Here is a 57,671-nt window from a genome sequence, read left to right on the forward strand (position 1 = left end):
TCGTCGGGCAAGAACTACATCGAGACCGTCTGGGGCCGCGGTTACGTGCTCCATGATGGTGTCTCGGAGATGCGCGCCTTGGCGAGTTGAAGCCTTCGAAGCCGAACGGCAGCGGAGGATGGCAGACATCTCGATCAACGAACATGGCCCCTCACTGCGTTCAGAGGGCGAACAGATCCCGCTGTCCGAACCGGGCTTGCGCCCAAGGTCGTGATCCCTTCATGCGGGGTAGGCGTTTGAAGGTCGGAAGCGCCTTGTGCGCCTGACCGTACAAAACGGCCCCTACGATCCTGCATCCGTCGCCGCGATGATAGACATACGTCCGGTAGTGAACCGCGCCGGGTTCACCGGAGGCCATTTGGTTTGGGTCAAGCGGCCAAGGTTTGCACCTCGGTTTGAGCATAGTCGCGCGCTTCGGCTTCGGCGGGAGGCACGTTACCGATCGTTTCCAGCGGCCGACGGTGATTGAAACAATCCACCCATTCGAAAGCGGCGAACTCGACGGCTTCGAACGACCGCCACGGGCCGCGCCGGTGGATGACCTCGGTCTTGAACAGTCCGATCACGGTCTCGGCGAGAGCATTGATGCTCCTATCGTCGTCAGGCGGTGTTCGCGAGCGGTTCGGAAGCTCGCAGGCGGCCGCAGAGATGGGCGTAGATCTCACGGGCGACGAACCGCTTCAGGCAGCGGATGATTTCGCGCTGCGTCAGGCCTTCGGCCAAACGCCGCTGCATGTAGGCCGGCGTCGGCAGATGGCTGCGCAGGCGCACGATCACGACCCGGTAGAGCGCGGCGTTGGCCTGCCGGAGTTCGCGAACCTCCCGCTCCAGGGCCTTGATCCGCTCGCGCTCGTCCGTCGTCGGGCCGGCTCGTTGGCCCTGGTCCCGCTCGGCCTGGCGTACCCAATTCCGCAGCGTCTCGCCCGAGCAGCCGATCTTGGCTGCAATCGAGCGGATCGCCCCGTACTGGGAATCATGCTCGCCCAGGTGCTCCCACATCATCCGCACCGCGCGTTCACGGACCTCGGGGGAAAAAGGTGGGGTTCGCTTCGTCATGGCTCCATCCTCGCAAGAGTTGAGGCCTCCGGAAAATCCGGCACGGGTCAAACCCGCTGAGTGGTCGCGCGCGTCGCTCGATGGGGGCATCACGCGCTGGCTCGAGCCGACGGGTCGGTGAGGTTGTCCCTTGAACGCAGGGCGAGCCAAGGCCCCACCCTTGGGAAGCTGCGTGTCAAGCGTGGCCGTTCCGGCAGGGTGTCGTGGCGGCGCGGGGGTCGTGCACGCGGAGATCCATCCGCCGGATGCCCCTCGGTTTGGGCGCGGGCAGCCGTTCGCAAGGCCCTGGGCCTTCCTCCTGCCCAGCGGTCCGCGCGTCACGTCGGCATCGCTCGCGAAGGGGCGATCACGGCCGTGAGCCCTTCGCTCAGACGCCCCGGCCCGGTTCGGCAGGATTCCTGAGGAATCGCCGAATCCATCCGGCGACGCGCGCGCCGTCGTTGGGGGCATCGAGGGACGCCAGGGCCCGGGCCTGCACGGCCGCGTCGAGATCGCCCGGACGGTGCCCGGCGATCAGGGCACGGGCATAGTCGGTGGTGAATTCCGGGTGGAACTGGACGGAGAAGGCGCGCCGGTCCGAATAGGCGAGGATGCCGTGGGGCGTGAAGGCGCTGCCCGCCAGCGTTCGGCTCCCCGGCGGCGCCTCGACGACCTGATCCTGGTGGATGGCCGGGACGGCGACCCGCGGCTCTCCATCCATCCAGTCTGCCGCCCGATGAATGTCGTAGGTGTGCAGCCCGATCCCCCAGCCCTTCGGCGATTTCTCGACCCGTCCGCCGAAGGCGGCCGCCATGACCTGATGCCCGAAGCAGATCCCCACGAGAGGCTTGTCCGGGTCGAGATCGCGCAGGGAGGCGATCAGCGTTCCGATCCAGGGGAGGGGATCGTAGGCGCCGGCCGGCGAACCCGTCACGAGGGTGGCGTCGAAGGTATCCGGATCGGTGGGCCATTCGTCCCGGTTCACCCGGAACACCGAGACGTCGTGCCCGGGGCCGAGCCGGTCGGCGGTCATCCGGCCATAGCCCGGGTATCGGCCGGCGAGCCGCTCCGGGGGCGTGCCCGCTTCGAGAATCGCGATCTTCATGGATGGGAGACGGTAAACCGGCGCTTCACCCCCGATACCAGAACCCCCTCCGGTCAGCCTGCGGATTCTTCATGTGAATCGCGCCGCGGCGGCGATTCACGATTCGGGCTTCGGAAGGTGGGCGATGGGGCCCGCGTCCGGCGGCCCGACCGACCGGCACCGCGATCCGGCGCAGGACCGGTTTCGCGCACGCCCCCGTTGTGCGACAGTTCCGGAATACGTCCGCATGGTCTTCATTCATGGGAGTCGTCCCGTGGCACCCTCGTGACGACACGGGCTCAGTGACTTCATCCGAAACGGAGGATACAACGGCTGGCCGCCGGGGAAGTTCCCTTCATGAGCTGTCATCTCGATCAGGGTATCAGGCCAGATACATCCGATCCGCAGCGGCTTGCTGAGCTGGCCGCGCTCGACATCCTCGACACAGCTCCGGAGCAGGCGTTCGATGATGTCGTTCAACTGGCCCGGCTGCTGTGCGGATCGCCCGTCGCCTTGATCAGCCTGGTCGACAGCGATCGGCAATGGTTCAAGGCCCGCGTCGGGTTTCCCCGCTGCGAGACCGATCTCAATGCGTCGGTCTGCGTCTACGCCCTGAGCGAGCCCGACCTGCTCGTGATTCCCGACCTGACGGGCGATCCCCGCACCTGCCGGAACCCTCTCGTCACGGGAGACCCGCATATCCGCTTCTACGCCGGCGCCCCCCTGCGGATGCCCAGCGGCCGCGTGCTCGGCACCCTGTGCGTGCTCGATCACCAGCCGCGCGCGGGTGGTCTGACGGACGATCAGGCGGACGGTCTGCGCCGCTTGACGCGTCAGGTGACGACGCTGATCGACGAGCGCCGGCAGATCGCCCTGGTGAAGGCCGAGGAGGTCTATGCCCGCGCGGCCTCCCTCCGGCGCGCCGCGCTGATCGAACTCGGGGATTTCCTGCGGAACGAGGCCTCCGTGCCGGCGATGACGCACCGGGCGGCGGAGATCGTCGGCCGGACCCTGGACGCCAGCCGGACCGGATATGGCGAACTCGACGGGGCCGGCGAGTACATCACCATCCATCGCGACTGGACCACCGTCGGCTCGGACAGCCTCGTCGGGCGGCATCGATTCATGGACCACGAGACCCTCGGCCCCTGCCTTTCGCGCGGAGAGACCCTCGTGGTCGACGCCGTGGCCGAGGATCCGCGCACCGTGGAGGCGGCCGCGCTCCTCTCGCGAATCAATGTCGGCGCGATGCTCAACGTCCCGGTGCGTGAGCGCGGTCGCAGCGTCGGTCTCTTCTTCGTGCACAGCGACGCGCCGCGCCCGTGGCGGCACGAGGAGATCGCCTTCGTCCGCAACGTCGCGGATCGCGTCCAGGTGGGCATCGCGCGCCTGCGGGCCGAGGAACATCAGGCGGTGCTCAACCGTGAGCTCAGCCATCGCATGAAGAACATGCTGGCCATGGTCCAGGCGATCGCGACCCAGACCCTGCGCAGCGCACCCGACCTCGAGACCGCCAGGGACGTGCTGGCCGACCGCTTGATCGCGATGAGCAAGGCCCACGACCTGCTTCTCAGCGGAACCCGCGAGAGCGCCAGCATCGAGGCGGTCATTCGTGGGGCTCTCGAGATTCACGACGATGCCCGGTCGGAGCGGCTGCACCTGGCCGGTCCCTTCGTCCAGGTCGGCTCCAGGGCCGCCCTCTCCCTTGCGTTGATGGTCCACGAACTGGCGACGAACGCGGCCAAGTACGGGGCGCTGTCCCGATCCGAGGGCTCGGTCGCCGTGATCTGGACCATCGAGACCGAGGGGCCCGAAGCGATGCTGTCCCTGTGCTGGACCGAGCGTGGCGGCCCCGCGGTGGTCACCCCGACGCGCCGGGGTTTCGGAAGCCGCCTGATCGAGCGCGGCCTCGCCGGCGCGGTGGGCGGGGCGGTAAGCACCACCTACGCGTCCACAGGCCTGGTCTGTACCCTGGCTGCGCCCCTGCGCGGGATAGAAGCGGAGGAGTAAGGCCCATAGGGTCCGCCGGCTCGGAGTGCGGGACGCGAGGATCGCTCGAGGCCGGTGGCGGCGACAGGGCCGCTATGCCGGACCTTTTCTCGACCGCGAAGCGTTGAGGTTCATGCCCTACCCGACCTCCTCCAAAGGCTCGCACGCTCTCGTGGTGGAGGATGACGGTCTGATCCGCATGGATGCCGTCGATATTCTCGAGCGGGCGGGCTACGCCACCCTTGAGGCTCAGACCGCGGATCAGGCCCTGGACCTGCTGCGCCGCTGCCATCGGGACGTGACCGTCCTGTTCACCGATGTCCGGATGCCCGGCACGCAAGACGGCTTCTCCCTGGCGCGGGAGACCGCGCGGACCTACCCGCACATCGCCATCCTGGTCTCGTCGGGAATTGCCCGTCCCGTCGTCGGCGACATGCCCGCGCTCGCCCATTTCATCGAGAAGCCCTTCAGCGCCCGCATCGTCAATCGCCATCTGCAGCAGATGATCGACGAGAACGGGTTGAAGGTTCAGTAGCGCCTGGGCCTGGGCTACGCCCCCGGGCGCCTTTCACCGCGCCCCTTGCCCCCGGCCACCACCGCGCGGCGTTGCGAAAGGCGCCGCGATCGGCCTCCGGCGGCATTCGGGTTCAGAGCGCCGGGTCGCAGAGCGGCTTGCCCGAGGCCGGCGTCGCAAACCCTTTCGCCGCGAGCACGGCCAGACCCATCAGGACGAGGAAGATCGCGAAGATCACCGGGTTGTAGACAACCAGGGCGACGAAGCAGACCGCCGCCAGGGTAAGGGCGAAGGCGGGCGCCGCCGGGTAGAGGGGGGCGCGATAGGGACGGGCGAGATCCGGCGCGATCCGGCGCAGCCGGAACAGGCTCGCCAGGCTCATCCCGTACATCACCAGCGCGCCGAACACCGCCATGGTGACGATGCTGGCGGTGAGCGACTGCCCCGCGATCGTCACCAGGTTGTCGCTGTAGATCGCCGCGATCCCGACGACGCCCCCGGCGAGGGTGGCGACGTGCGGCGTGCGGAAGCGCGGGTGCAATCGGGCGAGTCCGCGGGGCAGGAAGCCGGCCCGGGCCAGGGCGTAGATCTGGCGCGAGTAGCCCATGATGATGCCGTGGAACGAGGCGACGAGGCCGAACAGGCCGAGCCAGACCAGCATGTGCAGCCAGCCGCTGGATTCCCCCACCACGCCCTTCATCGCCTGGGGGAGGGGATCGTTGAGATTGCTCAGGGTCCGCCAGTCGCCCGAGCCGCCGGCGAAGAGCATCACGCCGAAGGCCAGGACCGTCAGGGTCAGCACGCCCGTGATGTAGGCGATGGGGATGGTGCGTTTGGGGTCCTTGGCCTCCTCGGCGGCCATCGCCACGCCCTCGATGGCGAGGAAGAACCAGATGGCGAACGGGATCGCGGCGAACATGCCGCCGATCGCCGGCAGGCCGAACCGGTCCGCGCCGGCCCAGCCGTGGGCGGCGAAATGCGACCAGGCGAAGGCCGGGGCGACGACGCCCATGAAGATCAGGAGTTCGGCCACCGCCAGGATCGTCACGAACAGCTCGAAGGTCGCGGCGATCTGCACGCCGACGATGTTGAGGCACATGAAGACGAGGTAGGCGCCCAAAGCCGCATGCTTCGGATCGAGGCACGGGAACTGCACGTTGAGATAAGCGCCGATCGCCAGGGCAATGGCGGGCGGGGCGAACACGAACTCGATCAGCGTGGCGTAGCCGGCGATGCAGCCGCCCACCGGCCCGAAGGCGCGCCGGCTGTAGGCGAAGGGGCCGCCGGCCTGCGGGATCGCCGTGGTGAGTTCGGTGAAGCTGAAGATGAAGGCGACGTACATCGCCGCCACGGCCGTGGTGGTGATGAGGAAGCCCAGGGTCCCGGCGGAGGCCCAGCCGTAGCTCCAGCCGAAATACTCGCCCGAAACGACGAGCCCGACTGCGATGCCCCAGAGGTGGAAGGCGTTCAGGCCCCTGTGGAGGCCGCTCGTCTCGGTCTGCATCGCCCTGGCTCCGTCCGCCCGCCGCGGGCGGGGGAGCTTGAAGCAAGAGCGCTGCCGTGCCCTCGCGTCGGACGGAGGACTGGCACCGGCGCGTTCAGGCGGCGCTGGCGCGGGGCCGCGGGCGGCGCCAGGGGTTGCGCCGGGAGGGCTCGGACGCCTTCGTCCGGATGTCCATGGGATTGCCGCGCCAGACGATGGCGCCCCGCAGCCAAGCGCTCACCCACAGGGCGGGAACCAGGGCGTCGCGGATCAGGAAGGCCAGGAGCAGCCGGGGGTGCCGGTACCAGCGCGCCCGGACGGCCAGGGCGATCTCGGCCCCGTACCACAGGCCTGTGAGCCCGAGGAGGAGGCCGGCCAAGGGGATGGACGGCGCGGCCGCGAGGGCGGCCGCGAAGGGCAGGAGCGGGCCGCAGCCGATCTCGGGGGCGAAGAAGAGCGGGAAGGTGACCCGGCGCAGGCGCGCCCAGCGCAGCTGCCGGGACCAGACCTCGGCGAGGGTGCGCTGCCCGAGGGGCTGGTCGAAGGGGACGGCCACGAGATGCACCTGCGCCCCCGCCGCGCGCACGAGCTTCGTCGCCGCCGCATCCTCGGCGATCTCGGACGCGAGCGCCCGGATGCCGCCGCGGGCCTCCAGGAAGGGCTTGTGCCAGAGCATGCTCTTGCCCTGGGCGAAGCCGAGGCCGAGGGCCTCGCCGGTATATTGCCAGCGCGCCTGCAGGGTGTTGAGGAAGGCGCATTCCACCGCGGCGAACAGGCCCGCGGGGCGGGCCCCGATCGGCGTCGAGCAGACGAGGCCGGTGTTCGGGCGCCAGGCCGCCTGCAGCTGCTGCAGGTAGTCCGGCGGCATCGCGACGTTTGAGTCGGCCAGCACCACCCAGTCGTGGCGGGCCGCCTCCCAGCCGCGCACGCAATTGTTCAGCTTCGGGTTGTCGCTGATCCGCTCGTCGCCGACGATCAGGCGGGCGGGCACGCGGGGATGCGCCGCTATCAGGCGCTCCAGCAACGGCACGATGGGGTCGGCCCCGTGGGCGACGCAGAAGATCAGCTCGTAGTCGGGATGGGCGAGATGGAAGCCGCGCGTCAGTAATTCCTCGCTGAAGGCCTCGACGCCGCAGACCGGTCGCACCAGGGAGATCGGGGCGGCGCTCGGAAACACCGACGCGCCGTTGCGCCGCCCGATCCGCAGGGCCGCCACCGCGATGCCCACGAGGTTGATGCAGGTCAGGGCGACGCATAGCCAGAGGGCGGCCGTGGCGCCCGGCTCCGACAGATCCTGCAGCGCCTGGTCCCACATCCGCGACGTCCCCCGTTCGCGAAACCCCACCATCGCAGCCCGGCGCGGGTTGGACACCGCGTCGCGTCCCCGGCTGCACAGCGCCCCTAACAGCCGTGATGCTTCAGTCGTATGACGGCCCCGGATCACGAGGGGGGATGCGGGTGGCGGAACCGGTGCAAGGGGCGAGACCGGCGCGTGTGGCGATCGTGGGGGCCGGGATGGCAGGGGCGAGCGCGGCACGCGCACTCCACGCGGCCGGGGTCTCCGTCGCCCTGTTCGACAAGGGCCGGCAGCCGGGGGGCCGCATGGCGAACCGCCGCGACGACGAGACCGGCCTCAGCTTCGACCACGGCGCGCAGGTGATGCGGGCGCACGGACCCGCCTTCCGCGCCCGCCTCGCCGACTGGGCGGTCAGCGGCCGCGTCGCGCCCTACGATGCGCCCGGCAGCGTCACTGCCGTGCCCGACATGACCGCGCCCGTGCGCGACCTCCTCGCCGGCCTCGACGTACAGGTCGGGCGCACCGTCACCGCCCTGGCGCGCACCGACGGCGGCTGGCGACTCACCCTGGCGGAGGCCGGCGAGGACCGGCTCTTCGACGCGGTCGCCCTGACGCTGCCGGGCCCGCAGGCCCTGCGCCTCCTCGCCGCGAGCGGTCTCGCCCTGCCCGGGGTCGAGCGGGCGACCTACGCGCCCTGCTGGTCGCTGATGCTGGCCTGCGCGCAAGACCTGCCCCTCCCGGGCGACGTCCTGCGCCCCGCGGACGGGCCGGTCGCCGCGATGTTCCGCGAGGGCGCGAAGCCCGGGCGCCCGACCGCGCCCGTCGCCTACACCGTCCATGCCACGCCGGACTGGTCGAAGACGCATCTCGAAGAGGCCCCGGAGGCGGTGCGGGCCGCGCTGCTTGCCGCCCTGGGCGACCTGTTCGGCGACCCCGTCATCCCCTTGCAGGCCCGCGCCCATCGCTGGCGCTACGCCCTCGTGGAGGAGACCTGCGGCGCCCCCTGTCTCTACGATCCGGGCCGGCGTCTCGGCTATGCCGGCGACGGCTGCCTCGGGCCGCGCATCGAGGCCGCCTTCGACAGCGGGCTCGCCCTCGCGGACCGGCTGATCGCGGATCTCGCATGAGCCTGTCGCGATGAGCCTGCCCATCGTTTTCCACCCGGCCTACGAGGCGACCCTGCCCGAAGGCCATCGCTTCCCGATGCGCAAGTATGGGCGCCTGGCCGCGCTGCTGGTGGAGCAGGGACTGGTGCCGGGCGGCTTCGCGCGGCCGGAGCCCGCCGGGGCCGATCTCCTCGCCGCGGCCCACGACCGCGCCTACGTGGAGGCCGTGCTCGCCCTCGACGTCTCCCGCGAGATCGAGCGCACCATCGGCCTGCCCGTGGGCGCCTCGGTGGTCGCCCGTTCCTGCGCCTCGGTGGGGGGGACGCTGCTGGCGGCCCGCCTCGCCCTGGCGCACGGCCTCGCGGGCAGCACCGCCGGCGGCAGCCACCATGCCCGCCGCGAGACCGGCGCTGGCTTCTGCATCTTCAACGACGTGGCGGTGGCCGCGCGCACGCTGCACGCCGAAGGCACCATCGCCCGTGCCCTGGTGGTGGATTGCGACGTCCACCAGGGCGACGGCACCGCCGATTGCCTCGGCGGCACGCCCGATCTCTTCACCCTCTCGATCCACGCCGAGAAGAACTACCCGACGCGCAAGATCGCCGGCGACCGCGATGTCGGCCTGCCCGACGGCGTCGACGATGCCGGCTATCTCGCGGTGCTGGCGGCCCATGTCGGGCCGCTGCTCGATGCGATCCGCCCCGACATCGTCTTCTACAATGCCGGCGTCGACCCCCATCGCGACGACCGGCTCGGCCGCCTCGATCTCACCGATGCGGGCCTGCTGGCGCGCGACCGCTTCGTCGTCGGCGAGGCGCATCGGCGGGGCATTCCCTTCGTCGGGGTGATCGGCGGCGGCTACTCCACCGACATCGACGCCCTCGCGGCCCGTCACGCCCTGGTCTTCGCAGCCATGGCCGAACGGGCGGCCTGACCGGGCACCCGTTCGGCCGTCGCGGCGGTGACCTCGACCTCGGCTTTTGACAGCGCCGCGTGGCGGGCGACGATCCGGTCGATCGTCCGACCCGGCTGCCCGCCGCAATACGGCGTGCGCAGGAGTTCGAAGCCGTGGGCATCCTCCTGCGCCAGGATGTGGCTGTCGCCGGAGGCGGGCGGCACCGGCAGCGTCGGACGCCGCCGCTTCAGGTCCCGCGCCGGGGCGACGCCGCCCATGCCGGGCAGGACCCGAGACCGCGATGTCGAAGGGGGGGCGTCCCGCGTGCCTTCCGCCGGCGCGCTCCCGGCGTCGGGAGGCCCGGTCGGCCGGCGACCGAAACGCGTCGGCATCGCTACGCGGCAGAGGCCTGTGTCGCCGTTCGCTCCGCAAGGTTCAAGAAACGCACGCGCGGCGCGCGTGCGGCTTCAGGCCGGGATCGGCTTCGGCAGGCTCCGGGCGGCGCTCTCCATGGCGTCGAACAGCTTCTCCAGTTCCGCGCCCTCGAGGCAGTGGAAGCCCAGGGTGCGGCTGAGCAGCAAGCCCAGGGTGGCGAAGGTCAGCATCGCGCCGGCCCCCGGGCAGCAGGCCACGTCCTCCATCTGGGCGAGGCGCTGCTTCAGGAAGGCGTTGAAGCCCGCGAAGGCCTCGGGGTTTTCCGCCGAGGCCAGCAGGAGCGCGCGGGGAAACCCGTCCTCGTCGGCGTAGACCTGACGGGCATGCGCGATCAGGGCGAGGGGGAGTGCGGCCGGACCCGGACCCTGCTCGACCTCGTGCGCGGCCACGCTCTCGCGGATCTCCCGCAGCTTGCGCTCGGCCAGCGCGGAGATCAGTGCGTCCTTCGAGGCGTAGTGATGCAGCACGCCCCCCTTGCTGAGCGAGGCCTCGGCCGCCACCCCGTCGATGGTGAGCGTCCGGGTGCCCATGCGCCGGATCAGGCGTTCGGCGGCATCCAGGATGACCACCGGTCGGTCTTCGCGGCGGGTACGCGCCTTCATCATCGACGATCCAGCCGGTTCACCGGCGGTTTCGAGGGCGGGAGATCTGTTGCCAGAGCCGGCGCGAAGATCGGGAAACGACAATGGGATATCGGGGAACGACGGCGGCGGGAAGACGGTTCGCCGAAAAAAGAAACCGTCTGGACGGTCGGTAGCGGAGCCGATATGGGTGACGTCAGAGAGGGCCTTTTCGAGTTCGAGGACGCGATGGTGGGTAGGCTGAGGGTGTGGCCGCGCAGGTGCGCGCGCGTGGCCTTCGTGCTCGCGGTCTGTGCCGTCGCGCTGGCGCCGGCCCGGGGCGGCGAGGCGGTGGCCGGGGAAACGGCCAGGGAGACGGGGAAGCCGGCGAGCCCCGCCGTCGCCGTCGTGCGCACGGCCGTGGCGCGCGCCACCACGATCGCCTCCGACCTGATCTTCACCGGGGATATCCAGGCCCAGTCCCAGGTCAACGTGGCCTTCCGGACCAACGGCAAGATCGCGCAGCGCCTCGTGGAGGTCGGCGACCACGTCACCGCCGATCGGGTGCTGGCCAAGCTCGATCCCCAGGAGCAGCGCGCCAACCTCAACAACGCCCAGGCCGCGCTCACCTCGGCCGAGGCGCTGCTGACCCAGGCCAAGCTGAACTTCAAGCGTCAGGAGCAGCTCCTCGCCAGTGGCTACACCACCCGCCCGAGCTACGACGATGCCGAACAGCAGCTGCGCACCACGCAGGCCTCGGTGGATTCCGCCAAGGCCGCCCTCGGCAGCGCCGAGGAGCAGTACTCCTACACGGACCTGAAGGCGGGCGTGGACGGCATCGTCCTCAGTCGGACCTTCGAAGTCGGCCAGGTCGTGCAGACCGGCCAGACGGTGCTGGCGATGGCCCAGGACGGCCCCCGCGACGCGGTCTTCAACATCTTCGAGGCGGTGCTGGCCGCGCCCCCCGAGAGCAAGACCGTGGAGGTGACGCTGCAGGCCGACCCGCGGGTCAAGGCGACCGGCCGGGTACGCGAGATCTCGCCCAGCGTCGATGCCGCCTCCGGCACGGTCCGGGTCAAGGTCGGGCTCGACGCGACGCCCCAGGCCATGAGCCTCGGCGCCATCGTGGTCGGCACCGGCAAGTTCCGGCCGCGCCAGGCGATCGTGCTGCCCTGGTCGGCCCTCTACCGCTGGGAGAACGCCCCGGCCGTCTGGGTCCGCGATCCCACCCACAGCACCGTCGCGCCCCGTCCGGTCGTGATCGAGCGCTACGGGCCCAACACCATCGCGCTCAAGGGCGGCGTCGAGCCCGGCGAGGAGGTCGTCATCGCGGGCATCCAGCTCCTGCGCCCGGGCCAGACCGTTGCCGTCTCGCAGACCCTGGAGGCGGCGCGATGATCCGCCCGACCCTGCTCCGGTCGACCCTGGGCGCCCTGGCGCTCGTCTCGCCCCTCAGCGCCTGCCAGGCCGCCGAGGAGACGGCCCCGCCGCCACCCGTACGGCCGGTCCTGTACCGAGTCGTGAAGCCGGTAGCGGCCCAGGTCTTCGGCCCCTTCGCGGGGGTCGTGGCCCCCCGCTACCAGTCGGAGATCGGCTTCCAGATCGCCGGCCGGATGATCGCCCGCGACGTCACCGTGGGCGACATCGTCCACAAGGGCCAGCGCATCGCCGCCCTCGATCCGGTGGTGACGCGCTTCGCCCTGACCCGCGCCGAGGCGGACCTCGCCGACGCGAGGGCGCAGGCCGAGAACGCGAGCGCCACGGAATCGCGGCGCCGGCGCCTGCTGGCCGGCGGCAACGTCACCCAGGCCCAGCTCGATACCGCCGTGGCGAGCCGCGACACCGCCCAGGCCCGCGTCTCCCAGGCGGAGGCGAACCTGCAGCGGGCCCGGGACCAGATGGGCTACACCGAGCTGCACGCGGATTTCGACGGCGTCGTCACGGTACGCAGCGCCGAGGTCGGGCAGGTGCTCAGCGCGGGCCAGGCCGTGGCGACCCTGGCCCGCCCCGAGGAGCGCGAGGCCGTGGTGGACATCCCCGAGGAGCTCGTCGGGACGATGCCCACGGATGCCCAGTTCACGGTGGCGCTCCAGAGCGCCCCGGACGTCACGGCGACGGCACGGGTGCGCGAGATCGCCCCCTTCGCCGACCAGACCACGCGCACCCGGCGCATCCGCATGACCCTGCTCAAGCCCTCCGAGGCCTTCCGGCTGGGCTCGACCCTCACCGTCACCCTGGCGCGGGCCGAGGCGCCTCACGTCGACCTGCCCGCCGCCGCGGTGCTGACGGCGGACGGCCGCGACGCGGTCTGGGTCGTCGCGCCGGACGGGAAGAGCGTGCGCAAGCGGCCGGTCACCGTCACCCGCCGCGACCCGGAGCGCGTGAGCATCGGCATGGGCCTGAACGCCGGAGAGCGGGTGGTCCTGGCCGGGGTCCACTCGCTCCAGGAGGGGCAGGCCGTGCGCTTGCCCGACCCGGCGCCCTGAGCCCGGGCACCGCCGCCATCCATGATCAGCCGCCATCCCGGTGAGGCGAGAGCAAACCCGTGAAGTCCTTCAATCTCTCCGAATGGGCCTTGGAGCATCGCTCCTTCGTCTGGTTCCTGATGCTGATCTCGGTGGTGGCCGGCTTCCTGGCCTACGAGCGCCTCGGCCGCGAGGAGGACCCGCCCTTCGCGATCAAGACCATGATCGTGCAGGCGCGCTGGCCGGGCGCCACCATCAGCGACACCCTCGATCAGGTCACCGAGCGGATCGAGAAGGAAGTGCAGCAGATCGATGCCGTCGATTTCAGCCGCAGCTACACCACGCCGGGCCAGGCCACGGTGTTCGTGCAGCTGCGCGAGACGACGCCACCCAAGACCATCCCGGCGATCTTCTACCAGGTCCGCAAGCGCATCGGCGACATCCAGGGCACGTTCCCGCAGGGCATCCAGGGTCCGTTCTTCAACGACGAGTTCGGTGACGTGTTCGGCAACGTCTACGCCTTCACGGCCGACGGCGTGACCCCGCGGCAGCTGCGCGACTACGTCGAGCGCGTCCGCGCCGAGGTGAAGAAGGTGCCGTCTGCGGGCAAGATGCAGCTTCTCGGCGCCCAGGACGAGGTGATCTACCTCGACTTCTCCACCCGCAAGCTCGCCGGCCTCGGCCTCGACACCAACTCGGTCATCCGCACCCTGCAGTCGCAGAACGCCATCGCGCCCTCGGGCGTGATCCAGGCGGGCCCCGAACGGGTCTCCGTCCGGGTGGGCGGCCAGTTCGTCAACGAGGAGAGCCTGCGCGCCGTGAACCTGCGGGTGAACGATCGCTTCTTCCGCCTCTCCGACGTCGCCGAGATCTCCCGCGGCTTCACCGACCCGCCGACCGACCTGTTCCGCTTCAACGGCCAGCCGGCCATCGGCCTCGCCATCGCGATGCAACCCTCGGGCAACCTGCTCACCTTCGGCCACGACCTGAAGGAGCGGATGCGCAAGCTCGAGGGCGAATTGCCGGTGGGCGTCGGCATCCACCTCGTCTCGGACCAGCCCAAGATCGTCGAGGAGGCGGTGGGCGGCTTCACCAAGGCGCTCGTCGAGGCCGTGGTGATCGTGCTCGCGGTCAGCTTCATCTCGCTCGGCTGGCGCGCCGGCCTCGTGGTCTCGCTGTCGATCCCGCTGGTGCTCGCCATCGTGTTCGTGGTCATGCAGGTGATGGGCGTCACGCTCCAGCGCATCTCGCTCGGCGCGCTGATCATCGCGCTGGGCCTCCTCGTGGACGACGCCATGATCACCGTCGAGATGATGGTCGCGCGGCTGGAGGTCGGCGACAGCCTGAAGAAGGCCGCCACCTTCGCCTACACCTCCACCGCCTTCCCGATGCTCACCGGCACCCTGGTGACGGTGGCGGGCTTCCTGCCCATCGGCTTCAACGGCTCGTCGGCGGGCGAGTACACCTACTCGCTCTTCGTCGTCATCGCCGCCTCGCTCCTGGTCTCCTGGGTGGTGGCGGTGCTGTTCGCGCCCCTGATCGGGGTGAAGCTCCTGCCGAAGCAGATGAAGCACAAGGACCACGGCGCCCCGAGCCGGTCCATGCGGATCTTCACCGGCCTGCTGCTGGGCGCCATGCGCTGGCGCTGGACCACCGTCGCGGCCTGCGTCGGCATGCTCGGCGCGGCGATCGTCGGCATGGGCTTCGTCCAGCAGCAGTTCTTCCCGGCCTCCGACCGGCCCGAACTCCTCGTCGACATGACGCTGCCGCAGAACGCCAGCATCGCCGAGACCAAGGGCCAGATGGACCGCTTCGAGGCGACCCTGGTGGGCGACCCCGAGATCGTACGCTGGTCGTCCTATGTCGGCCAGGGCGCGGTGCGCTTCTACCTGCCCCTCGACCAGCAGCTCGGGAACGCCTTCTTCGGCCAGATCGTGATCGAGACGAAGTCGATCGAGGCGCGCGAGCGCATGAAGCTGAAGCTCGACAAGCTCGCCCGCGAGCAGTTCGTCGGCACCGACTTCCTCATCCACTCCCTCGACCTCGGCCCCCCCGTCGGGCGTCCGGTGCAGTACCGCCTCAGCGGCCCCGACCTGCAGACCCTGCGGGCCCAGGCGCTCACCCTCGGCAACATCGTCGGCGCCAACCCGCATCTCGACGTGCCGACCTTCGACTGGAACGAGCCCGGCAAGGTGCTCAAGGTCGACATCATCCAGGACAAGGCGCGCCAGCTCGGCGTGACCTCGGAGGACATCGCCGGACTGCTCAACGGCATCGTCGGCGGCCGGTCGATCACCCAGGTCCGCGACTCGATCTACCTCGTCAACGTGGTCGCCCGCGCGCAGGCCGTGGAGCGCAACTCCCTCGACACCCTGCAGAGCCTGCAGGTGCCGCTGGCCAATGGCAGCGTGGTGCCGCTCCTGGCCTTCGCCACCATCGGGTACGAACTGGAGCAGCCCATCGTCTGGCGCCGCGACCGCCTGCCGACCATCACGGTGCGGGCCTCGATCGCGGACGACACCCAGCCCGCCACGGTGGTCGCCCAGCTCGACGAGACGATCACCGCGTTCGGCAAGTCCCTGCCCGACGGCTACGTCCTGGCGGTGGGCGGGGCGGTGGAGGAGAGCGCCAAGGGCCAGGGGCCCATCGCCGCGGTGGCGCCGGTGATGCTCCTCACCATGGCGATGTTCCTGATGATCCAGCTCCAGAGTTTCCAGAAGCTCTTCCTGGTGGCCAGCGTGGCGCCGCTCGGGCTCATCGGCGTCGCCATCGCGCTCCTCACCTTCAACAAGCCCATGGGCTTCGTGGCGATCCTGGGTGTGCTGGCGCTGATCGGCATCATCGTGCGCAACTCGGTGATCCTGGTGACCCAGATCGACGAGTACGAGCGCGACGGGCTGGCGCCGTGGGACGCGGTGGTGGATGCCACCTGCCACCGCATGCGCCCGATCCTGCTGACCGCGGCGGCGGCCAGCCTCGGCCTCGTCCCCATCGCCCGCGAGGTGTTCTGGGGACCGATGGCCTACGCCATGATCGGCGGCATCCTGGCGGCCACCTTCCTGACGCTGTTCTTCCTGCCCGCCCTCTATGTCGGCTGGTACCGGATCAAGGCGCCGCCGAAGGGCACTCCGCGCAAGGTCCACGGCGCGGACGGGCAGGTCCACGGTGCCAAGGCGCCCGCGGGCTGACCCGCGGATCCGCGGATCCGCGGGCGGGCACCGCGTCAGCGCGGGCTCGTCCCGGCCCGGTCCACCGTGGCGCCGGGGCGCGAATCCGTCGACGCGAAATAGGGCTTGATGTCGAGAAGCGGGGTGCCGTCGCGGCAATCGAGACCGCGCACCCGCAGGCTCGCCCCGTCCCGCGCCAGGAGCTCGACCACCGAGAGGGCGATGGGGTTCGGGCGCGCCGGCGAGCGCAGGGAGAAGGTGCCCCGGCTGCCCTCCGCATGGCGGGGGCGCTGCAGCGCGAGGTCCCGGGCGGCCTCGTCCATCCAGTAGAGGACGATGAGGTGGCTCGCGCCCTCGACGTTCTGGAGGGCCTCGGCGAAGGGCGCATCGACGGCGAGCGTGCAGACCGCGTCGGTCTTCAGGCCGTTCTTCGGGCACTCGCCGCGCGTGGCCCAGGGCGTGCGGACGCGGCCGATGAAGTAGAGCCCGGCGTCGAAGGCGTCGGGCAGCGGGATTGCCACCTCACCGGGACGATGGTCGGTCTCGTCGTGCATGCGCGGCGCCTCTCCTCCGGCGCGGGTCGAAGCGCCGGGCCTCTCGTTTCGGGCAAGCCGAGACCGGGAGCAAGCCGAGACCGGGAGCGGGCCGGTCGCCGCCGGTCAGGCGGCGACCGGCGACCGTTGCCGGGCGCCGCGGGTCTGCTGCGCGAACTCGCTGATGGGGCCGGGCCGGCCGATGAAGTAGCCCTGCGCGGCGTGGCACTTCTCGGTGACGAGGAAGCCGAGCTCCTCGGCGGTCTCCACCCCTTCGGCGATGACCGGCAGCCCGAGGCCGGCGCCGAGCCCGAGCACGGAGCGCACGATGGCGGCCGCCTGCGGGTTCGAGTCGACGGACGCGATGAAGGAGCCGTCGATCTTGATGGTGTCGAAGGGGAAGAGCCGCAGGTTCGAGAGGGACGAGTAGCCGGTGCCGAAATCGTCCATGGCGAGGCGCAGCCCCAGCGCCTTCAGCCGACGCAGGTTGGTCAGGGCCCGCTCGGGATCGCGGATCAGGGCGGTCTCGGTGATCTCGAGTTCGAGGCGCGCCGGATCGAGGCCAGTCTCGGCCAGGATCGCCTGGACGGCCGGCGCGAAGCCAGAATCATGGACCTGGACCCCCGAGACGTTGACCGCGACCGCCAGGGGTACCTCCCAGCGTGCGGCCTCCCGGCAGGCCTCCCGCAGCACCCAGGCGCCGATCTCCCGGATCAGACCGCTCTCCTCGGCGATGGGGATGAAGACCGCCGGCGAGACCAGCCCGCGCCCGGGCTGGTGCCAGCGCAGCAGGACCTCGAAGCCGATCACCGTCCCGGAGCGGGTCTCGATCTGCGGCTGGTAGACCAGGCGCAGCTGGTCCTCCGCCAGGGCGCGGCGCAGCTGCTTCTCCAGGAGGCGGCGCTCGCGCACATCCTGTCCCATGGACGCCTCGAAGAAGCGGTAGGTGTCCCGCCCCTCGGACTTCGCCAGGAGGAGCGCCGTATCGGCCGCGTTCACGAGGTCGTTGCGGTCGCGCGCGTCGTCCGGGAACACCGCGATGCCGATGGTGGCGGCGGGCACGGGCTCACCCTGGAGCGCGCTCTCGGCCGCGGCCTGGAGGGTCGCCCGGATGGTCTCGGCGAGGCGGCCGGCCGTCACCGCGTGGGTGCAAGGCGTCAGCACGGCGAACTCGTCGCCGCCGATCCGCGCCATCGTCTGGGTGTCGTCCAGGAGGCCGCCGACGAGGCGGGCGACCCGCACCAGGGTGGCATCCCCGATCGGGTTTCCGAAGAGATCGTTGATCTCCTTGAACCCATCGAGGTTGATGTGGAGGAGCGCCAGGCGCCCGCTGCCCGCCTGCCGGATGTTCCGGTCCAGGCAGTCCTGGAAATGCCGGCGGTTCGGCAATCCGGTCAGGAGATCGTGCCCGACGAGGAACCGGATCTGGCGCTCGGCCCGCCGCCGCGTCGTGAGGTCCCGCACCGCCAGGGCGACGTGCGGCGTCCGCCCATAGGCGACCGGGCGCATGATGAGCTGGACTGGGAGGTCGGACCCGTCGAGCCGGTACAGGGTCCCCTCGACCCCGTCGTCGGGGTGGTCGGCGAGGCTGCCGCGGGTCGCGCTGTCGGGAACGAACTGCGCCAGGGGCAATCCGGCCAGGGCCTTCGCCTCGCCGCCGGCCAGGGCCGCGAAGCTGTCGTTGGCGCTGACGATGACGCCGTCCTGGCAGATCACCAGGCCTTCGACGGCGGCGTTGGCGAGGCTGTGCAGGCGTCCGCGATAGACCTCGCGCTGGCGGTCGCGCAGGTCGAGCACCAGGGTCGTGCAGGCCATCAGGAGGATCGTCAGGCTCGCGAGCCCCACCGGGAGGGCGAGCCAGAGCGAGGGGACCGTCTCCTCGGGTACGACGACCGAGGGATCCGGCATCACCGTCAGGGCCAGCATGCCGAGGATGTGGTGGCCGCAGATCGCGCCCGCGAGGAGCGCGGCCCCGACGACCCGACCCCGCGCGCGTGCGCTGGTTAGCCCGATCCCCAGGGCCGCCATGGCGAGCCCGACGCCCACGGCGACGGAGAGCGCCACCAGCGCTGGATTCCAGACCATGCGCCCGGCGACCTGATAGGCCGCCATCCCGGTGTAGTGCATCGCGGCGATGCCGAGGCCCACGATGGCCCCTCCGACCAGGGGGGCGCTGCGGGCGCTCCAGAACGCCGCGGTCGCGAGGCCGATCCCGCTCACCCCGATGCCGAACACCAGCGACAGCACCGTCAGGCCGACCGCATAGGCCGCGACCAGGCCCGGATCGGAGGCCAGCATGGTGAGGAAATGCGTCGCCCAGATCCCCGAGCCGCCGGCGACGGCCGCGACCCCGACCCATCCGCTGCGCCAGCCGATCCGGGTCTGCTTCGCGTGGTGCAGAAGCGCGACCGTAGACGTCGCGGCCAGGGCGCAAATGATCGCCGCGAGCGTCAGCAGCCACGGGTCATGTTCGGTAATGAAGCACCCGAAGACTGTGAGCATCGACGCCCTGTTCCCCCTGTCGTCGCCGCTTATGCCAGTCCGAGGACCCAGTCTTCGTCTCTTCAGGACGAAACGGATACCTTGCATATGTTAAGGGAATCGGAGGCGAAACGAAATGGTTGTATTGGAACCAAGCGGCCATTGGGAATCCCTCAGGCCGCGACGACGGCGGGAAAAGTCGCCGATCCTGCCCGCGTTCGCCTCCTGGGTGCGCCGGGTGTAAGACCCTGGGGACCGAGCGCCTGGCCAGGAGTCACCGTGATCCGCGACGAGTTGCGACCGATGGAATCCGTCTCCGATGCCGAGACCGCGGTGGACCGCCTGGCGGCGCTCCATGCGGGGGCGATCGCGGCGTTGCGTTCGGCCCTCGCGCGCTATCTCGATGGCGGCCCGCCGCCGGACGCGACGGAGCGGCTGCAGTTCCGCTATCCGGAACTGCGCCTCACCTACCAGCCGGCCGGGCCGATGCCGCAGGTCTCCCGGGCCACGGCCAAGCTCCAGGCACCGGGCACCTACGCCACCACCGTGACCCAGCCGGACCATTTTCGCGGCTACCTGCTGGAGCAGTTGCGGCCCCTGGTTCGGGACTACGCCGTCACCCTGGAGGTCGGCCTCAGCGCCCAGGAGATCCCGTATCCCTACGTGATCGAGCCGGGCGCCGATCTCGGGCGCAGCGGCGTCACCCCGCGGGACCTCGCCACCTACTTCCCGGTGCCGCTGCTCTCGGTGGTGGGCGACGAGATCGCGGACGGGCTCTGGCAGGACCTGCCCGACGCGCCGCGTCCGCTCGCCCTCTTCGACGCGATCCGGACCGACTACTCGCTCCGGCGCCTGGTGCACTACACCGGCAGCGACTGGGGCGACGTGCAGCCCTGGATCCTGCTGACCAACTACCACCGCTACGTCGACGGCTTCATCCGCCACGGCCTGGAGCGCCTGGCGCGCGGCGACGAGGGGTTCGAGCGGATGATCCTGCCGGGCGGCGTCACCGTCTCGCGGGCGGAGGCCGCCACCGTCGATCCGGCCGCGCTGATCGCCGCCTCGCCCTGGCACAAGTACCAGATGCCGGCCTACCACCTCGTGGCCCGGGGCCCCGACGGCAGCCAGCAGGGGACGACCCTGGTGAACATCGGCGTCGGCCCGTCCAACGCGAAGACGATCACCGACCACCTCGCGGTCCTGCGCCCGCATTGCTGGCTCATGGTCGGCCATTGCGGCGGCCTGCGCCAGTCGCAGACCATCGGCGACTACGTCCTCGCCCACGGCTATTTCCGCCGCGACCGCATCCTCGACGAACTCGTGCCGCCGGACGTGCCGGTGCCGGCGCTGGCCGAGGTGCAGCTCGCCCTCCAGGCGGCGGCCGCCCACGTCACCGGCGAGCGCAGCGAGGACCTGAAGCGGCGGCTCCGGACGGGCACGGTCGTCACCTACGACGACCGCAACTGGGAGCTCCGCTTCAGCCAGGAGCGGCGGCGCATCAACCTGTCCCGCGCCATCGGCGTCGACATGGAGAGCGGCACCATCGCGGCGCAGGGCTATCGCCTGCGGGTTCCCTACGGCACGCTGCTCTGCGTCTCCGACAAGCCGCTCCACGGCGAGATCAAGCTGCCCGGCGCCGCCAACGCCTTCTACGAGCGGGCGGTGGCCGAGCACCTGCTCATCGGCCTCGCCGCCCTCGACAACCTGCGGGCCGAGCGCCACGGCCTGCATTCCCGCAAGCTGCGCAGCTTCGACGAGCCGCCGTTCCGCTAGAGCATTTTCGGTGATCTCCAGATCACCGAAAATGCCCTTTCTGATTGTGTGGTCGCGTTGTCTTCACGCGAGCCGGCATCCCCCTTTCTTGAAAACGCTCTAGGCCGGCTCGGCGAGGACGTCCGGGGGCTCGACGGCCGCGAATTCCGGAAAAATCGCCCGCACGGTGGTGCCCGCGTCGGGCACGCTCTCGATCAGCAGGCGGCCCCGGTGCCGGTTGACGATGTGCTTGACGATGGCGAGGCCGAGGCCGGTCCCGCCCTGGTCGCGGCTGGAGGCGACGTCGACCCGGTAGAACCGTTCGGTCAGGCGCGGGATGTGCTCGGCCGCGATCCCCGGCCCGTGGTCGCGCACGGCGAGCTCGATGCTCGTCCGCCCGCTGGCCGCCTCGATCTGGCGCCGAAGCGCGACCTCGACGCGCCCCCCGCTGCCGCCGTACTTCACCGCGTTCTCGATCAGGTTCTCGACCACCCGCAGCAGCTCGTCGCGCTCGCCCAGGATGGGGAAGGCGCCCTCGGCGGCGATGCTCAGCACCACGCCGCGGTCGCGGGCCAGCGGCCCCTGCGTGTCCACCATCTGCCGGGCGATCCGGGTCAGGTCGACGGGGCGCGTCGGCGGCACGTGCTCGCGCAGCTCGATCCGCGACAGCGACAGGAGGTCGTCGACGAGGCGCGCCATCCGCTGCGCCTGGGTCTTCATGATGCCGAGGAAGCGTTCGCGCGCCGGCGGGTCGTTGCGGGCCGGGCCCTGCAGCGTCTCGATGAAGCCCAGCAGCGAGGCCAGCGGCGTGCGCAGCTCGTGGCTGGCATTGGCGACGAAATCGACCCGCGTCGCCTCCAGGCGCCGGGCCGAGGTGAGGTCGCGGAGGAACAGCACCACGTTGGGCTGCCCGCCCACCACCCCGTCCGGCATCGGTAGGGCGCCGATCTGCACCTCGAAGGCGCGCTCGGTGGGGACGCGCGTGGCGTAGAGCGTCTTGAGTGGGGCGCCGGTGCGCAGCACCTCCTCGATCCCGTCGAGGACGTCGGGGGCCCGCAGGGCGAAGGAGAGCGGGTGGCGCAGCTTCAGGGCCGGCAGCAGGGCCCGGGCGGCGGGATTGACCTCGATCACCACCGCACGGCGATCCACGAGGATGACGGGATCGGGAATGTTGGCGAGGAGCGCTTCCGCCACCGAATGCCGGCTGGCCCCGGGGCTCTCGGTCACCCGCACGATGCGGGCCCGCCCGAGGCTGCCGATGACGCCGCCGAGGCAGAGGACGACCAGGGAAGCCGCGATCATCGGTCCGTCGAGGGTTCCCCGTCCGGCCGCGAACACCCCGAGTCCCACCGTCGCGATGGTGGCGGCGGTCCAGGATGATCGGCGTGCGCCCCGTGCCATGCGGACCCTCCCGGCTCAGCCCCGCGCCTCAGGCCCGGGCGTCCCGGGTGCGCTTGACGATCTCGTAGACGGTCAACATGGCCAGCGCGATGACGAAGGGCACGAGATAATAGCAGACCCGGAACAGCAGCAGCGATCCGAGCACCTGGTCCCGGGGCAGGCTCGACAGCGCGAGGAGGATCGTCGCCTCGAACACCCCGATGCCGCCCGGCGCGTTCGAGGCGATGCCCAGCATGGCCGCCAGGACGTAGATCGCCACGAAGGTGGTGAAGCCGATGGAGGTGCCCGCTGGGAGCAGCACGTAGAGGGTCGCGGCCGCCGCGCAGACGTCGCCGATGCCCACCACCATCTGGCTCAGGGAGACCGAGGCGCCCGGCAGTTCGAGCCGCCAGCTCTTCACCCGGACGTGGCGGCGCTTGAGAGAGACCCAGAGCAGGTAGGCCACCACGGCGAGGAGGGCGCCGAAGCCGACCCCCTGGTTCAGCGCGATGCTGGTGAAGGTGAGGGCGGCGAGCTGGCCGGCCTCGACGATGAGGCTGAGGCCCAGGACGACGCCCATCCCGAGCCAGAAGGTGAAGCCCGCGATCACCGTCAGGGCGGCGATCTTGGCCGCTCCCAGCCCCTTGCTCGAGTAGATCCAGTAGCGGATCGTCCCGGCCGTCAGGAGCGGGAAGCCGAGGGTGAAGCTGACGGCGTAACTCGTGAACGAGGCCAGGGCCGTCGTTCGGTACGGAACCTTCAGCTTGAGCTGCCGGAGGGCCAGGGCATCGTAGCAGGTGAGGAAGAGGTAGCTCAGGCCGACGAACAGGAAGGCGAAGCCGAGCTGTTCGGCCGAGGCGCCCGTGAAGGCCGCGTGCATCTCGGCCCAGGTGACCGTCTCGACGAGCTTCCACAGGACGAACAGCGAGCCCGCCAGGATGGCGAGGCTGGCGATGGTGCCGAGCCAGGCGTAGCGACCGCGCAGGCCGCCCTTCGGCGCCTCGGTCTCCGCCGCGTCGATCGGCGACGCCTCGGGCGCGAGCGCCTCGGCCGTCTCGATCTGCTTCTGCTGTCTCGCAAAGTTCATCGTGTCGGCGTCCGCCTCCGCTGGGCTCCCCGCGCACGGCCGCATCGGCGGCATGGGGTCAACCCGAGCTTGTGCCGGACCACGGCCCGTCGCCCGCATTTAGGGGCATCGGCCGGCAATTGCCAGCGAGGGAGGCGCAATGCCCACCGGCGATGCAGGCTTGCGCCTCCGCCAGCCCCGCCCGGATGCGCACGGCGACGCTCGGCGCCGTGCAGACAAAGGTCGGGCTCGGATGCGGAATCGGGATCAGCCTCAAATCCGGACGCGACGCTTTGAGGTCCGACTGCGCGAAGCCCGCGACCCGTCCGGAGAGCACGACGACGCGCAGGTGCGGCAGGCAGGCGAGGAGGGGCGTCAGCCAGGGCAGAGCCTGCCGCACCTCGGACCGGCGCGGGGGCCGGTTGCGGGCGCCGGGGGCGTGGATGACCCACGGAATCGTGTTCCAGATCAGGGTGTCGCGGCGGGCGATCCCGGCCTCGGCGAGGAAGCGGAAGAGGTTGGCGGCGGTGCCCGTCGGGTTGTCCCGCGAGACGAGGCCGGTGCCGCGGATGCGCGGACCCGGCGTCTCCAGGAGCAGCAGCAGGCGGGCCGCGACGCCGCCGTCGAGGGGGTCGGGCTCGGGGACTTCGGCGCCCTGCGCCGCGGCGATCGCCCGGCCGAGGGCGCGGATCGGGGCGAGGTGGGGGCTGTCGAGCCGGGACTTGCGCGCGGCCAGGGTGACGGGGTCACGCAGGCTCTTTGGTTCGGCGGGCGGCGCCTCAGCCGACATCGGCGACGAGGCGCCCCAGGCTTTCCGGCAGGGTGCCCTGCCGGCGGAAGCGCTCGCGCCCGTCCTCCTGCGCCAGGCGCTGGGCGAGGCCCTCGGGACCGCCGAACTGGAAGCCGAGCTGCGTCGCGTAGGCCGCGCAGGCCGCGCCCTTGGCCACCCGGCCCTCGGGGCCGAACCGGCATTCCGTCTCCGGCAGATCGGCGAAGCGCGGGCGCAGGGGCTCCTTCGGGGTCTGGTCGCGCACCGTGTAGGGAAAGTCGCGCCACCACAGGATCGGCGCGGTCGGGTCGGCCGCGTCCAGGGCGCGGACCACCTGGACGTGATCCACATGCCCGCCGATGCCCTGGGGGGCCAGGACGAGGTCGGGTGCCGTCTCGGCGAGGAGCGCTCGGATCGCGCGGGTCAGGTCGGGCACGATGGTGTCCTCGGCCCGCACCGCGCCGAACAGCTCCGGCGCCGAGCCGTAGCCGCGATGCGGCGCCTCGCGGAAGGGCCAATGGCGCGGGGGTGCGAGCAAAAGGGCGGCCACGGCTGCCGCATCCTCGGCCCGGCGCAGGTCCATGTAGTCGATCTCGGGCCCGAGCCCCTTGTCGGTCTGGCAGGCGAGGGCGAAGCCGGTCGGGTTCGCCACCGAGGCGGTGAACACCGTCACGATCTCGACCTGCCAACCCGCCCGGCCGAGGGCGTGGAGCAGCCCGCCGCAGGAGAAGGCGGCATCGTCGAGATGCGGCGACAGGGCGAGGGCGGTGGGCATCAGCTCAGAGCAGGTGCGGTTCGGCGCGGAAGCGGCAGGACGGGTCGTGCGGCAGGGTCGCGGCGAAATCGGTCGCCGGGCGCTCGTTCGCCACGCGCGCGTACACGTCCATGATCTGCCGGCCCACCGCCCGCCAGGAATAGACCTGCCGGCACTCGGCGAGCCCATCCTGGGCCAGGCGCCGGCGCAGGGGCTCGTCCTCGATGACGCGGGCCAGGGCCTCGGCCAGGGCCGGCACGTCGCCGGGCTGGACCAGGAGTCCGTTCTCGCCGTCGCGCAGGCAGTCCGAGACGCCGACCGCATGGGTCGAGACCACCGCGAGCCCAGCGGCCATCGCCTCCAGAATCGTGTTGGAGAATCCTTCCGCATAGGTCGGCGAGACGAAGACGTCCGCCGCCCGGTAGAGATCCGGCACGGTGTCGTAGTCGGCGTAGCCGGTGAAGCGGATCTCGGCTTCCGAGAACTTCAGGTCCGCTGCGCGAGCCTTCGACGAGTCCACGTCCGGCCCGATGCCGGAGATGGTCGCTTCGAACGGGATGGCGCGGGCGCGCACCAGCGCGAGGGCGTCGATGAAGTCGAGGACGCCTTTCCGGCGGTCGACTCGGCCGTGATAGAACAGCCGCACCGGGCCGGGATGGTTATCGGCGCCGGGCGTGAAGCGCGCGGTGTCGACCGCACCCGGCACGATGGTGAAGCGGGCGGGGTCCGAGCCGAGCCGGTCGCAGACCTCGCCGACGAAGGAGGCGCCGCCGATCAGCAGGGCGTTGGCATGGGCCAGGACTTCGCACATGGCGACCCGGTGGGTCTCGCAGCACGAGCCGACCCAGTGGCCGTCGCCGCCCTGGATCGAGACCACGTTCGGCACGCCGAGGGCGCGCGAGGCCAGGAGCGTGGCCCAACCGGTGGGGTAGCCGTACTGCGCGTGCAGGATGTCGAAGGGCTTCTTCGCGTGCTCGGTGCGAATCGCCGCCACCATCGTGTCGATGTCGCGCTCGAAGTCGCCGCTCTCCTGCTCGCCGAGCTGTTCCAGGCCGATCACGGTGACGCCGGGGACGTCGGGCGGCGGGCCGCCGCCATAGACGCGGGTGCCGAAGGCGTCGCCGCGATACTGGGAGATCATCGTGACGTCGTGGCCGGCCTCGACCAGCTCGCGCAGCAGGTTCTGCGCGTAGACGCTCATGCCGGAGATCGCCGGGAAGTAGCGGCGCGAGACGAAGCAGATCCTCACGCGGAGGCTCCCGGGTTCGGATTGCGGCAATCGCGGAGGTATTTCAGCGAGGCCGGCACCATCAGGTCGGCGCGGTGGCTCTCGCGGGAGAGCTCGACGCAGATCAGCCGGTCGAACCGGATCGCCTCGAGGGCGTCCAGCACGCCGGGCACGTCCATGTCGCCCTCGCCGAAGGGCAGGTGGACGTGGATGCCCCGCGCCATGTCCTCGAGGGCCACGGTGCCGATGCGGTCGGCGAACTCGCCGACGGCGACGGCCGGGTCGCGCTCGCCGGTGACGAGGCAGTGGCCGGTGTCGAGGGCGAGCTTCAGGCCCGGCAGGTCCAGGGCGGCGTAGTCGTCCAGGGTCTCGATCAGCATGCCGGGCTCGGGCTCCAGGCAGGCGATGACGTTCTGCTCGGCGGCGTAGGCGACGACCTCGGTCAGGCCCTCGCGCAGCCAGGCCCTCGCCGCGTCGGGATCGATGCCGGGCTTCGGCACGCCGGCCCAGAACGAGACCGCCTCGGACTGCAGGATCGCCGCGATGTCGACGGCGCGCTTGAGGAAGCCGATGCGCCGCGCCCGGCCGGACGCGTCGCCGCTGACCAGGGTCGGCTCGTGCTTGGCCCTCGGGTCGAGGAGGAATCGGGCACCGGTCTCGATCACCGAGCCGAGGCCGAGGCGCTGCAGGCGGCTCGACACCCGCTGCGCCTCCTGCACCCAGGTCTCGGCGAAGGGGTCGAGGTGGTGGATGTCGAGGGTCAGCGCCACGCCCTGGTATCCGGCCTCGGCGATGAGGTCGATCGCATCGTCCAGGCGGTGATGGGCGGTGCCGTTGGTGTTGTAGGCGAAGCGCAGGCTCATGCGGCGCGGCCCTGCTGGCTCAGGCGGAATGGCGCGTGGTGCGATTCCGGCTCGCGGTAGAGCGGGTAGTGGGCGCCCACGATCCGGTCGGCCAGCGCGGTGTCGAACAGCGGCTGCCCGCCGAAGTGCTCGATCGCCTCCGGGGTCAGGCGCACGGGCTTCAGGGTGTCGGTGGCCTCGCCGAAGCGGATCAGCGGGTGGTCGCGGTCGATGAGCTTCTGCGTGTTGCGCGCCCCGATGCGGTGATAGCTCATGGTCTCGACCTCGAGCCCCGGCACGATGGCCTTGACCACGCCGACCCGGCCGCCGGGCGGCGAGCAGTCGACGTAGAGCACGTCGAACCCGGCGTCCTCCAGCCGTTCGCGGGCGATGCGGCCCCGTGCGTGCCCGTCCGGGGCCTGCGTCGTGGGCAACTCCGAAAAGCGCTTGGTGGTGCGCTCGGAATAGACGGTGTCGCGCAAGGTCGCGGCGATGCCCTCGGGGGGCTGCACGATCCATTCGAGCATCGCCTTGAGGGCGCGGCTCTCCTCCAGATCGAGGCTCGGCAGGGCCTTGTCGATGAAGGCCTTGACGTAACCCGGCGGCGTCACCTGCTCGGCGAAGGCGAGCGGCCCGTGGCCGAAGGCCTTGCGCACGCGGGCGGCCTGGAACTCGAGCAGCGCCTTGCGCAGGGCCCGCTCGCGGTCCGGGTCGCAGGCCTCGCCGCAGGCCGAGAGCGCGATCGGCACCGGCGTGTCGGCGAGGTTCCGGTCGTAGCCGACGACGTAGAGGTTGGTCAGGCCGAACTGATCGGTGGCGAATTTCGGCAGGGCCTTGATCCCGAGGGAATCCAGCCGATCGAGCATGCCGCGCGTCTCCGGGCCGAGGCCCTCCGACAGGTCGAGCACCACCCCCTGGTCGAGGGCGCGGAACAGGAGGCCGTTGCCGTCGCGCTGCAGGAGTTCGAGCAGGCCGTGGCCCAGCGCGAAGTCGACGTCCGGCCCGGCGCCGAGACCGTTGGTGATGAGGTTGGTGAAGGGCTTGTAGCCCTCCGACAGCTCGAAATAATCGGTGGCGGCGATGTCGAGCGGCATCAGCACCGTCTCGCCGCTGCGGGCGCGGAGGGCGGGCGTCCATTCGAGGGTGGTGGCGCGCCCCACCGGGCTGCCGGCGGGCAGGCACAGGGTGAGGGGATCGGCCACCGCGCCGGCGCCGTAGACCCGCACGAGGTCGTCGTAACTGGCGCGCTCCTTCTTGCGCGGCATCACGGCGAGCGAGGGCATCAGGTTCTCGGCGATCTCCGCGACTGCGCCGATGATCGCCTCGTCGTCGGTGGCGCCGTAACCGATGCCGCTCGGCATGGCGCCGACGAAGAACGGATCATCGAGGAACAGCGACACGAACCAGACCGGGATGCCGGTGCGGTCCAGCGGCGCCAGGGGGAAGCCGACGATGCGGCCCTCCGGCAGGATGTCGAGATAGGCGCGCACCGGCTCGGGCAGGGCGGCCGGCAGTCCCTCGATCCGGCGGGGAGCGCCGTGGGTGTAGGCGCGCGGTGCCTTGATCCGGCTGTGGCGGGCGCGGTCGTCCTGGTCCTGCTCGTTCACGGTCGTGCGTTTCCGTTGTTCAGGCCGACGCTTCGTAGGCGCGGGCCAGCAAGCGCATGGTGTGAAGGTCGCGCGTTGCGCTGTAGGCCTCGCGCTCCTCCGGTCGGCGCAGGGCCGAGCCGAAGGCCTTCACCTGTTCGAGGAAGGGCGAGGCCTCCCCATCGAAGGGCAGAGTTTCAGAGACGCCGGTTGACCCGTCGGTGAACGACAGGGTTCCGCCTGCCACCTGTCCCATCGTGTCGACGGCGGTGAGCAGGCCCTGGGTGCCGGTGACTTCGAGGCGCCGGCGCGGCAGGGCGTCCGGGCAATTGTAGGCGACGTGCAAGTTGGCGAGGACGCCCGAGGGCGTGCGCCCGATCAGGAGTGCACCGTCGTCGACGGCGTAGTCCTGCGCCCGCGCCTGGGTCAGAGCGGCCAGATCGTGGATCGATTCGTCGAGGAGAAAGTCGACGAGGTCGAGGCCGTGGGGGGCGAGATCCATCAGGGCGCCGCCGCCGGCCTTGGCCGGGTCGATGCGCCAGTTGTCCTGGCCCGCGAAGGAGGTCCAGGCGCGCGGCAGCCAGCAGGCATAGACGATGCGGATCGCCGTGACGGTGCCGAGGCGGCCCGCGCGGATGGCATCCCGCATGGCCCGGTGGGCCGGGTGGTGGCGCTGGTCGAAGGCGGTGCCGTAGAAGGTGTCGCCGCGCGCCAAGGCCGCGACCATCGCCTCGGCATCGTCGAGGGAGGCCGCCATCGGCTTCTCGCACAGGATCGCCTTGCCGGAGCCGGCCAGCGCCGCGATCGCCTCCCGGTGCAGGTGGTTCGGGGTGGCGACGTAGACCGCCTCGACCTCCGGGTCGTTCACGAGGTCTTCGAGCCGCGCGTAGGCCCGTGCGCCCTCGGCCTCGGCCGCCGCGCGCGAGGCCTCGCCCGGATCGGCGACGGCGACGAGCCGGTGCCCGGCCGCGCGGATACCCGGTGCCATGTAGTCGCGGGCGACCCAACCGTAGCCGACGATGCCCCAGGCGACGGGGCTCCACTTCGAACCCCCCATCACCAGCGCTCTGGCAGGTCGACATAGGTCCGGTCACGGACCCGGTCGGCCTCGGGCGCGTCGAGGTCGCCCTGCCAATCCAGGGTGTCCGGCCCGGTGTAGGTCGACGGATAGGTGGCGCGGGCGGCGTACTCGGCCTCGTAGCGCTCGGACGGCCAGCGGATCGCGTGCCGCGCCCCGCCTTCGGAGAGGAAGAGCGGGTTGAGCCGAAGGCTCCGGCCGGGGCGCGGCACGGTGATGCCATCGATCACGCGGCGGGGGGCCGGGCGCATGCCGGGACCCGCCACCACCGAGAAGGCCTCACAGGCGGTGAGGTCCTGGGGCTTGCGGGGGGAGGGGGCACGCCGCTCCACCATGGCCCGGGTCAGGTCGTCGTCGTCGTAGACGAGGCCGTCGGGGAAGAGCTCGTCGATCTCGGCGGCCGAGACGGCGCGCCCCGCCGAGAATCCCGGGCGGTCGCTGTTGTGAATGTGGCTGACGGCGAGCCAGCCGTCGTCACCGGCATTCTGGCGCAGGCATTCCAGCACCTCGGTCTTGCGGTCGAGGAAGTAGAAGGCATCGTTGCAGACGACGAGGTCGACCGGCGCGCCCGGGATCGGCCAATGGGGCGAATTCGCATCGAAGCAGACGAGCTGGGCCGACTTGCCGACGACCCAGTGCCGGGCGACCCACAGCTTGGCGAAGACGACGTCGGCGCCCGCGACCTTGATGCCGCGGGTCTGGAATTCGCGCAGGTAGTGGCCGATGCCGCAGGCGAACTCGAACACGCAGACCGGGTCGTTCCAGTGGGCCTCGAGGAGCGTCAGCCCGGCCAGGAAGGTCGGGTCGGTCCAGCGATTCAGGAAGTAGTCGCCGACCCGGCCCCAGCCGAGGAGCCGCACCGCGTCGCGCAGGGAGCGTCTGTCCCGCTCGCGCACGAGTTCGTGGAGGTCCAGGGGATCGGCCGGTGTGCCCGTCCACCAGTCGTCCTGGTCGGCGAGGAGACCTTCGAGGGCGAGGTTCGCCTCGCCGGAATCGAGCAGCGCCAGGGTTTGGGCCACGAGGTCGGCGCGGTTGGTCCGCAGGTAGGGAATGCCGTCGATCACGGGCCAGCGCGCCCCGCTCGCCCCGTCTCGGAGCGAGTGCGGGGTGTCGGCCTTGAGGGGCTCACCGGTCTCCGGCGAGCGAAGATCGAAGGGGATCATGACGGGGCACCCGCGCGGTCGCGAGGAAACATCACGGGATCTGCATGTCCTTGAGCACGCGGTCGTGGAAGCCCTTCACCGGACCCGCGTGGACGAGCTCCATCTCGTCGAGGACCGTGCCCATGGTCAGGGTCGCGGCCCGCAGATGCTGGGCGATCTGCAGGACGCGGTCGATGCAGTCGGCGGCGTGGAAGGCGCGGCCCTCCGCCGTGGCGTCGTCGGGCAGGACGGCACGCGCCCGCTCCACGGTCTCCCGCAGCCCGGGATCGAGTTCGTCCAGGGCCCATCGCGTGGTGCGGGCCATGATCGGCAGGAGGTGGTCGCCGAGGAGCATCTCGCCGGTGAAGCCGGCATCCGGCATCGCGGCGTTGTGGAAGTGGTGGGCCATGGCGGCCAGGAAGACCTGGGTCGGGTCGGCCCGGTAGAACGGACTCAGCACGACGCCGTAGACCGCCACCATCAGGCAGTGCTCGGCGTGGTTCTCCGGCGGCTCCAGCAGGATGCGGGGCTTGCCGGGGCAGGTGACGCCGGCGCGGGGCTGATGCGCCAGGGCGGCGACGAAGCCCGGGAGGGGCCCCTGCCCGAAGCCCGACGGCGCGCGCAGGGCCGCCCGGAGGCGGTCCCGCAGGCCGGATTCGACACTGTCGGTGACGGCATCGAAGCCCGCCACCAGGACGTCGGCCGTTTCGCCCGCGTCGAGCCCCGCGGAGGCCAGGAAGGCCGCGTCGAGATCACAGAGGCGGGCGGCGGCGAGCGCCTTGGCGGTGATGTCGAGGGCCACGGCCTCCGGCGCGGCGCCCCCTGTGAGGGCGCTCCAGCCCTGCGCGAAGAGGCGCTCGGCGATGGAGCCGGTGCGCCCGGCGGAGTGCACGCGCTTGAGGTCGTTGACCTCGACGAGGAGGGCGCGAAGCGCCCGCGGGGCCGCGGGACCGGCGCCCTCCGTCTGGGCGATCATCAGTGGGCGCCGAGCCAATCGAGCAGCATGGTCTGCTGCTTGCCGAAATCATGCTCGGGGCCGTGGCCGTTCTTCACCATGGGCGCCTTGAAGAAGCTCGAGAGCTGCTCCTGGGGGCCGCCGTCGCCGCGCTTCTTGGCGAGGTCGAGAACACGGGCGATCTCGATGACGAGGGGGGCGGCCAGGATCGAGTCCTTGCAGAGGAAGTTAACCTTGATCTGCATGCGCTGACCCAGGAACCCGGTGACGTCGATGTTGTCCCAGGCTTCCTTGTCGTCACCGCGGGGACGGTAATAGTGGATGTGCACGAGGTGGTCCTCGACCGGGTAGCCGAGGATCGAGTCGAGCACCGTGCCCTTGGTGTTGAGCTTCGACTGGAGCGAGTCCTTGTCGTTCAGCGCGAGGCCGTCACGGTTGCCGAGGATGTTGGTGGAGAACCAGCCATCGACGTGCAGGGCGCGCGCCTTCAGGGCGGGGGCCAGCACCGTCTTCATCATGGTCTGGCCGGTCTTGCCGTCCTTGCCCGCCACGGGGACGTTCAGGTCCTTGGCGAGTTCGAGCAGGGCCGGCACGTCGGCGGCGACGCTGGGGGTGAAGTTGGCGTAGGGAACGCCGCTCTTGATCGCCGCGTAGGCGTAGAGCATCGCCGGGCTGATCGACTCGTCGCTGCTGTCGAGGCCCTTCTCGAAGGCGGCCGTCGAGTTCAAGGTCGGGTCGGAGAGGTCGGGCCAGCGCTCGGTGGAGGCGAGGTTGATCACCACGACCTCGTCGAGATTGCTCTCGGCCTTGAAGCGGCGCAAGTCGTTGGCGATGACGGAGACCGCCTCGCGGTGGTCCTTGGCAACGATGCGGTTGGCACCCTCGATGTTCTTGCAGAACTTGGCGCTGCCGACGGCCGGCCAGGGCTTGATGCCCTTCAGGACCTGGGCGCCATTCTCGATATCCTGGGCGTTGAGGACGCCGTGGCCGGTAGCGGCGGAGGCGAGGTCATCGTCGTTCAGGTCCCATCCGCCGAACACGAGGTCCTTGTAGTCGGCCATCCCGGCGACGGGGACGCCCGCGAGGGGCAGGCCATCAAGGCGGTTCGATCCGGATTTAATCATCTCGATGCCTGCGATGGCGGTGGTGGCGACAGCGCCACCCATGCCAACGAACGCAACGCCGACGCGGCGACCGGTCTGCATGCTCATTGGGAAACGGCTTCCTTCTTCAGGCGAACGGGAGCCTGTCCCAACCTGGGGGCCGTTCCGCTCAGCCCTCACTAACTGGGCTTCCGGGGTTGCGTTCCAACCCTGGCCAGGACGCCTTTTTGACGCGGTGCGCCTGAACGGCCTCCGAACGAGGCGTTAAAAATTCGTAAATACAAGGGCTTAACCCAACGTTAAGCCTGCCATCGTTGAATCACGGAGCTGTCCCATTCTGGTCACAGCAGCCGGCGAGACGTCCCCTCGCTGAACGACAACGAAGCCGCGCCCGACGAAGGCAGCGGTACGAACAAGGACCAATGATGGGGGTTTTCCCGGAGCCGGCGCTCTGCGCCGACGACGTGAGCCGTCTCGTGCCCAACGAGACCTTCGACGCAGATCTGACCGTGGCGTGGCTGCCGCGGACCGAGCGCAGGACGCGCCGGACCTTCGCCACTCTCCGCCGCCGGACCCTCGCGACGCTCGTCACCGGCGCGCTGCTGGGCGGCGCCCTACCGCAGAACGCCCTGGCCCCCGCCGCGGCGGCCCATGACCGGATCGACGAGCGCGCCCTGACGGCGCAGACCCTCGTCCGGGAGCAGTCCGCGCCCGCACCTGAAGCCCCCAACGCGGCCGACTGGGCCGGGGTTCCCGTGGTCGAGCAGGAACCCGCGACGCTGTCGCTGATCGAGAGCGACCTCGCGGCCCTCGCCCCGAGCCGCGACGCCGCCGGCGCCGAGCGCCTGCGCTTCGGTGACATGGCCGTGCCGCGCGAGATCGTCGACACCATCCTGCGGGCCGCCACCGAGACCGGGGTCGATCCCGCCTACATGATGGCGCTGGCCGACAAGGAATCGAGCTTCTCGACCACGGTGAAGGCCTCGACCTCCTCCGCCGAGGGCCTGTTCCAGTTCCTGTCGGGCACCTGGCTCGAACTCATCCGCACCTACGGCGCCCGCCACGGCCTCGCCGACGAGGCGGCGGCGGTAAAGGGGCGCGGCAGCGCCATCACGATCGCCGACGAGGCGGTGCGGACCCGCGTGCTGCGCCTGCGCCAGGACCCCTACGTCGCCGCCCTGATGGCGGGCGAGCTCATCAATCGCGACAAGGGCCGGATCGAGCAGCGCATCGGCCGCGACCTCTCCACCGCCGAGCTCTACTTCGCGCATTTCCTCGGCACCGCCAGCGCCGGCCGCTTCCTCGAACTCACCGCCGAGAAGCCGGGCCAGGTCGCCAAGCAGGTCTTCAAGGCCGCGGCGAAGGCGAACCGGAGCCTGTTCACCGAGAAGGCCGGCAAGGGCCGCCGCAGCCTCACGGTCGCCGAGGTGCGCGAGAAGATCGGCGGCATGATCGACCGTCGCCTCGACCGCTACGAGGGCGTGGCCGCCCTGGCGGGACCCGAGCTGAAATCCGAGGTCACCCTCATGGAGATCGAGACCGACGCGGCCCCCACCCCGGCGCCGGCCGCGCGCGTCCACGTCACCGAGGCGACCACGCCGGCCGACTGACTCAATGCCCGGCCGGCGCGCCCCCGCCGAGCTTGACCTTGCTGAGGATCATCGCGAGCGGCACGGCCGCCCCCGAAACGAGGCAGAGCGACCAGAACACGTCGATGTAGCCCCAGTACGCCACCTGGGTCTGAAGCTGCTGGCCGATCCAGGCGATGGCCTGGTTCTGCGCCTCGACGCCGGACGCCCCATGGGCCTGGAAGTACTGCGTCGCCGCCCGCAGGGTCTCCTGGTAGTTCGGGTTGGCGCCGGAGATGCTCTCCCCGAGCCGGCTCTGGTGGAATTGCTGACGGTAGGCGAGCACGTTCTGGGCGAGGCTCACGCCCATCGAGCCGCCGACGTTGCGGGCGACGTTGATCAGCGCCGAAGCCTGGTCGGTCTGCCCCTTGTCGATCCCCTCGTAGGAGGCGGCGGTGATCGAGATGAAGATCATCGGCAGGCCGATGCCGATATAGATGCGCGACCAGGCGAAGAACCAGAAGCTGGTGTCGCCGTAGAGGCGCGTGAGGTCGTACATCGCCGCGGAGACGATCGCGGCGCCCAGGGCGATGAGGTATTTCGGCTGCACCTTGCCCGAGATCCGGCCGATCACCAGCATCATGAACACCGTGACGAGGCCGCCGGGCGCGAGGACGAGGCCCGCGAGGGTGGCGGTGTAGCCGTAATATTCCTGCACCAGCTGCGGCACGAACTGCGTCGTGGCGATCAGGATCGCGCCGGTGGCCATCATCACCAGGAAGCACGCGCCGAACTGGCGGCTGCCGAGGAGCCGGAGGTCCACGACTGGGTTCTTCCGGGTCAGCTCCCAGGGGATCATCGCCACGAAGGCGATGACGCAGATCGCCGCGAACACGATGATGAAGGTCGAGCCGAACCAGTCCTTGCGCTGGCCCTCGTCGAGGACGACCTCGAGCGACCCCAGGAAGGTGGCGACGAGGAGGAATCCCACGAGGTCGAAGCGCACGCCCTCGCGGCGCAGGCGGCGGCGCTCCTTCACCGCCCCCGGCGGGTCCTCCAGCAGCACGTGCATCAGCCCGAGGGCGATCAGGCCGATCGGGCCGTTGATCAGGAAGCACCAGTGCCACGAGACGTTGTCCGAGAGCCAGCCCCCCAGCGTCGGCCCGATCACGGGCGCCACCACCACGGCGAGGCCGTAGAGGGCGAAGGCCTGGCCGCGCTTCGCCGGCGGGAACGAATCGGCGAGGATCGACTGGGCCAGCGGCGCCATGCCGCCCCCGCCCAAGCCCTGGAGCACGCGGAAGACGAGGAGCGATTCGAGGTTCCAGGCAAAGCCGCACAGCACCGAGGCCACGGTGAAGAGCGCGATGCTCCACATGAAGAACGCCTTGCGGCCGAACCGCTTGGCGAGGAAGCTCGAGGCCGTGAGCACGATGGCGTTGGCCACGAGGTAGCTCGTCACCACCCAGGCCGCCTCGTCGGGGCCCACCGCCAGGCCCCCGGAGATGTAGCGCAGGGCCACGTTGGCGATGGTGGTGTCGAGCACCTCCATGAAGGTCGCCAGCGAGACGACGAGGGCGATGGCCCAGGGGTTGTGCCCGCCCGGCGCCTTGGCGGAGGCCCCCGACGCGTCGCTCGCCTTGCCCCCCGCCTTGCCCCCCGCCTGCGAAGCCGCAGCGCTCACCGGACGTGGACCCGCGGCACGATCGACATGCCGGGGCCGATGGCGACGTCGGTGGGCCACTGGTCGACGACGATCTTCACCGGGATGCGCTGGACCACCTTCACGTAGTTGCCGGTGGCGTTCTGGGCCGGGAGCAGGCTGAAGGCGGTACCGGAGCCGGGCTGCACGGACTCCACGTGGCCGGTGATCTTGCGCTCGGGATAGGCATCGATCTCGATGTCGGCGTGCTGGCCCGGCCGCATGTCGGTGATCTGCGTCTCCTTGTAGTTCGCGATCACCCAGATGTCGTCGGGCACGAAGGTCGACAGCGTCTGCCCGGCCTGGGCGAACTGGCCCTTGGCGCCCGACAGCTGTACCAGCCGGCCCGGCTGGGCCGCCGTGACGGTGGTGTAGCCGAGGTTCAGTTCGGCCTGGGCCACCTGGGCCTTGCCGGTGGCGAGGCTGGCCTCGGCCCCCGCCTTCTGCGCATTGAGCGCGCCGACCTGGGTGCGCGCCGCGACGACGTTCGCCCGCGCGCGATCGTAGGCGGCCTGCTGCTGGTCGAGGGTCGAGGACGAGGATTGCGAGCGCTGGATCGTGCCCGCCCCCTTCTCGGCGAGGTCCCGGTAGCGGGCCGCATCCTCCCGGGCGAATTTCAGCGAGGCCTCGGCCTGCGTCACCTCCGCCTGGGAGGCGGCGACCTGCGCCTTCTGGCCCTCGATCTGCGCCTCGAAGTTGTGGATCGAGGCCTCGGCCGAGGCGACCTGCGCCTTCGCCTGCGCCAGGGCCACCGCGTAGTCGCGCCGGTCGATCTGGAAGAGAACGGCCCCGGTCTCGACATGCTGGTTGTCGGTGACCGGCACGTCCACGATGTAACCGGCGACCTTGGGCGCGATGGAGAATTGCCGCGCATCGACGAAGGCGTCGTCGGTGGATTCGAACGGGTGCAGGCGGGTCAGCCAGTAGACGTAGGCGCCGGCCGCCACGGCGACGACCGCCACGGTGATGCCGAGGGCCCAGAACGGATGCCGGCGCAGGATGTTCGGCTTGCTGTCCGCGTCGGACTCCTCGGCCGCAGCGGACTCCTCGCCCGAGCCGGACTTTTCGGACGAGCCGGACTTCTCGGGCGCGCCGGACTCCGCGCCCGGCTCGGTCTCGCCGGGGGGCGCCTCTCCGGGGGACCTCGTCGCGGACGCCGTCTCCTGCGGATCGGCCCCTTCCGGGTCGGAGGGCCGCACCGCGTCGCCCCGTGCGGGCTGGCGCCCCACGGCCTGCTGATCCTGAAGCATCGACGAACCGTCCGAACGCGCCCAGGGGCCGCGCGATTGAAACCGCGCCGCCCGAAACTCCCGCCTCGGCGACAACAAGAAGTAGCGCCGGCGATTGTTCCCAGTGCGCATGACGTTTGCGGGCCCCGTCCGCGGCCCGACGGAACGTCCGAAATCCGGCGCGCGTTTTCGGGTTTGACGGGCCGGATCCCGGTTCGTCCGCAACCTGCAGGAGGCGCGTATGACAGCCGGTTCTTCCCTGTCGCCACCGGGTGCCGCCGGTCCGGGCGGCCTCGACCGTCTCGACGCGATGAGCACGGTGCTGGCCCGCAATTGGTGGTTGATGGCCCTGCGCGGGGTCGTCGCGATCCTGTTCGGGCTGATCGCCTTCGTGGCGCCGGGCGCCTTCGTCCTTTCCCTCGTGCTGTTCTTCGCCGCCTACATGCTGGTGGACGGCATCGTCGGCGTAATCGCCTCGGTGCGGGCCGCCCAGCGCCACGAGCGCTGGGGCTTCCTCCTCCTCGAAGGGCTCCTCGACCTCGTCGTCGGCGTCGCCGCCGTGCTCGTCCCGGCGGCAGCCGTCTGGGCCTTCGTCTACCTCGTGGCGTTCTGGGCCCTCGTCACCGGCGGCCTCATGGTGGCGGCGGGCTTCCGCCTGCATGCCCATTACGGGCGCTGGTGGCTGGTGCTCGGCGGCGTCGTCTCGATCCTGTTCGGCATCGCGCTCCTGGTCGATCCCGGCATGTCGGCCCTGGTCCTGACCTGGTGGATCGGCAGCTACACGATGGTGTTCGGAATCCTGCTGGTGCTCCTGGCCTTCCGCCTGCGCGGCCGCCACGCGGAGGCGGGCCGGCCCGGCCCCCTGGGGCGCCCCGGAACGGCGTAGCTTTGGCCGCGCGAGATGGTCTAGAACCGGCGGGACACCGCGGGGCGCTTCGCCGCCCGAGCCCCGCCCCCCGTGACCATGGCCCGCGATGACCTCCCCCGACCCGGAACGCCCGCGCCCCGCGCGGGTCGACCCGCCCCGGCCCGCCCCTGAGCCCGAGCCCCGGAGCGCCGCCGGGCCGGACAATGCGGACACCCGCGCCGCGGCGCGGGAAGCCGCGGCGGCGGCGCGGACCCTCGGCCGCCAGCTCGGCGTGCTCGCCGTCGGTGCGGCACGGGGTGCCGGACGCCGGGCCGCCGGCGCGGCGCGGGCGGCGGGGCCAGCTTGGCGGGGATGGGCTGACCGCATGCGCCCCCGCGCGCCGGCCGGACCTCCGCCCCCGTCCACCGCCGCGCCTGCGGCGGGTCCGACGCCCGCGCCCGCACGCGCGCCGGCGCCCCGCGCCGCCGGCTGGCCGACCCGGCTCCGCCGCCATCCCTGGCGCGCCGCGGCCCTGGCGGTCGTCCTGCTGCCGCTGCTGGCCCTGGCCGGGCTCGTCCTCTACAGCTTCGCCACCCTGCCGCCCCTGGGCGGCGTGGTGCCGGAAGCGGGCCAGCGGGCGCTCACCGTCGAGGCCGATGACGGCCGGGTCTTCGCCACCCGCGGGGCGTTCCAGGGCCAGAAGCTGACGGCGGCGGAGATGCCGGCCCATCTCGGACAGGCGATCATCGCGATCGAGGACCGGCGCTTCCGCTCTCACTGGGGCCTCGACCCGCGCGGCTTCCTGCGCGCCCTGTACCGCAACGCCGTCGGCGGCGGCGTGCGCGAGGGCGGCTCGACGATCACCCAGCAATATGCCCGGCTTGTCTCCCTGAACCAGGAGAAGTCGCTGCGCCGCAAGATCCAGGAGGCGTTCCTGGCCCTGCGCGTCGAGGCGACGATGTCGAAGGACGAGATCCTGCTCGGCTACCTCAACACCGCCTATTTCGGGGCCGGCGCCTACGGCGTCGATGCCGCCGCCCGGCGCTACTTCGGCAAGGGGGCCAAGGCCCTGACCCTGCCGGAGGCCGCGATGCTGGCGGGCCTCGTACGCGCGCCCTCGCAGCTGGCCCCGACCCGGAACTTCGGCGGCGCCAAGGAGCGCGCCGACGTGGTGCTGCAGACCATGGTGGAGACCGGCGCGATCACGGCCGCCGAGGCCGACAAGGCCCGCGCCCAGACCATCACCCTGCGCACGCCCCCCGAGACGCCGCCGGGCACCAACTACTTCCTGGACATGGTCTCGGCGGAGTCGAAGAAGCTCGCCGACGCGCCGGGCGACGTCACCGTGCGCACCACCCTCAACCTCGACCTGCAGAGCCTCGCGGAGGGCGTCGTCGCCCGCCGCCTCGACGCCGAGGGGCCCAAGAAGAAGGCCGGCCAGGGCGCCATGGTGGTGCTCAACAAGGAGGGCGCGATCCTCGCCCTGGTGGGCGGGCGCGACTACGAGGACAGCCAGTTCAACCGCGCCACCCAGGCCAAGCGCCAGCCCGGCTCGCTGTTCAAGCTGTTCGTCTACCTCACGGCCTACGAGAACGGCTTCAACCCCGACACGGTGCTGGTCGACCGGCCGATCCAGATCGGCGACTGGGAACCGCAGAATTCCACGGGCCGGTTCAAGGGCGCGATGCCCCTGCGCAGCGCCTTCGCGCAGTCGATCAACACGGTGGCGGCGCAGCTGGCCGACGAGGTCGGCATCCCGGCGGTCATCGCCACCGCCCACCGGATGGGCGTGACCGCGGAGCTGCCCAACGTGCCGAGCCTCGCCCTCGGCTCGGCCGAGGTGACGCTGCTGGAGATGACCCGCGCCTATGCGGGCGTGCTGGCCGGGGCCGCGCCGGTGGACACCCACAGCGTCCACGCCATCCGGGGCGCTCAGCCGCAGCCGCTCTACCTGCGCGCCGACGCCAAGGGCGGCACCGCGATCCCCACCGAGGCCCGGGCGATGATGCTCGACTCCCTCCAGGCCGTGGTCGACGGCGGCACCGGCAAGGCCGCCCGGGTCGCCGGCCTGCCGGTGGGCGGCAAGACCGGGACGACCCAGGACTATCGCGATGCCTGGTTCATCGGCATGACGCCGGACCTCGTCGTGGGCGTCTGGGTCGGCAACGACGACAATGCCTCCATGAACCGCGTCGGCGGCGGCGATCTCCCGGCGAGCATCTTCCACGACTTCGTCCAGCGGGCGACGGCGCAGCTGGCCAAGGGCCGCAAGCGCCCCTCGGCGGCGCGGGGCGAGCCGGCCCGGGCCGAGCCGGCGCCCGCCCGCGAGGTCGCCGCCAGCGCCGCCGCGCCCGGCATCCGCGGCGTACCGGAGGTGGTCGACACCGGCACCCTGGCCTTCCGCGGCCGCACCGTCCGCCTCCTCGGGGTGGAAGGGGAGGGCGGGGCGCTCGCCCGGCAGCTCGCCCGCTACCTGCGCCGCCGCGAGGTGACCTGCGCCCCCGCCTCCGGGGCCGAGGCGGCTGGCGAGCAGCTCCGCTGCCAGATCGATGGCGACGACCTCGCCGCCCTGATCCTCACGGCCGGCGGCGCCCGCGCCGCCGAGGACGCGCCGGCCGACCTCCTCGCCGCCGAGGAGCAGGCTCGCTCCGAGCGCGCCGGCATCTGGGGCCGGCGGCGGTAGGATCGGTGATCCGAGGGTTGCGATCCGGCCGCCCGCTCGCCAGGATGGCGCCGTCGAGGATGCCCGGGAATCCGACCGTGACCTGGACTGTGCATTGGCTCGAAGCTTCGGGTGACCTGGGGCCCTGGCGCGACGCGGTCGCGGCGGAGGTTGAGATCGCGCGCGGGGCGATCCTGGGGCTGATGCCGCTGCCGCCCCTCGACATCCTCGTTCAGCGCGAGGCGGGCGCGGTCATTCCCGAGACCGGCACGATGGGGCGGGCCCACCGCGAAAACTTGTTCTCCTTGACGCTCGATCCCGACAATCCGAACTTCGCCCAGGCCCTGCGCGACGGCGACCTGCGCCGGACGGTGGTGCACGAGGTGCACCATTGCCTGCGCATGGCAGGTCCCGGTTACGGCTGGACCCTGGGCGAGGCCCTGGTCAGCGAAGGGCTCGCCGGCCAGTTCGTGCGCCGCCTGTTCGACACGCCGCCGGAGCCCTGGGAATGCGCCGTGACCGACGACGCGTTGCGGGCCAACCTCCCCGACGACGTGACACTCGCGGGCACTGGTCACGACCACCGCACCTGGTTCTACGGCCTCGGGGACTCTCACCCTCGCTGGCTGGGCTACACGCTGGGATACCGGATCGTCGGCGATTGGCTGGCCGCGATGCCAGCGGTTGGGGCGGATGCCTGGGTGAACGTCCCGGCCGCGGAGGTTCTGGCGGCTGCGCGCCGCGGGATCCTGGCCGCCGCCTGACACACGGACCTTCCGCGTCGCCCGGCCCTTGACCTTCCCACCATGGGAACCCCCACATGGGGGGACATGGACAAGCGCCCGACCCTCGATGCCACGATTCCCACGCCCGGCCGGCGGCTCGGCTTCCCGGTGGAGGGGCTGACCTGCGCCTCCTGCGTCGGGCGGGTGGAGCGGGCGTTGCGCGCCCTGCCGGGAGCCTCGGAGGTCTCGGTCAACCTCGCCACCGGACGGGCCGAACTGCGTCTGCCGGGTCCCGGTGCCGCGGCGGTGGAGGCCGTCGCGCGGGCCGGCTACGCCGTGCCGGAGGCCGTCACCACCCTGGAGATCGCCGGACTGTCCTGCGCCGCCTGCGTCGGGCGGGTCGAGCGCGCGCTGGTCGCCGTCCCGGACGTCGCCGCGGTCACGGTCAACCTCGCCACCGGCCGCGCCACGGTGCGCCACCCCGAGGGGCTGGTGGCGCGCGCGGACCTGGAGGCGGCGGTCGCGAAGGCGGGCTACCAGCCGCAGGCTCCGGCCGAAGCGCCGGTCGCGGCCCGGGAGACCCGTCTGGCGCAGGAGGGCGCGGCCCTGCGCCGGGACCTCGTCGCGGCGGCGCTCCTGTCGGCGCCGATCGTGGTCCTCGACATGGGCGGCCACCTCGTCCCGGCCTTCGGCCACGCGGTTCACGGCGCCCTCGGCGCCTGGGCCGGCGGGCTCCAGGCCGGGCTCGCCACCCTGGTGCTCGCCGGACCCGGAGCCCGCTTCTTCCGCCAGGGCCTGCCCGCCCTGGTCCGCGGCCACCCGGACATGAACGCCCTCGTGGCCCTCGGGGCCGGCGCCGCCTACCTGTATTCCCTGGTCGCGGTCCTGGCGCCGGCGCTTCTCCCGGCGGGGACGGCCCACCTCTACTTCGAGGCCGCGACCCTGATCGTCACGCTGATCCTCCTCGGCCGGACCCTGGAGGCGCGGGCCAGGGGGCGGACGGGCGCGGCCATCGCCCGCCTCGTCGGCCTCAGCCCCGCCACCGCGCGGGTGATCCGCGACGGCGTCGAGACGGAGGTGGCCCAGGCGAGCCTCCGGCGCGGGGACGTGGTCCGGGTCCGCCCGGGCGAGCGGGTGGCCGCCGACGGCGTCCTGGTCGCCGGGGCGAGCTACGTCGACGAGAGCATGATCACCGGCGAGCCGGTGCCGGTGGCCAAGGCGCCCGGCGACGGCGTGGTGGGCGGCACCCTCAACACCCATGGCAGCTTCGACCTGCGGGTGGACTCCGTCGGGGCCGACTCCGTGCTCGCCCGGATCGTCCGCATGGTCGAGGCGGCGCAGGGCGCCAAGCTGCCGATCCAGGCCGTGGTCGACCGGGTGACGGGCTGGTTCGTGCCGGCGGTCATCGCCGCCGCGGCGGCGACCTTCGCGGGCTGGCTGGCCTTCGGGCCGAGCCCCTCCGTCGGCCTCGCCCTCGTCAACGCCATCGCGGTGCTCATCATCGCGTGCCCCTGCGCCATGGGCCTCGCGACCCCGACCTCGATCATGGTGGGCACCGGCCGCGCGGCCGAGCTCGGCGTGCTCTTCCGCGACGGCGGCGCGCTCCAGCGCCTGCGCGCGGTCCGGGTCGTCGCCCTGGACAAGACCGGAACGCTCACCCTGGGCCGCCCGACCCTGACGGACCTCGTCGCCGGGCCGGGCGTCGCGGCGGACGAGGCCCTGCGCCTCGCCGCGAGCCTCGAATCCCGCTCCGAGCACCCCGTCGCCCGCAGTCTCGTGGCGGCGGCCGCGGACAGGGGCCTGGCCCTCGGAACGGTCACGGCCTTCGCGGCGGAGCCCGGCTACGGCATCGCCGGCACGGTGGACGGCCGCGCCGTCGTCGTCGGCGCGCGGCGCTTCCTCGCCCGCCTTGCGATCCCGGCCGGAGACCTCGACGACGCGGCCGACCGCCTCGCCCGGGAGGGCCGCAGCCCGCTCTTCATCGCCCTCGACGGGCGCCTCGCCGCCCTGGTCGCGGTGGCGGACCCGATCAAGCCCGGCGCGGCCGAGGCCGTGGCGGCCTTGCGCGCCCGCGGCCTCGCGGTGGCGATGGTGACCGGCGACGGCCGCGGGGTGGCCGAGGCCGTGGCCCGCACCCTCGGCATCACGTCGGTCTCGGCCGAGATCCTCCCCGGCGGCAAGGTCGCGGCGGTGCAGGCCCTGCGTGCCCGCCACGGCGCGGTGGCCTTCGTGGGCGACGGCATCAACGACGCGCCGGCCCTGGCCGAGGCCGATGTGGGCATCGCCCTCGGTACCGGCACCGACATCGCGGTGGAGGCCGCCGACGTGGTGCTGATGTCGGGCGCCCTCTCGGGCCTCGTCGGCGCTTTCCGGCTCTCGGCCGCGGTGATGCGCAACATCCGCCAGAACCTGTTCTGGGCCTTCGCCTACAACGTCGCGCTGATTCCGGTGGCGGCGGGGCTGCTCCACGCGGTCGGCGGACCGCTGCTCTCGCCGGTCCTGGCGGCGGGCGCCATGGCGCTGTCGAGCGTCTTCGTCCTCGCCAACGCCCTGCGCCTGCGCCGGGCCGGCGGCACGGCGTCGACGACGGGAGCGGGGGCGTGAGCGCGGTGACCATCGGGGAGGCCGCCCGCGCCACCGGCGTCTCGGCCAAGATGATCCGCTACTACGAGGAGACCGGCCTGCTGGCGCCGGCCGGCCGGACGGCCGCGGGCTACCGCCTCTACACGGAGGCCGACCTCCATGCCCTGCGCTTCGTGCGCCGGGCCCGCGACCTCGGCTTCACCATGGAGGATATCCGGGCGCTGCTCGCCCTCTGGCACGACCGGGCGCGGGCGAGCGCCCAGGTGCGCCGCCTCGCCCTCGACCATGTGGCGGACCTGCGGCGCCGGATCGACGCCCTGGACGGCATGGCCCGCACCCTGGAGGATCTGGCCGCCCATTGCGGCGGCGACGCCCGGCCCGACTGCCCGATCCTCGACGACCTCGCCAGCGGTCCCCACGGCCGGCCCGGCGCGACACCGCGGCAGGGGGAGCGCGACCCCGGAGCGTCGCCTTCGCGGCGCGGGACGCGTTGACCGCATCCCTGGCCTCTTGTTTGCTGGGACCGGCGTCGCAACCCCGGCGCGTCCCCCCCTTGAAAGCCGTCGCCTCTCGAAAGTCGCTGTTTATGCCCGTCCTCGACCGGATCGCCGCCTTCGCGGACGAGATCGCCGCCTGGCGCCAGGATCTCCACGCGCATCCCGAGCTGCAATACGACGTCCACCGCACCGCCGGCTTCGTCGCCGACAAGCTGCGGGGCTTCGGCTGCGACACGGTCGCCACCGGCATCGGCCGAACGGGCGTCGTCGGGGTGATCCGGGGCCGGGACCACGGCTCGAACCGCGCCATCGGCCTGCGCGCCGACATGGACGCCCTGCCGATCCAGGAGGCGCGCGACCTGCCCTACCGCTCCACGGTGCCGGGAAAGATGCATGCCTGCGGGCATGACGGGCACACGGCGATGCTGCTCGGGGCGGCGAAGTACCTCGCCGAGACCCGCGCCTTCGACGGCACGGCGGTGCTGATCTTCCAGCCCGCGGAGGAGGGCGGCGGCGGCGGCGAGGCCATGGTCCGCGACGGGCTGATGGAGCGCTTCGGCGTCGAGACCGTCTATGGGATGCACAACATCCCGGGCCAGGCGCTGGGCACCTTCGCCATCCGGCCGGGCCCGATCATGGCCTCCACGGACCGCTTCACCATCACCATCACGGGCCGGGGCGGCCACGCCGCCCAGCCGCACAACGCCATCGACAGCGTGCTGGTGGCGAGCCACGTCATCACGGCGCTCCAATCCGTGGTGTCGCGCACCGTCGATCCCCTGGAGAGCGCGGTGGTTTCGGTCTGCGCCCTGGAGGCGGGGGAGGCCTTCAACGTGCTGCCGCAATGCGTGGTCCTGCGGGGCACCATGCGGGCCCTCTCGAAGCCGATGCGGACCCTGATCCAGGACCGGATCACCGAGATCGTCACCCACGTACCCCGGGGCTTCGGCGCCACCGGCGCCATCGACTTCAACAGCGGCTACCCCGTCACCGAGAACCATCCGGCGGAGACGGACTTCATCGCCGACGTGGCGGCCGGGCTCGTCGGCGAGGCCGGCGTCGACCGGGCGGTGGCCCCCATGATGGCCGCCGAGGACTTTTCCTACATGCTCGCCCACCGCCCCGGCGCCTACATCTTCCTCGGCAACGGCGACAGCGCCGGCCTGCACCACCCGGACTACGACTTCAACGACGCCGCCGCACCCTACGGCGCCTCGCTCTGGGCGCGGGTGATCGAGACGGGGTTGCCGATCCGGGGCGCGTGACGCGGATCGTCACGCGAGGCAGGCTCCGGCCGAGCCGGGCGCCCTCCTGAAACGGCGGGTTCCGGGCGGCCGGGCCGCGCAGACCGATCGACGGCCCTGACAGGGCCCGGCTCCGGCGACAGATCTCCATGGGTCTTGACCGTGCTGGGGGCGATTTTCGACCCCGCGCGGGCCTTCCGGAGGTCCGCGTCTCGGAAGCTTGAGGGACGGCGCTCGGCGCCCGTTCCGGGTGGTTTTCGGCTCGTCCGGCTTGGCAGGACAGAACCGTGGAAGCGGCCATCGCTGCGGCGCTGGCCGGTTGAGCGCCAGCTCTTAACCCTGGATCCTCGAAGAAAGTCCTCTTCGGTTCAACGCCTCTCAGCTTAGCGGCAAAACTGGGCAACGGCTGCCGTCACATCCCCCGCTCGCTCATCATTTTCAAGACAGCGCTCCAGGGGCTACGCGACAGGGGGGATGGGCCGAGGCCGAGCGCGCTGGCGGGCTCAGCGAGCGGTAGAACCCGCGATTTCGGCCTGACGACCGGGGCAACCGAGTCCGGTTTCAAATCAGGTCGGATGCGCTATCGTGCCGCTCACGTGCTGGGCAGAACGGCCCGTCCTATATCTCTGGAGTTGGTCCACCCATGTTGGACGAATACGGCTTTCTCCGTGGCGCTGAGTTGGACGAAGGCGCCCTGCCTGCTCTGTATCACTTCGTCTACTGCAGCCGTGCCGCCGACGGCGTCGATGACGCGGAGGTCGATCGTATCGTCGAGGCGGCCCAGCGGCACAATCTTGCTCGCGGCATCACCGGGGTTTTGGTCTTCGGCAGCGGCATCTTCTTCCAGTGGATCGAGGGGCCGGCTGCCCAGATGCAAAATCTTGTCGCGAGCCTGCATGGCGATCCACGTCATCATGACATCGTAACACTCAGCCAGAGCGAGGAAGAGCGGGATCGTCTCTATCCGAACTGGGACATGGAAAAGGTCGAAGCCGAGGATATCCGCCTCGTACTACGGGACGCACTCGAAAGCACCGAAGACAAAGACAATATCGCGGCACTGAAGCGGATCCTGCAGCAACTCGATACGGGGCCTATCAAGGCGCTTGGACGAGATTAGTTGGAGACGCTCTGAGTAGTATTTAAAAAATTATCAAATGATTCTATTTGGTTTTCGGTAGTCGGTGATCGGGCGCGCGTGGCGGATACAATAATCCCGCCTCTGGTGTGCCGTACGAAACAGGCGCGATCCGAACCCGGAACTTTTCGCAAGCGTCTTTACATTCTTGCGGTGCGGCGCTCTGATGTGTCCAAGAGGTGCACGGCATCGACCGACAAGCGCCCCCGACACAGACAGAGAGTTCTGGGGAGCGGACCATGTCAAACCTCGCTTCGTCCACCGCTGCGTGGACTGATCCATCGGTACGTCAAGCCGGTTGGATCTCAGAGGCTCGACTTGCATACGCGCGCAAACGCACGGCCGAGGAAAGCCGCCAGCGCGCCCTCGCGCTCAGTTGCATCGTCGAAACAGACATCATCCCTCGTTTGAAGCTGCTTCACCCGCAGCTTGCGCCCGCGGCGAGCACTCCACTTGCTAAACCTGATGCGCAGCAGATCGAAGCCTTCACGCAGCTCCTCCTCTGTTCGGACCTTTCGGCAGCATCGGACGCCGTCAGGGATCACCTAGCCAAAGGCTACTCTGCCGAGAGTATGTTCCTCGAACTTCTGGTGCCTGCCGCCTCTCTGCTTGGACGCTTATGGGACGATGACCTCTGTGACTTCATTGAGGTGACCGTGGGCGTCGCTCGCCTTCAGCTTCTCCTCTCGCAATACCGATCCGAACCGAAGGTCTCATCACACGACGAGAACCGTGCTGCCCTCCTGATGGGCGCACCGGGGGAACTGCATACGTTTGGCGTGGCCGTCGTCGAACAATTCCTGCAAGTCGCAGGATGGCAGGTCTCGTGCGGCTTGGCTTCCAGCCCGGGCCAGATCTCAAGGCTCGTGGGTTCTACGTGGTTCGATGTCGTCGGTCTCACACTGAGCTGCGAGACCCGCATCGATGGGCTTGCGGCCTCAATTCAGTCGATCCGCCACGTCTCACGGAACCGTTCGGTGGGGATTATGGTGGGTGGCCCCGTGTTCCTCGACAAGCCCGAACTCGTCGAGCGTGTGGGCGCGGACGCATCCGCGGTCGACGCGCCAACGGCTGTCCTGCTGGCTCAGAGGCTTCTCGACATCAGTCTCGAAGAGAGGCCCCGGCCTGATCATAAAGCTCCATCCTGCGTGTAAATCCAAGCTTGCAGACTCAAATCGATCGGAGGCTGACCCAATGACGCTTGTTCAGCTCATCTATGCATCCCGTCCGTTCGGGTTTGATCAATCCACTCTGGATAGTATCCTCACGCAATCAAGGCGCTGCAATACGCGGGACGGTCTGACAGGCGCTCTGATTTGTCGTGGAGACCTTTATCTCCAGCTTCTGGAGGGCAAAGAAGAGGCTATCGCTGATACGTATGCGCGGATCGTCCGAGATGATCGGCATCTAGAGATCAATCGTCTGTCTTATGCCGCTGCGACCGAGCGTCTTTTTCCCGCCTGGGCCATGCGCAGCGACCCCGCGCGCACTTGGATGTGGTCCCAGGATGACGTGGCCAATGGGGCAGCAACTCAGGCATCACCAGAGTACGTGCTCGGTATTTTTCGACGGCTTGCGGCCGAGCCCGTCGATCTGCCTAGGCTTGCCACCGTATAATTTGCAATCAAACGGCGCGTATTGATGATATTGGCCTATCGCGCCGGATTTCATATCGGATCGTACAAGATTCCATTGATATATAGGGTGCAGACGCTGACGATACTGAGGGCCAATGCGGCTCGAGAGATGTCTGCTCACGGGCCGCTTCCAGCGATCTCGAATGACATGCTCGGTCGAGAGAGGTCGGCCCGCTACGACCGAGTTGGGCAACAGCGAGAACGTCTGCTTCAGGACAGAAGGCGAAGGCTCGCGTCCCAGCCTCAGCGGCCCTTGCAAACAGGCAAGCGCACTGAGTTTTGGCCCGAGGACACCGAACTCGTTTCACGAACAGACAGAGCGATCGTTTGGCCGTGTCCCCTTGCGTGGTGTAGCTCGCTGAGAGCCACCACGATCACCGGCTTGGGCCGGGAGGATCAGGCTACCAAGGTCGGCAGGCTGACGAGGGGATCATCGCCGATCGGGGCGATGCTTTCCAGCGTCATGTAGCGTGAGCGCTGGACGGCCCATTCGTCATTCTGTTCGAGCAGGATCGCGCCGACGAGGCGGGTGATGGCAGCCTCGTTGGGGAAGATGCCGACCACCTCGGTCCGGCGCTTGATCTCGCCGTTCAGGCGCTCCAACGGATTGGTCGAGTGCAGCTTGACCCGGTGGGCGGCTGGGAAGCCCATATAGGCCAGCACGTCGGGCTCGGCAGTGTCCATCAGGGCGGCGAGCTTGGGCACCTTGGGGCAGAGCTGGTCGGCCACCCGCCGCCATTGCTGACGGGCGGCCTCCGCATCGTCTTGGGCGAATGCCGTGGCGATGAAGGCTGACACCACCCGGCGGCCCGAGCGGCCAGCATGGGCCAGGACGTTCCTCATGAAGTGGACGCGGCAGCGTTGCCAGGTCGCGTTCATGACCTTGGCCACTGACGCCTTGATGCCCTCGTGCGCGTCCGAGATCACGAGCTTGACCCCGCGCAGGCCGCGCCGGGCCAGCTTGCGCGGGAACGCGGTCCAAAACGTCTCAGCCTCCGACGGGCCGACATCCATGCCGAGCACTTCCCTGCGACCATCGCTGTTCACGCCGACCGCTACGATGACGGCGACCGAGACGATCCGGCCGTCCTGGCGCACCTTCACGTAGGTCGCGTCGATCCAGAGGTACGGCCACTCGCCCTCGATGAGGCGGTCGAGGAACGCGCCGACCCGTTCGTCGATCTCCTGGCACAGCCGGCTGACCTGGCTCTTCGACACGCCCGTGCCGCCCATGGCTTGGAGGAGATCATCGACCGAGCGGGTCGAGATGCCCTGAATGTAGGCCTCCTGGATCACAGCCGTGAGCGCCTTCTCGGCCATCCGGCGCGGCTCCAGAAAGGCCGGGAAGTACGAACCCTTGCGCAGCTTTGGGATGCGCAGCTCCACCGTACCAGCCCGCGTCTGCCAGTCCCGGTCGCGATAGCCGTTGCGCTGGACCAGCCGCTCGGCGCTCTTCTCGCCGTGGGCCGCGCCGGTCAGGCCGCCGACCTCCAGCTCCATCAGACGCTCGGCTGCAAAGCCGATCATCTCGCGTAACAGATCCGCGTCGGAGCTCTTCTCCATGAGCCCGCGCAGGGCCATCATCTCGTCGGTCATCGGGGGTCTCTCGGGTTCGAGGTTGGTGCTCGCAACCCGACCCTACCCGGCAATCGCCGATGACCACCCTTCAGCTACACCACCGCTCGGGACACGACCATGGCGACCGTTTCGAGGAAGCGCGTGACGCAGGTCCATCGAGGACGAGTTGGAAGACGCGACGCCACCTCCTGTCCAGTGAAAGGGCGATCGCAAGGGCCGATGTTCGAGCCGAAAGTCGGATCCCGGCACCCCCTCATCCCCGGGCCGCGCAGCCCAGGACCCGGGCACGCCGCGTGTGCCGGACCTGACACGGTCGGCGGCTCCGGACGGCGCGCCTCCTTCGAAGTCGGGCTCCACTGCGGCGCCCCGGACCGACGGCGCGGTGCTACCGGCCGACGGCGAGGGGGCCCAAGCGGAGCCCGTGCGGCGTGCGCCTGCGGGTCACCCTCCCCGTGGAGGGAAGACCCCCGGAAGCCCCGCTCAGACCGGGCGGTTGGCGGTCCCGCCGAGGTGGAACACCCGGTGCGGAACCAGTTCGCCGCGCTCGACGTCACCCACCGCCACGAGGATGCCGCCGCAGGTGGCGAAGGCCTTGCCCTCCACCGGCGCGTCGCGCCCGCGCAGGATCACCGGCTGGCCGCGCATCAGGCGCAGGGCCATGTCCCGCGACACCGGCACCGAGGGCACCGCGTCGAGGGCGGTCTCGACGGCGTGGAGATGCCCGGCATTGCCGTCCGGCCCGGCTTCCTCGAGGGCGGCGACCTGGCAGGAATCCGCCTCGGTGAAGGGGCCGACGCGGGTGCGGCGCAGGGCCGAGACGTGGCCGTAGCAGCCCAGCAGGCGGCCGAGGTCGCGGGCGATGGCCCGGACATAGGTGCCCTTGCCGCAGGCGGCCTCGATCACAGTGCGCTCGGGGCTGTGCTCGACCACCGCGAGATGGTCGATCTGCACCTGGCGGGCCACCAGCACGACCTCCTCGCCGTCCCGGGCGAGGTCGTAGGCGCGCTCCCCGGCGATCTTGATGGCCGAGTAGCGCGGCGGCACCTGCTCGATGGCGCCGATGAAGGTCGGCAGCGCCGCCTCCACGGCTTCGCGGGTCGGGCGCGCCTCGCTGGTGGCCACCGGCCGGCCCTCGGCGTCGTCGGTGTCGGTCTCGATGCCCCAGGTCACGGTGAAGACGTAGGCCTTGCGCCCGTCCATCACGAACGGGACCGTCTTGGTCGCTTCGCCGAGCGCGATCGGCAGGATGCCGGAGGCCAGGGGGTCGAGGGTGCCGGCATGGCCCGCCTTCTTGGCGTTGAAGGCGCGCTTCACCACAGCGACCGCATGGGTCGAGGTCATGCCCACCCCCTTGTCGAGGATCACCCAGCCGTTGACGTCGCGGCGCTTCGGCCGGTCGGGGCGCGGCGCGCCCCGCGGCGGACGCCGGCCCTCGGCGGCCACGGGCCGGTCCGCCGGGTTCGGCGGCGCTGAGCCCTCGGTGCGCTCGACGGTCGGTTCGTTGATCATGGGGGTCCTCGGTCAATGCTCACAGGGGGCGGGCGGCACGTTCTGCGCCGTCATCCGTCCCGGTCGGGGTTCGCTGTTCGGTGTCCCCGCCGCCTCGGGCCGGAGACGGGGGACCGCTCAAGGCCGGTGCGCGTCAGGCGGCGTCGGGGTCCGAGGCGCCGTCGTCCTTCTCCGGGGCCGGCGATTCGAGGTCACGGCGCACCTTATCAGTCCGCAGCAGGGCGTCGATCCGGTCGGCCTCGTCGAAGGTCTCGTCGCGCAGGAAGCGCAGGTCGGGCGCGTATTTCAGGTTCACCCGGCGGGCGACCTCCTGGCGCAGCGCCTTCTTGTTGCGCGCCAGCGCCGCCAGGACCGGGGCCTCGTCCAGGCCGCCGAGCGGCATGATGTAGGCCGTGGCGAGCTTCAGGTCCGGCGACATCCGCACCTCCGGCACCGTGATGACGTGGGCGCTCAGCACTGGGTCCTGGATGTCCCCGCGCTGGAGAACCTCGGCGATGGCGTGGCGGATCAGCTCGGCGACGCGCTGCTGGCGCTGCGAGGGTCCGGTGGGGGTCTGCTTCTGGGCCATGTCGGATTCTGATCGTCTTGTCGTCGAAACGGTTCGACACCGGCGCGCCGGGAGCCGCGGACGATGCGTCGCTGAAACGGAACATCGAGGTGCCGCCGCACGGAAACGCCGAGCCGGCTGAAACGAAGCGGACGTCGAAGGCGACCCTCTTAGCGCAGATCGGCGTCCGGGATATAGGCCCGTCGCGCCAGTTTCCGCGTCGTCTTTCCGCGAAGACGGCCGGCACCGGCTCCGAAACGCGCAACGGGGCCGCGACCTCGTCGCGACCCCGTCGGTATTCCGAAGCGAATCCGCCGCTCAGAGCGTGCGACGGATCTCCTCGACCCGGTAGCACTCGATGGTGTCGCCGGCCCGCATGTCCTGGAAGTTCTCGAAGGACATGCCGCATTCGTAGCCGGCGGTCACTTCCTTCGCATCGTCCTTTAGGCGCTTCAGCTGGGCGAGCTTGCCTTCGTGGATGACCACGCTGTCGCGAATCAAGCGGACATGGGCACCGCGCTGGACCACACCGTCGGTGATGCGGCAGCCGGCGATCTTGCCGACCTTCGACACGTCGAAGATCTGCAGGATCTGGGCCTCGCCGAGACGCTCCTCGCGCAGCGTCGGCGGCAGCATGCCCGACAGGGTCGCTTTGATGTCATCCACGAGGTCGTAGATGATGTTGTAGTAGCGGATCTCGACGCCCTTGTTCTCGGCCGACTCGCGCGCTTCCTTGTGGGCTCGCACGTTGAAGCCGATGACGACGGCCTTCGAAGCCTCCGCCAGGGTGATGTCCGACTCGGTGATGCCGCCGACGCCCGCCAGCAGAATCCGCGCCGACACCTCGTCGTTGCCGAGCTTCTCCAGCGCGCCGTTGATGGCCTCGACCGAGCCCTGCACGTCGCCCTTGACGACCAGCGCCAGTTCCTTGCGACCGGCGCCTTCCTTCAGGTCGCGCATCATGTCGACCAGCGAGCGGTTCGCGCCACCGGTACGGGCGGCCAGGCGCTCGCGCTTCTGGCGGGCCCGGTATTCGGTGACCTCACGGGCGCGGGCCTCGTTCGGCACGACCACGACGCGGTCGCCCGCATCCGGGGTGCCGTTGAAGCCGAGCACCTCCACCGGGACCGAAGGACCGGCGTAGGGGACGTTCTCGCCCTTGTCGTCGATGAGGGCGCGCACGCGGCCCCATTCGGCGCCGGCCACGACGATGTCGCCGGTGAACAGGGTACCGCGCTGGACCAGAACGGTCGCCACCGGGCCGCGACCGCGATCGAGCTTGGCCTCGATGACCGTACCCTCGCCGTCGCGCGTCTCGTTGGCGCGCAGGTTCATGATCTCGGCCTGGAGCTGCAGGCCCTCGAGAAGCTCCGGCAGACCGTCGCCGGTCTTGGCCGACACCTCGAACTCGAGGGTTTCGCCACCCATCGACTCGACCTGGATGTCGTGCTGCAGCAGCTCGGTTCGCACCCGCTGCGGATTCGCCTCGGGCTTGTCGATCTTGTTGATCGCCACGATCAAGGGAACGCCGGCGGCCTTGGCGTGGGAGATCGCCTCCACCGTCTGCGGCATGACACCGTCATCCGCCGCCACCACGAGCACGACGATGTCCGTCACCTTGGCACCGCGGGCGCGCATGGAGGTGAAGGCCGCGTGGCCGGGGGTGTCGATGAAGGTGACCATGTCGCCGCTCGGGGACGCGACTTGGTAGGCACCGATATGCTGCGTGATGCCGCCGGCCTCGCCGGAGACAACGGTGGTCTTGCGGATCGCGTCGAGCAGCGAGGTCTTGCCGTGGTCGACGTGGCCCATGATGGTAACCACCGGGGGACGCGGATCGAGATCCTCCTCCAGCTCCGGCTCGTCGCTGAACAGGCCTTCCTCCACGTCCGACTCCGCAACGCGGCGAACGGTGTGGCCGAGTTCCTCGGCGATGAGCTGCGCCGAATCCGAGTCGATCACGTCGGTGATCTTATGGATTTCGCCCTGCTTCATGAGCAGACGGATCACGTCCACCGCCCGCTCCGACATGCGGTTGGCGAGCTCCTGGATCGTGATCGTCTCCGGGATCGTCACCTCGCGGGAGAGCTTCTCCTTCTGCTCCACCTGCCGGTTGCCGCTCATGCGCTGCTGGCGGCGGCGGAACGAGGCGACGGAGCGCGTGCGCTCGTCCTCACCCGACGTGGCGGTGGCGATCGTGAGACGGCCGCGGTTGCGATCGCCGCCCGGCTGCTTCGGCGTCTTGGGCGGCGTGATGATCTTGAGCGGCATGCCGGGGCGGCGGATCACGCGCTTCTGCTCGCTCTCCTCCTCGGCAGCCTGCGGGCGGCCAGCCGTACGGGCCGGCGTGGCTCCACCGGCCGGACGGGCGGCCGTGGCCGCGGTCGGAGCGGTGGGCTCGGGCTCCGGCGCCGGAGCCGGGCGGGCCATGAAATTCAGGTCGCGCGGCTTGCGCACGTCGGCCGTGATGGTCTTGCGCGGCTCGGCCGTCGCTGGGCGAGCCGTGAGCGGCGGACGCGCAGCCGGACGGGCCGGCGCTGTCGGAGCCGCAGGCCGGGCGGGAGCGGCAGCCTGAGCGGGACGCTCCGCCGCCGGGGCAGCCGGGGCCGGAGGCGCCGAGCGCACGATGGTCGGGGCCGCCGGCATCGGGGCGGTCTTCGACACTGTCGGGGCGGAGGCTGGTGCGGCATCGGCCTTCGCAGCGTCTTGAGCCGCAATTGCAGCGGCGCGTTCTGCCTCCTCGGCGGCGCGGCGATCCTCCTCCTCCTTGCGGCGGCGGGCCTCCTCCTCGCGCTTCTTCGCCTCGGCGGCCTCCCGCTCGCGCTGTTCCGCAGCGATGCGCTCGCGCTCAGCCGCGGCTTCTGCCTCGGCACGCCTCTGCGCCTCGGCCTCGCGGCGCTTAGCGTCGGCGAGGGCAGCCGCACGGGCGTTGCTCTCCTGCTCGCTGAGAGTGCGAAGCACCACGCCATTTGCGGACCGCTGGGCCTGACGCGGTGCGGCCGGCGGCGGAGGCGGCGCCACCCGCGTCGCAGGGGCGACGGGCGTCGTCTCACGCGCGGGGGCGGCCGGCGCGGCACCGATGACACGGCGCTTCACCGTCTCGACCACGACCTGCTTGGAGCGGCCATGGGAGAAGCTCTGACGCACCGTTCCCTGCTCGATCGGACGCTTCAAGGACAGCGGCTTCGAAGGGGGTCTCGCCTGCGTCTTGTCGCCCGGATTGTTCGTATCGCTCATTCAGTCCAAACCCTGAGGGTTTCCATCGTCCCGTGAACCGGCAAACTGCTGTGCGCCGGGTAGATCCATCGCTTCAATCGTCGTGCAGATCGGAAACGGCCTGCCCAATACGGGCGGAGCCGGCCTCCTCGGCCGTCGTCGCCAAACCTTCGAAGGTGCGGAGCCGACGCCAACGCGCAAGGCAGCCGGAAGCTCCGACTCCTGCGACGAGAGCCGCATGTATCACATGATCCCGACCCAAGGCCATGTCCAATTCTTCGTTGGACAGGTCATCGATGACGGGAATGCACGATATGGCACTGCCATGCCGCCGGTGCAATGCCGCGACGATCTTCCGCCGTCCGTCGGCGCTGCCGTCGGAGGCTTGAATCACCGCCGCCACACCGGCCTTGTCGCCGATGGCCGACTCGACCTTGGCGAAGCCCGCGACCACGCAGCCGGCCTTGTTGGCCAGGGACAACGACTGACGCAGGTCGGCGCGCAGACCCTCGGCGATGCGGTCGGCGAGGTCGGATGCCATGGCATCCTTGCTTTTGAAGGCGCGTTGAAAGGCGCGCCGCTTCACCGCTTCGTTGACCACCGCGCGGGTGGGGGTAAGCCAGGCACCGCGGCCGGGTAGGCGAGCCCGCAGATCCGGCACCACGGCGCCGTCGGGCCCGAGCACGAAGCGGATCAAGCCGGACGGCGCCTGCGTCACCCGCGTGACGAGGCATGTGCGCAGAGCATTGGCGCGACCCCGCCCTAGACCCGGATCGAGCAGCGTGCTCGGATCCGGCTCGACGGCATCGTCGGTCACATCTGCGGTTTCGCCCGTCATGTGGCGTGGGATTCTCTCGTCAACTGGAAAACATCCCCGCGATCCGTGGCCGCGGGGAGCCATGATTCGCCTTCTCAGGCGGAGGCGGGTTCGTCATCGGTGGACTCGCTCGCCTCAGGCTCGGCCGGCGCCTCGATCCAGCCGGCATGGACGCGGGCCGCCATGACCATGGCCTCCGCTTCCGCCCGCGAAATCTCGAAGCCTTCGAGGTAGCCCGCGTGCCGCTTGGCCTCGGGGCCGCGCCCTTCGGTGTAACCCACGAGATCATCGGTGGCGCAACCGGCGAGGTCCTCGATCGTCTTCACGTCGTTCTCGCCCAGCGCCACCAGCATGGGCGTGGTGATGCCGTCGATCTCGCGCAACTCGTCTTGCACGCCGAGTTCCTGACGCTTGGCATCGAACTCCGATTCGACGCGGGCGAGGTGATCCTGGGCGCGGGCCTGGATCTCGGTTCCGCTCTCCTCGTCGAGGCCCTGGATGTTGGCGAGCTCGCCCGGCTCGACGTAGGCGATTTCCTCGACATTGCGGAAGCCCTCCGCCGCCAGGAGCTGGCCCACGGTCTCGTCGACGTCGAGGGCTTCCATGAAGATCGCGGTGCGCTCGGCGAATTCCTTCTGACGACGCTCCGACTCCTCAGCCTCGGTCAGAATGTCGATGTCCCAGCCCGTGAGCTGCGAGGCGAGGCGCACGTTCTGGCCGCGGCGGCCGATGGCCAGGGAGAGCTGGTCGTCGGGTACCACCACCTCAATGCGGTCGGCCTCCTCGTCCAGCACTACCTTCACGACTTCCGCCGGCTGCAGCGCATTGACGATGAAGGTCGCCTGGTCCTCCGACCACGGGATGATGTCGATCTTTTCACCCTGGAGTTCGCCGACCACCGCTTGGACGCGGGAGCCGCGCATGCCGACGCAGGCGCCGACAGGGTCGATCGAGCCGTCCCGCGAGATCACGGCGATCTTCGCGCGCGAGCCGGGATCGCGGGCTACGGCCTTCACCTCGACGATGCCGTCGTAGATCTCCGGCACTTCCTGGCCGAAGAGCTTCGCCATGAACTGCGGGTGCGAGCGCGAGAGGAAGATCTGCGGTCCGCGCACCTCGCGGCGCACGTCGAACAGGTAGGAGCGGATGCGGTCGCCCGGACGGAAGGTCTCGCGCGGGATCATCTCGTCGCGGCGGACAATCCCCTCGCCGCGGCCCAGGTCGACGATGACATTGCCGTACTCGACGCGCTTCACGAGGCCGTTCACGACCTCGCCGATGCGGTCCTTATACTCGTCGAACTGCCGGTCGCGCTCGGCGTCGCGTACCTTCTGCACGATGACCTGCTTGGCCGACTGGGCGGCGACGCGGCCGAAATCGAAGGGCGGCAGGGTGTCGGAGATGACGTCGCCCACGAGGGCGCCGGGGTTGTAGCGGCGGGCCTGCTCCAGGGTGACCTCCCGGGCGTCGTTC

General features: G+C 70.7%; 44 protein-coding genes and 3 pseudogenes (1 of these 47 running past the window's edge). 19 read left to right on the forward strand and 28 right to left on the reverse strand.

The genetic code is table 11. The annotated features are described in order from the left end of the window. A pseudogene (locus ASF18_RS24805) lies at nucleotides 1-90 on the forward strand (DNA-binding response regulator); the annotation flags it as partial. A gap of 278 nt (nucleotides 91-368) precedes the next feature. Here the strand turns inward: ASF18_RS24805 and ASF18_RS15510 are convergent. From ASF18_RS15510 to ASF18_RS15520, 3 genes and pseudogenes are all read right to left on the reverse strand, one after another. Further along, nucleotides 369-584, reverse strand: a pseudogene (locus tag ASF18_RS15510) (IS3 family transposase); the annotation flags it as partial. Nucleotides 585-795: 211 nt separating this feature from the next. Further along, nucleotides 796-1,056, reverse strand: a pseudogene (locus tag ASF18_RS24310) (transposase); the annotation flags it as partial. Between the two features lie 367 nt (nucleotides 1,057-1,423). Further along, nucleotides 1,424-2,140 carry a gamma-glutamyl-gamma-aminobutyrate hydrolase family protein gene (locus ASF18_RS15520; RefSeq protein WP_056271008.1) on the reverse strand — a complete coding sequence of 239 codons (717 nt, stop codon included), beginning with the start codon at nucleotides 2,138-2,140 and terminating at the stop codon, nucleotides 1,424-1,426. A 336-nt stretch (nucleotides 2,141-2,476) separates the two neighbouring features. Here ASF18_RS15520 and ASF18_RS15525 point away from each other — a divergent pair, with 336 nt between their 5' ends. Beyond that, the gene (locus ASF18_RS15525) at nucleotides 2,477-4,129 is read left to right on the forward strand and encodes a GAF domain-containing protein (RefSeq protein ID WP_056352900.1); all 1,653 of its coding nucleotides are present in this window, start codon (nucleotides 2,477-2,479) and stop codon (nucleotides 4,127-4,129) included. A gap of 112 nt (nucleotides 4,130-4,241) precedes the next feature. Continuing rightward, nucleotides 4,242-4,643 carry a response regulator gene (locus tag ASF18_RS15530; RefSeq protein WP_200917624.1) on the forward strand — a complete coding sequence of 134 codons (402 nt, stop codon included), beginning with the start codon at nucleotides 4,242-4,244 and terminating at the stop codon, nucleotides 4,641-4,643. A 112-nt stretch (nucleotides 4,644-4,755) separates the two neighbouring features. Here the strand turns inward: ASF18_RS15530 and eat are convergent, their stop codons facing one another. Both eat and ASF18_RS15540 read right to left on the reverse strand, forming a co-directional pair. Continuing rightward, nucleotides 4,756-6,126: an ethanolamine permease gene (eat, locus tag ASF18_RS15535; protein WP_056352902.1), complete on the reverse strand. Its 1,371-nt coding sequence runs from the start codon at nucleotides 6,124-6,126 to the stop codon at nucleotides 4,756-4,758. Between the two features lie 94 nt (nucleotides 6,127-6,220). After that, nucleotides 6,221-7,405: a ceramide glucosyltransferase gene (locus tag ASF18_RS15540; protein ID WP_244472767.1), complete on the reverse strand. Its 1,185-nt coding sequence runs from the start codon at nucleotides 7,403-7,405 to the stop codon at nucleotides 6,221-6,223. A 152-nt stretch (nucleotides 7,406-7,557) separates the two neighbouring features. On the opposite strand from ASF18_RS15540, the gene ASF18_RS15545 reads away from it, so the two are divergent. Both ASF18_RS15545 and ASF18_RS15550 read left to right on the forward strand, forming a co-directional pair. Further along, entirely contained in the window at nucleotides 7,558-8,529 is a 972-nt protein-coding gene (locus tag ASF18_RS15545) for an FAD-dependent oxidoreductase (RefSeq protein ID WP_156394069.1), read from the forward strand. 10 nt (nucleotides 8,530-8,539) lie between these two features. Continuing rightward, on the forward strand, nucleotides 8,540-9,442 hold the full coding sequence (locus tag ASF18_RS15550) for a histone deacetylase (RefSeq protein WP_056212661.1): 903 nt from the start codon (nucleotides 8,540-8,542) through the stop codon (nucleotides 9,440-9,442). Here the strand turns inward: ASF18_RS15550 and ASF18_RS15555 are convergent. Together ASF18_RS15555 and ASF18_RS15560 are read right to left on the reverse strand one after the other, a co-directional pair. Next, complete coding sequence (locus ASF18_RS15555; protein WP_056212659.1) at nucleotides 9,400-9,681, reverse strand: hypothetical protein; 282 nt, start codon at nucleotides 9,679-9,681, stop codon at nucleotides 9,400-9,402. The two genes, ASF18_RS15550 and ASF18_RS15555, sit on opposite strands and share 43 nt — an antisense overlap. Before the next feature lie 189 nt (nucleotides 9,682-9,870). Continuing rightward, nucleotides 9,871-10,443 (reverse strand): TetR/AcrR family transcriptional regulator, encoded by a 573-nt coding sequence (locus ASF18_RS15560; RefSeq protein WP_056352904.1) that lies wholly within the window; start codon nucleotides 10,441-10,443, stop codon nucleotides 9,871-9,873. 246 nt (nucleotides 10,444-10,689) lie between these two features. On the opposite strand from ASF18_RS15560, the gene ASF18_RS15565 reads away from it, so the two are divergent. The 3 genes from ASF18_RS15565 to ASF18_RS15575 are packed head-to-tail and all read left to right on the forward strand — an operon-like array spanning nucleotide 10,690 to nucleotide 16,051. Further along, nucleotides 10,690-11,796 (forward strand): efflux RND transporter periplasmic adaptor subunit, encoded by a 1,107-nt coding sequence (locus ASF18_RS15565; protein ID WP_244472728.1) that lies wholly within the window; start codon nucleotides 10,690-10,692, stop codon nucleotides 11,794-11,796. Then, nucleotides 11,793-12,884, forward strand: a complete 1,092-nt coding sequence (locus ASF18_RS15570; protein ID WP_056352906.1) for an efflux RND transporter periplasmic adaptor subunit — start codon at nucleotides 11,793-11,795, stop codon at nucleotides 12,882-12,884. The genes ASF18_RS15565 and ASF18_RS15570 overlap by 4 nt, the downstream gene beginning before the upstream one ends. Nucleotides 12,885-12,943: 59 nt before the next feature. Continuing rightward, nucleotides 12,944-16,051, forward strand: a complete 3,108-nt coding sequence (locus tag ASF18_RS15575; RefSeq protein WP_056352909.1) for an efflux RND transporter permease subunit — start codon at nucleotides 12,944-12,946, stop codon at nucleotides 16,049-16,051. Nucleotides 16,052-16,086: 35 nt separating this feature from the next. On the opposite strand, the gene tsaA is transcribed toward ASF18_RS15575, so the two are convergent. Together tsaA and ASF18_RS15585 are read right to left on the reverse strand one after the other, a co-directional pair. After that, a complete protein-coding gene (gene tsaA / locus ASF18_RS15580) occupies nucleotides 16,087-16,584 on the reverse strand; it encodes a tRNA (N6-threonylcarbamoyladenosine(37)-N6)-methyltransferase TrmO (RefSeq protein WP_056270984.1) in 498 nt (165 codons plus the stop codon). 105 nt (nucleotides 16,585-16,689) lie between these two features. After that, the gene (locus tag ASF18_RS15585) at nucleotides 16,690-19,065 is read right to left on the reverse strand and encodes an EAL domain-containing protein (protein WP_056352912.1); all 2,376 of its coding nucleotides are present in this window, start codon (nucleotides 19,063-19,065) and stop codon (nucleotides 16,690-16,692) included. 282 nt (nucleotides 19,066-19,347) lie between these two features. Here ASF18_RS15585 and ASF18_RS15590 point away from each other — a divergent pair, with 282 nt between their 5' ends. Continuing rightward, nucleotides 19,348-20,817, forward strand: a complete 1,470-nt coding sequence (locus ASF18_RS15590) for an AMP nucleosidase (protein WP_210166758.1) — start codon at nucleotides 19,348-19,350, stop codon at nucleotides 20,815-20,817. A 99-nt stretch (nucleotides 20,818-20,916) separates the two neighbouring features. On the opposite strand, the gene ASF18_RS15595 is transcribed toward ASF18_RS15590, so the two are convergent. The 11 genes from ASF18_RS15595 to ASF18_RS15645 are packed head-to-tail and all read right to left on the reverse strand — an operon-like array spanning nucleotide 20,917 to nucleotide 32,807. Beyond that, complete coding sequence (locus tag ASF18_RS15595; RefSeq protein ID WP_056352916.1) at nucleotides 20,917-22,197, reverse strand: ATP-binding protein; 1,281 nt, start codon at nucleotides 22,195-22,197, stop codon at nucleotides 20,917-20,919. Nucleotides 22,198-22,225: 28 nt separating this feature from the next. Then, complete coding sequence (locus ASF18_RS15600) at nucleotides 22,226-23,263, reverse strand: lysylphosphatidylglycerol synthase domain-containing protein (protein ID WP_056270971.1); 1,038 nt, start codon at nucleotides 23,261-23,263, stop codon at nucleotides 22,226-22,228. Nucleotides 23,264-23,321: 58 nt separating this feature from the next. Further along, the gene (locus ASF18_RS15605; RefSeq protein ID WP_082487627.1) at nucleotides 23,322-24,032 is read right to left on the reverse strand and encodes a uracil-DNA glycosylase; all 711 of its coding nucleotides are present in this window, start codon (nucleotides 24,030-24,032) and stop codon (nucleotides 23,322-23,324) included. After that, nucleotides 24,022-24,786 (reverse strand): PIG-L family deacetylase, encoded by a 765-nt coding sequence (locus ASF18_RS15610; protein WP_056352919.1) that lies wholly within the window; start codon nucleotides 24,784-24,786, stop codon nucleotides 24,022-24,024. Before ASF18_RS15610 ends, ASF18_RS15605 begins: the two co-directional genes overlap by 11 nt. A gap of 4 nt (nucleotides 24,787-24,790) precedes the next feature. Then, on the reverse strand, nucleotides 24,791-26,014 hold the full coding sequence (locus ASF18_RS15615) for a glycosyltransferase family 4 protein (protein ID WP_056352921.1): 1,224 nt from the start codon (nucleotides 26,012-26,014) through the stop codon (nucleotides 24,791-24,793). Further along, a complete protein-coding gene (locus ASF18_RS15620; protein ID WP_056352923.1) occupies nucleotides 26,011-26,856 on the reverse strand; it encodes a sugar phosphate isomerase/epimerase family protein in 846 nt (281 codons plus the stop codon). The genes ASF18_RS15615 and ASF18_RS15620 overlap by 4 nt, the downstream gene beginning before the upstream one ends. Further along, the gene (locus ASF18_RS15625; RefSeq protein ID WP_056352925.1) at nucleotides 26,853-28,442 is read right to left on the reverse strand and encodes a YcaO-like family protein; all 1,590 of its coding nucleotides are present in this window, start codon (nucleotides 28,440-28,442) and stop codon (nucleotides 26,853-26,855) included. The genes ASF18_RS15620 and ASF18_RS15625 overlap by 4 nt, the downstream gene beginning before the upstream one ends. Nucleotides 28,443-28,461: 19 nt before the next feature. Next, complete coding sequence (locus tag ASF18_RS15630; protein WP_056212631.1) at nucleotides 28,462-29,478, reverse strand: Gfo/Idh/MocA family oxidoreductase; 1,017 nt, start codon at nucleotides 29,476-29,478, stop codon at nucleotides 28,462-28,464. Next, nucleotides 29,478-30,662, reverse strand: coding sequence for a methyltransferase domain-containing protein (locus ASF18_RS15635; protein WP_056352927.1), 1,185 nt, complete (start codon nucleotides 30,660-30,662; stop codon nucleotides 29,478-29,480). The genes ASF18_RS15630 and ASF18_RS15635 overlap by 1 nt, the downstream gene beginning before the upstream one ends. A 31-nt stretch (nucleotides 30,663-30,693) precedes the next feature. Then, nucleotides 30,694-31,617, reverse strand: a complete 924-nt coding sequence (locus tag ASF18_RS15640) for a hypothetical protein (protein WP_056352929.1) — start codon at nucleotides 31,615-31,617, stop codon at nucleotides 30,694-30,696. Further along, nucleotides 31,617-32,807 carry an inositol-3-phosphate synthase gene (locus ASF18_RS15645; protein ID WP_056270954.1) on the reverse strand — a complete coding sequence of 397 codons (1,191 nt, stop codon included), beginning with the start codon at nucleotides 32,805-32,807 and terminating at the stop codon, nucleotides 31,617-31,619. Before ASF18_RS15645 ends, ASF18_RS15640 begins: the two co-directional genes overlap by 1 nt. Before the next feature lie 314 nt (nucleotides 32,808-33,121). Between ASF18_RS15645 and ASF18_RS15650 the strand changes: the two genes are divergently transcribed. Further along, a complete protein-coding gene (locus ASF18_RS15650) occupies nucleotides 33,122-34,309 on the forward strand; it encodes a transglycosylase SLT domain-containing protein (RefSeq protein ID WP_082487629.1) in 1,188 nt (395 codons plus the stop codon). Nucleotide 34,310: 1 nt separating this feature from the next. On the opposite strand, the gene ASF18_RS15655 is transcribed toward ASF18_RS15650, so the two are convergent. Together ASF18_RS15655 and ASF18_RS15660 are read right to left on the reverse strand one after the other, a co-directional pair. Then, nucleotides 34,311-35,951: a DHA2 family efflux MFS transporter permease subunit gene (locus ASF18_RS15655; protein ID WP_056352931.1), complete on the reverse strand. Its 1,641-nt coding sequence runs from the start codon at nucleotides 35,949-35,951 to the stop codon at nucleotides 34,311-34,313. Next, nucleotides 35,948-37,219, reverse strand: a complete 1,272-nt coding sequence (locus ASF18_RS15660) for an HlyD family secretion protein (protein WP_082487631.1) — start codon at nucleotides 37,217-37,219, stop codon at nucleotides 35,948-35,950. The genes ASF18_RS15655 and ASF18_RS15660 overlap by 4 nt, the downstream gene beginning before the upstream one ends. 220 nt (nucleotides 37,220-37,439) lie before the next feature. Between ASF18_RS15660 and ASF18_RS15665 the strand changes: the two genes are divergently transcribed. From ASF18_RS15665 to ASF18_RS23125, 9 genes are all read left to right on the forward strand, one after another. Continuing rightward, entirely contained in the window at nucleotides 37,440-38,084 is a 645-nt protein-coding gene (locus ASF18_RS15665) for an HdeD family acid-resistance protein (protein WP_056270948.1), read from the forward strand. Nucleotides 38,085-38,172: 88 nt separating this feature from the next. Beyond that, complete coding sequence (locus ASF18_RS15670; RefSeq protein ID WP_056352933.1) at nucleotides 38,173-40,728, forward strand: PBP1A family penicillin-binding protein; 2,556 nt, start codon at nucleotides 38,173-38,175, stop codon at nucleotides 40,726-40,728. 77 nt (nucleotides 40,729-40,805) lie between these two features. After that, the gene (locus ASF18_RS15675) at nucleotides 40,806-41,471 is read left to right on the forward strand and encodes a DUF2268 domain-containing putative Zn-dependent protease (RefSeq protein WP_056354443.1); all 666 of its coding nucleotides are present in this window, start codon (nucleotides 40,806-40,808) and stop codon (nucleotides 41,469-41,471) included. A gap of 66 nt (nucleotides 41,472-41,537) precedes the next feature. Then, entirely contained in the window at nucleotides 41,538-44,036 is a 2,499-nt protein-coding gene (locus tag ASF18_RS15680) for a heavy metal translocating P-type ATPase (RefSeq protein WP_056352935.1), read from the forward strand. Next, a complete protein-coding gene (gene cueR, locus ASF18_RS15685; protein ID WP_082487633.1) occupies nucleotides 44,033-44,509 on the forward strand; it encodes a Cu(I)-responsive transcriptional regulator in 477 nt (158 codons plus the stop codon). Before ASF18_RS15680 ends, cueR begins: the two co-directional genes overlap by 4 nt. Nucleotides 44,510-44,601: 92 nt before the next feature. Continuing rightward, nucleotides 44,602-45,777: a M20 aminoacylase family protein gene (locus tag ASF18_RS15690; RefSeq protein WP_056352939.1), complete on the forward strand. Its 1,176-nt coding sequence runs from the start codon at nucleotides 44,602-44,604 to the stop codon at nucleotides 45,775-45,777. A 622-nt stretch (nucleotides 45,778-46,399) separates the two neighbouring features. Further along, entirely contained in the window at nucleotides 46,400-46,876 is a 477-nt protein-coding gene (locus tag ASF18_RS15695; protein WP_056352940.1) for a BLUF domain-containing protein, read from the forward strand. A 257-nt stretch (nucleotides 46,877-47,133) separates the two neighbouring features. Continuing rightward, nucleotides 47,134-48,048, forward strand: a complete 915-nt coding sequence (locus tag ASF18_RS15700; protein ID WP_244472729.1) for a cobalamin B12-binding domain-containing protein — start codon at nucleotides 47,134-47,136, stop codon at nucleotides 48,046-48,048. A gap of 40 nt (nucleotides 48,049-48,088) precedes the next feature. Next, the gene (locus tag ASF18_RS23125) at nucleotides 48,089-48,511 is read left to right on the forward strand and encodes a BLUF domain-containing protein (protein ID WP_082487636.1); all 423 of its coding nucleotides are present in this window, start codon (nucleotides 48,089-48,091) and stop codon (nucleotides 48,509-48,511) included. A gap of 416 nt (nucleotides 48,512-48,927) precedes the next feature. On the opposite strand, the gene ASF18_RS15705 is transcribed toward ASF18_RS23125, so the two are convergent. The 6 genes from ASF18_RS15705 to nusA form a co-directional block, all read right to left on the reverse strand. Then, complete coding sequence (locus ASF18_RS15705) at nucleotides 48,928-50,127, reverse strand: IS256 family transposase (protein ID WP_056352943.1); 1,200 nt, start codon at nucleotides 50,125-50,127, stop codon at nucleotides 48,928-48,930. Nucleotides 50,128-50,589: 462 nt separating this feature from the next. Next, nucleotides 50,590-51,618, reverse strand: a complete 1,029-nt coding sequence (gene truB / locus ASF18_RS15710; protein WP_056352945.1) for a tRNA pseudouridine(55) synthase TruB — start codon at nucleotides 51,616-51,618, stop codon at nucleotides 50,590-50,592. A gap of 133 nt (nucleotides 51,619-51,751) precedes the next feature. Further along, nucleotides 51,752-52,186 (reverse strand): 30S ribosome-binding factor RbfA, encoded by a 435-nt coding sequence (rbfA, locus tag ASF18_RS15715; RefSeq protein WP_056352948.1) that lies wholly within the window; start codon nucleotides 52,184-52,186, stop codon nucleotides 51,752-51,754. 297 nt (nucleotides 52,187-52,483) lie between these two features. Then, nucleotides 52,484-55,402 (reverse strand): translation initiation factor IF-2, encoded by a 2,919-nt coding sequence (gene infB / locus ASF18_RS15720; RefSeq protein WP_056352949.1) that lies wholly within the window; start codon nucleotides 55,400-55,402, stop codon nucleotides 52,484-52,486. 73 nt (nucleotides 55,403-55,475) lie between these two features. Further along, nucleotides 55,476-56,219 (reverse strand): RNA-binding protein, encoded by a 744-nt coding sequence (locus tag ASF18_RS15725; protein WP_056352952.1) that lies wholly within the window; start codon nucleotides 56,217-56,219, stop codon nucleotides 55,476-55,478. Nucleotides 56,220-56,293: 74 nt separating this feature from the next. Next, nucleotides 56,294-57,671: the 3' portion of a transcription termination factor NusA gene (nusA, locus tag ASF18_RS15730; protein ID WP_056352953.1), read on the reverse strand. The gene runs 224 nt beyond the window's last position; only the last 1,378 of its 1,602 coding nucleotides appear in the window; its start codon lies beyond the right edge, outside the window — the gene reads right to left on this strand; it ends in the stop codon at nucleotides 56,294-56,296.

This window comes from Methylobacterium sp. Leaf89 (genome assembly GCF_001422215.1).
Lineage (GTDB): Bacteria > Pseudomonadota > Alphaproteobacteria > Rhizobiales > Beijerinckiaceae > Methylobacterium.

Coding starts and splice junctions, on each gene's coding strand:
- ASF18_RS15520 (WP_056271008.1), bottom strand. CDS start 2,140: ATGAAGATCGCGATTCTCGAAGCGGGCACGCCCCCGGAGCGGCTCGCC.
- ASF18_RS15525 (WP_056352900.1), top strand. CDS start 2,477: ATGAGCTGTCATCTCGATCAGGGTATCAGGCCAGATACATCCGATCCG.
- ASF18_RS15530 (WP_200917624.1), top strand. CDS start 4,242: ATGCCCTACCCGACCTCCTCCAAAGGCTCGCACGCTCTCGTGGTGGAG.
- eat (WP_056352902.1), bottom strand. CDS start 6,126: ATGCAGACCGAGACGAGCGGCCTCCACAGGGGCCTGAACGCCTTCCAC.
- ASF18_RS15545 (WP_156394069.1), top strand. CDS start 7,558: ATGCGGGTGGCGGAACCGGTGCAAGGGGCGAGACCGGCGCGTGTGGCG.
- ASF18_RS15550 (WP_056212661.1), top strand. CDS start 8,540: ATGAGCCTGCCCATCGTTTTCCACCCGGCCTACGAGGCGACCCTGCCC.
- ASF18_RS15555 (WP_056212659.1), bottom strand. CDS start 9,681: ATGGGCGGCGTCGCCCCGGCGCGGGACCTGAAGCGGCGGCGTCCGACG.
- ASF18_RS15560 (WP_056352904.1), bottom strand. CDS start 10,443: ATGATGAAGGCGCGTACCCGCCGCGAAGACCGACCGGTGGTCATCCTG.
- ASF18_RS15570 (WP_056352906.1), top strand. CDS start 11,793: ATGATCCGCCCGACCCTGCTCCGGTCGACCCTGGGCGCCCTGGCGCTC.
- tsaA (WP_056270984.1), bottom strand. CDS start 16,584: ATGCACGACGAGACCGACCATCGTCCCGGTGAGGTGGCAATCCCGCTG.
- ASF18_RS15585 (WP_056352912.1), bottom strand. CDS start 19,065: ATGCTCACAGTCTTCGGGTGCTTCATTACCGAACATGACCCGTGGCTG.
- ASF18_RS15590 (WP_210166758.1), top strand. CDS start 19,348: ATGGAATCCGTCTCCGATGCCGAGACCGCGGTGGACCGCCTGGCGGCG.
- ASF18_RS15595 (WP_056352916.1), bottom strand. CDS start 22,197: ATGGCACGGGGCGCACGCCGATCATCCTGGACCGCCGCCACCATCGCG.
- ASF18_RS15600 (WP_056270971.1), bottom strand. CDS start 23,263: ATGAACTTTGCGAGACAGCAGAAGCAGATCGAGACGGCCGAGGCGCTC.
- ASF18_RS15605 (WP_082487627.1), bottom strand. CDS start 24,032: ATGTCGGCTGAGGCGCCGCCCGCCGAACCAAAGAGCCTGCGTGACCCC.
- ASF18_RS15610 (WP_056352919.1), bottom strand. CDS start 24,786: ATGCCCACCGCCCTCGCCCTGTCGCCGCATCTCGACGATGCCGCCTTC.
- ASF18_RS15620 (WP_056352923.1), bottom strand. CDS start 26,856: ATGAGCCTGCGCTTCGCCTACAACACCAACGGCACCGCCCATCACCGC.
- ASF18_RS15630 (WP_056212631.1), bottom strand. CDS start 29,478: ATGGGGGGTTCGAAGTGGAGCCCCGTCGCCTGGGGCATCGTCGGCTAC.
- ASF18_RS15635 (WP_056352927.1), bottom strand. CDS start 30,662: ATGATCCCCTTCGATCTTCGCTCGCCGGAGACCGGTGAGCCCCTCAAG.
- ASF18_RS15640 (WP_056352929.1), bottom strand. CDS start 31,617: ATGATCGCCCAGACGGAGGGCGCCGGTCCCGCGGCCCCGCGGGCGCTT.
- ASF18_RS15645 (WP_056270954.1), bottom strand. CDS start 32,807: ATGAGCATGCAGACCGGTCGCCGCGTCGGCGTTGCGTTCGTTGGCATG.
- ASF18_RS15650 (WP_082487629.1), top strand. CDS start 33,122: ATGATGGGGGTTTTCCCGGAGCCGGCGCTCTGCGCCGACGACGTGAGC.
- ASF18_RS15660 (WP_082487631.1), bottom strand. CDS start 37,219: ATGCTTCAGGATCAGCAGGCCGTGGGGCGCCAGCCCGCACGGGGCGAC.
- ASF18_RS15665 (WP_056270948.1), top strand. CDS start 37,440: ATGACAGCCGGTTCTTCCCTGTCGCCACCGGGTGCCGCCGGTCCGGGC.
- ASF18_RS15670 (WP_056352933.1), top strand. CDS start 38,173: ATGACCTCCCCCGACCCGGAACGCCCGCGCCCCGCGCGGGTCGACCCG.
- ASF18_RS15680 (WP_056352935.1), top strand. CDS start 41,538: ATGGACAAGCGCCCGACCCTCGATGCCACGATTCCCACGCCCGGCCGG.
- ASF18_RS15690 (WP_056352939.1), top strand. CDS start 44,602: ATGCCCGTCCTCGACCGGATCGCCGCCTTCGCGGACGAGATCGCCGCC.
- ASF18_RS15695 (WP_056352940.1), top strand. CDS start 46,400: ATGTTGGACGAATACGGCTTTCTCCGTGGCGCTGAGTTGGACGAAGGC.
- ASF18_RS15700 (WP_244472729.1), top strand. CDS start 47,134: ATGTCAAACCTCGCTTCGTCCACCGCTGCGTGGACTGATCCATCGGTA.
- ASF18_RS23125 (WP_082487636.1), top strand. CDS start 48,089: ATGACGCTTGTTCAGCTCATCTATGCATCCCGTCCGTTCGGGTTTGAT.
- ASF18_RS15705 (WP_056352943.1), bottom strand. CDS start 50,127: ATGACCGACGAGATGATGGCCCTGCGCGGGCTCATGGAGAAGAGCTCC.
- truB (WP_056352945.1), bottom strand. CDS start 51,618: ATGATCAACGAACCGACCGTCGAGCGCACCGAGGGCTCAGCGCCGCCG.
- rbfA (WP_056352948.1), bottom strand. CDS start 52,186: ATGGCCCAGAAGCAGACCCCCACCGGACCCTCGCAGCGCCAGCAGCGC.
- infB (WP_056352949.1), bottom strand. CDS start 55,402: ATGAGCGATACGAACAATCCGGGCGACAAGACGCAGGCGAGACCCCCT.
- ASF18_RS15725 (WP_056352952.1), bottom strand. CDS start 56,219: ATGACGGGCGAAACCGCAGATGTGACCGACGATGCCGTCGAGCCGGAT.